Below are 57,671 nucleotides of genomic sequence, written 5' to 3'. Positions count from 1 at the left end.
GTGGGTCGTTTTAGCTTTAACGTGCGCGGCGGTCGCTGCGAAGCCTGCCAAGGCGACGGTGTCATCAAAGTAGAAATGCATTTCTTACCTGACGTGTACGTGCCTTGTGACGTGTGTAAGGGCAAACGTTACAATCGCGAAACGCTAGAAATTAAATACAAAGGTAAGAGCATTCACGAAGTGCTCGATATGACCGTGGAGGACGCGCGTGAATTCTTTGCGCCTATTCCGGCCATTGCTCGCAAACTACAAACCTTGATGGATGTCGGCTTGTCATACATTCGCTTGGGGCAATCAGCAACCACGCTCTCGGGTGGTGAAGCGCAACGGGTAAAATTAGCCCGGGAATTATCCAAACGCGATACCGGCAAAACCTTGTATATTTTGGATGAGCCAACCACCGGCTTGCACTTCCACGATATTCAGCAACTGTTGACAGTACTGCACCGCTTGCGAGATCATGGCAATACCATTGTTATTATTGAGCATAACCTGGACGTGATTAAAACAGCCGACTGGATTATCGACTTAGGGCCCGAGGGTGGCTCAGGCGGCGGTGAGATATTAACCGCCGGTAGCCCCGAGGAGATTGTTAAATGTGAGCGCTCACATACTGCGCGCTTCCTAAAACCACTGTTATCGAGCAATGCCAATAAGGCTTAATAGGAATCATTAGTTCAACCCATGACACACGATGTAATCAGCGGCGGGCAACCAATACATGCTCCTGACAACCTCAAACCACTGCTAGAGGATATTCTGCAGCAGGCCATGTCTGTGAATGACGGTAACGTCGCCGATTACATTCCTGCCTTGGCAGAGGTTAAAGCTGATTACTGCGCGCTGACGGTTGCCACGCTTGATGGCAACGTCACCTCGGTCGGCGATACCAATAAACCCTTTTCCATTCAGTCTATTTCTAAAATTTATGGGCTGATGTTGGCGATGGAACGTCTTGGCGACCCGTTATGGGAACGCGTGCAGATGGAGCCCTCAGGTCAGCCTTTTAATTCAATTGTTCAGCTTGAATGGGAAAAAGGCATTCCGCGTAACCCCATGATCAACGCGGGCGCGATTTTAGTCAGCGATGTGTTAGTTAGCCATTACTCAGCCAGTAAATCGGCATTACTGAGCATGGTTCGGGGTTTGTGCGGCAGTGAAGCGGTGTGCGTCGATTCTCGCGTTCATGAGTCCGAACGTGAACATGGCGCTCGCAACGCTGCACTTGCATACTTGATGAAGAGTTTTAACAATATCGAGTCAGACGTTGAAGAAGTACTCGACCATTACTTCTGGCAATGCGCACTCACTATGAATACCGAACAACTCGCCAGCAGCTTGGCGTTCTTAGCCAACCGCGGTCAATGCCCACGCAGCGGCAAGCAAATCACCTCACATCGTGATGCGCAGCGTATTAATGCACTAATGAGTACCAGTGGCATGTATGATCAGTCGGGGCAATTTGCCTTTACTGTGGGCTTGCCGGCAAAAAGTGGCGTGGGTGGCGGAATTATCGCCATTGTTCCAGACTACGGTGTCATTAGTGCTTGGAGCCCACCGCTAAACAGCTTCGGAAACTCTGCGCGCGGCATGTTTATGATTCGCGAATTGGCAAACCGCCTTGGTCTTAGCGTTTACTAAAGCCGATGCTCGTTATTCGTTGTTCGTCCATTCACTTCGTTCACTGTTCGTACGCTCACTGTTCGAGCAGCGTAGCGTACGAATAACGAACAACGCTTTTAAATTAAAAAAGGGAGCCGAAGCTCCCTTTTTCTTTAATCGCATCAATTAAGCTACGATTTTAGATACTACGCCTGCACCTACAGTACGGCCACCTTCACGGATTGCGAAGCGTAAACCTTCGTCCATCGCGATTGGGTGAATCAACTCTACTACAAACTTCAAGTTGTCGCCTGGCATAACCATCTCTACGCCTTCTGGTAACTGTACTGAACCAGTTACGTCAGTTGTACGGAAGTAGAACTGTGGACGATAGCCTTTGAAGAATGGAGTGTGACGTCCGCCTTCTTCTTTGGTCAATACGTATACTTCTGCTTCGAACTGAGTGTGTGGCTTGATTGAACCTGGCTTCGCTAATACTTGACCACGTTGAATCTCATCACGCTTAGTTCCACGCAACAACGCACCAATGTTCTCACCTGCACGACCTTCGTCTAGCAACTTACGGAACATCTCTACACCAGTTACGATTGTCTTCGTAGTATCTTTGATACCTACGATTTCTACTTCGTCACCAGTACGCACGATTCCGCGCTCTACACGACCAGTTACTACAGTACCACGGCCTGAGATTGAGAATACGTCTTCGATTGGCATGATGAACGGCTTATCGATATCACGCTCTGGCTCTGGGATGTATGAATCCAAAGCTTCTGCCAATTCGATGATTTTCGCTTCCCACTTCTCTTCGCCTTCCAACGCTTTCAACGCTGAACCTTGAATTACTGGTAAGTCGTCACCTGGGAAATCGTACTCAGATAGAAGTTCACGTACTTCCATCTCTACCAATTCCAACAACTCTTCGTCATCTACCATGTCACACTTGTTCATGAATACGATGATGAATGGTACGCCTACCTGACGTGACAACAAGATGTGCTCACGAGTCTGTGGCATTGGGCCGTCAGTCGCTGCTACTACCAAGATTGCGCCGTCCATCTGCGCAGCACCAGTGATCATGTTTTTAACATAGTCAGCGTGTCCTGGGCAGTCTACGTGCGCGTAGTGACGTGATGGAGTGTCATACTCTACGTGTGAAGTTGCGATGGTGATACCACGCGCTTTTTCTTCCGGTGCGTTATCGATTTGATCGAATGCACGTGCTGAACCACCGTAAGTTTTTGCCAATACTGTGGTAATTGCAGCAGTCAGAGTAGTTTTACCGTGGTCAACGTGGCCGATTGTACCTACGTTAACGTGCGGTTTGGAACGTTCAAATTTTTCTTTTGCCATGACTTTTCCTTAACTTAAGTTAAAAGTCCGGTCCTTGGTAGAGAACCGGACCAGACTCTACTTAATCTTTAGTTTGACGAGCAGCAATAACCTGCTCAGCAATGTTGTTTGGTGCTTCAGCGTACTTCAAGAATTCCATTGCATAAGATGCACGGCCCTGAGTCTGCGAGCGCAGGTCAGTAGCGTAACCGAACATTTCTGATAACGGAACTTGAGCACGAACTTCTTTCAAACCACCAGGGCCATCTTCCATACCTTCGATGATGCCGCGACGACGGTTCAAGTCACCTACTACGTCACCCATGAAGTCTTCAGGGGTAACAACTTCAACTTTCATCATTGGCTCTAACAAAGCTGGACGCGCTTGTAATGCACCTTTTTTGAAGGCCATGCTACCAGCAATTTTAAATGCCATTTCTGATGAGTCAACGTCGTGGTATGAACCATCATACAGAGTTGCTTTAACGCCTAGAACTGGGTAGCCAGCAAGTACACCATTTTGCATCTGCTCTTGGATACCTTTATCTACCGCAGGGATGTATTCTTTAGGAACCACACCACCAACAACTTCGTTCACGAACTGATAGTTCGGAGCGTCATCATCGTTTGCGTCAAACTCCATTGGCTCGATACGTAACCAAACGTGACCGAACTGACCGCGACCACCTGATTGACGTACGAACTTACCTTCAACTTCCACTTTCTGACGGATAGTTTCACGGTAAGCAACCTGAGGTTTACCTACGTTACATTCAACTTTGAACTCACGCTTCATACGGTCAACGATGATGTCTAGGTGAAGCTCACCCATACCAGAGATGATGGTTTGACCCGTCTCTTCATCAGTTTTCACGCGGAACGATGGATCTTCAGCAGCCAATTTACCTAAAGCAATACCCATTTTTTCTTGGTCAGCTTTGGTTTTTGGCTCTACTGCAACAGAGATTACTGGCTCTGGGAATTCCATACGCTCAAGCGTAATGATGTGGTTAGGATCACACAAGGTGTCACCAGTAGTCACATCTTTCAAACCGATAGCTGCAGCAATGTCGCCCGCCAAGATCTCTTTGATCTCTTTACGGTCGTTTGCGTGCATCTGTACCATACGGCCGATACGCTCACGCTTGCTCTTCACAGGGTTGTACACGGTATCGCCCTGAGCTAGAACACCCGAGTAAACGCGCAAGAAGGTCAAAGTACCCACGAATGGGTCAGTCGCGATTTTAAACGCCAATGCTGAGAACGGCTCGTCGTCAGATGACTTACGCACGCCTTCAGATTCGTCGTCTAAGATACCGCGAATTGCTTTAACTTCAGTTGGTGAAGGTAAGTATTCAATAACAGCGTCAAGCATCGCTTGAACACCTTTGTTTTTGAACGCAGAACCACACAAGCAAAGAATAATTTCGTTGTTCAGGGTACGTTGACGTAAACCAGCTTTGATTTCAGCTTCAGTCAACTCACCGCCTTCAAGATACTTATTCATCAACTCTTCGTTGGCTTCAGCAGCAGCTTCAATCAACTCGTTGTGCATTTCTTCAGCTTGCTCACGCAACTCAGCTGGAATCTCTTCATAAGTGAAGGTCATGCCTTGATCGGCTTCATTCCAGTTGATCGCTTTCATTTTCACTAAGTCAACAACACCTTTGAAGTTTTCTTCAGTGCCGATGTTTAAGTGAATTGGCACCGGAGTAGCTGCCAAGCGAGTTTTGATTTGACCAACAACACGCAAGAAATCTGCACCAGTACGGTCCATCTTGTTCACGAACACCATACGAGGTACTTCGTATTTGTTCGCTTGACGCCATACTGTTTCAGTTTGCGGCTGTACGCCTGATGATCCACACAAAACAACCACAGCACCGTCAAGTACACGCAGTGAACGTTCTACTTCGATAGTGAAGTCTACGTGTCCTGGAGTATCGATAACGTTGATACGGTGTTCAGGGAACTGCTGGTCCATACCTTTCCAGAATGCAGTAACAGCAGCTGAGGTGATAGTAATACCACGCTCTTGCTCTTGCTCCATCCAGTCGGTAGTCGCGGCACCGTCATGAACCTCACCTAATTTGTGAGACAGACCAGTGTAGAACAACACCCGCTCAGTGGTGGTTGTTTTACCAGCGTCTACGTGAGCACAGATACCGATGTTACGGTACCGCTCAATCGATGTTTGTCGAGCCATAAATTCCTCTTTGGGTTGCTTGTGTTATTACCAGCGGTAATGAGCAAACGCTTTGTTCGCTTCGGCCATGCGGTGAACGTCTTCACGTTTCTTCACTGCAGAGCCTTTGTTTTCTGATGCATCTAACATTTCACCTGCTAGACGCTGAGCCATGGATTTTTCACCCCGAGTACGCGCAGCATCAACTAACCAACGCATAGCCAGTGCATTGCGGCGAACAGGACGTACTTCGATTGGTACCTGATAGGTAGAACCACCTACACGGCGAGATTTAACCTCTACCGTAGGACGTACGTTGTCCAGCGCAGTTTCAAAAATTTCTAAGTGGTCTTTACCTGACTTAGTAGCCAGGATGTCTAACGCACCGTAAATAATCTTTTCAGCGACAGATTTTTTGCCGTCAACCATGACGACATTGATAAATTTAGCCAACAACTCTGATCCGAACTTAGGGTCCGGAAGGATTTTACGTTGACCAATGACGCGTCTTCTTGGCATCTCAATATTCTCCGATTAATTCAGGGTTTAACCCAAAACTTTAATTAACAGTTTGGCCTTACTAACGGAGAACCGTTAAGACTTAGGCCGTTTCGCGCCGTACTTAGAACGAGCTTGGCGACGATCATTTACGCCAGCGCAGTCTAATGCACCACGAACTGTGTGATAACGAACACCTGGCAAGTCTTTTACACGACCGCCGCGGATAAGTACGACTGAGTGTTCTTGCAGGTTGTGACCTTCACCACCAATGTACGAAGATACTTCGTAGCCGTTGGTCAAACGCACACGGCATACTTTACGCAGTGCTGAGTTTGGCTTCTTAGGGGTAGTAGTGTAAACACGGGTACATACGCCGCGTTTTTGTGGGCAAGCCTCAAGTGCCGGAACGTTGCTTTTAACAACCGGCTTTTGACGACCTTTGCGCACCAGCTGGTTAACTGTTGCCATTCATAACTCCTGATTGTGTTGATGTCGCTCAACAGAATGAAAAATCCAAAATTCCCCCGATTAGCTTACTTAGTTTAGATCATAAAAACCGATCCACGGGCTAAGCGCCCTAATATGGGGAGGCCGAATTTTAATGGTCAATAATTGGACTGTCAAGGAAAAGCGTAAGATCAATGACCTTTCGACGCCTCATGGTAGCTAGGTTTTGCGTCAATTAAATGACACAAGGCTAGGCTTTTGGGTGGCTATTCACCAAGTTAGAGCAGCCCTGAAGAGTTTTAGCAGAACTCTTACATGGCCCATCGCTCTTGTCGTTGCCTTTAATAAAAAGGCCAGTCACTTAGACTGGCCTTTTGGGGTGCTGAGGCTACTGATTAACAGTAACCCAAGCGTACTAACACTTATTCAGCTGCATCATCACTATCGATGCTGGCATTCAAGGCGTCAGCTAATTGCTGCTCGGCTTCTTCCGCTGTTACTTTTGGAGCTTCGAATGCAACCGCTGCTTCTGCACGTTTACGTGCACGCTCACGGTGGTATGCGAAACCAGTACCAGCTGGAATTAAGCGACCCACAATAACGTTCTCTTTCAAGCCACGTAATGGATCTTGCTTACCTTGTACCGCTGCTTCGGTTAATACGCGCGTAGTTTCTTGGAACGACGCTGCCGAAATAAACGATTCAGTCGACAATGATGCTTTGGTAATACCTAACAGCTGACGCTCGTAGGTTGCTGGCATCTTACCTTCAGCTTCTGCTTTCGCATTGGCCGCAAGTACTTCAGACAGCTCCATCATTTCGCCTTCAAGCAACTCGGTCTCACCTGGGCTTAGGATAATTGCTTTACGCAACATCTGCCGCACGATGGTTTCGATGTGCTTATCGTTAATCTTAACACCTTGTAAACGGTAAACTTCTTGAACCTCGTTCACAATATAGTTCGCTAACGCACTAACGCCACGTAAACGTAAGATATCGTGTGGAGCTTCTGGACCGTCGGCAATAACTTCACCCTTAGTTACCTGTTCACCCTCAAAGATATTGAGCTGGCGGTACTTAGGAATCATCTCTTCGTACTGATCACCACCTTCCATTGGGGTAATAATCAAACGACGCTTGCCTTTGGTTTCTTTACCGAAACTAACGGTACCTGAAATTTCTGCCAAGATTGCTGGCTCTTTCGGACGACGTGCTTCGAACAAGTCAGCAACGCGCGGTAAACCACCGGTAATATCGCGTGTTTTTGAGCCTTCTTGTGGAATACGTGCAACCGTGTCACCCACTTTCACTTCGGCATTGTCTTCAAGGTTGATAATCGCATTACCTGGCAAGAAGTACTGAGCCGGCATATCGGTACCAACGATATTCACGTCGTTACCTTTCGCATCTACCAACTTCACCATCGGCCGCATGTCTTTACCAGAGCTGGTACGCTGACCGGCTTCTAGGACAACAATGCTCGACAAACCGGTAAGATCATCGGTTTGACGGGTCATGGTAACGCCATCAATCAAGTCAACAAACTTCAGACGACCTGCTACCTCAGTGATGATTGGGTGCGTATGCGGATCCCAATTCGCCACGATTTCGCCGGCTTCAACCGTTTCACCTTCGTTCTTCTTCAATACCGCGCCGTATGGCAGTTTATAGCGCTCGCGCTCACGGCCAAACTCATCAATTAAGGTCAGCTCGGTTGAACGTGAGGTGATAACAATGTGGCTGTCTGAGTTTTCAACGTATTTCGCGTTGTGTAACTTCAGCACACCTTTGTTCTTCACTTGCACGTTGTTCGCTGCAGAGTCTCGTGATGCCGCACCACCGATGTGGAACGTACGCATGGTTAACTGAGTGCCTGGCTCACCGATTGACTGAGCAGCGATAACACCTACTGCTTCACCTTGGTTCACCAAGTGACCGCGCGCTAGGTCGCGACCATAACAGTTAGCACACACACCAAAGTCAGTGTCACAGGTAATAACTGAACGTACTTTTACTTGGTCGACAGAGTTTTGCTCTAACACGTCACACATCTTCTCATCGAGCAGCGTGTTACGCGGAATCAATACGTCGTCGGTACCAGGCATTAGCACGTCGTCACACACAACACGACCTAATACGCGCTCACGCAATGGCTCTACAACATCACCACCTTCAATCAACGGTTTGATGTAGAGGCCTTCTTCGGTACCACAATCGTCTTCAACGATAACAACGTCTTGTGCTACGTCAACTAAACGACGAGTTAGGTAACCCGAGTTAGCTGTTTTCAGTGCGGTATCCGCCAAACCTTTACGAGCACCGTGAGTTGAGATGAAGTACTGAAGTACGTTCAAACCTTCACGGAAGTTAGCAGTGATTGGGGTCTCGATGATTGAGCCATCTGGCTTCGCCATCAAACCACGCATACCAGCTAACTGACGAATCTGTGCCGAGCTACCCCGAGCACCAGAGTCTGCCATCATATAAACCGAGTTAAATGACGCTTGCTGCTCTTCTTCGCCTTGAGCGTTGATCACGGTTTCTTTCGATAAGTTGTCCATCATTGCTTTAGACACTTTCTCGTTGGCCGTAGACCAGATATCGATAACCTTGTTGTACTTCTCACCAGCGGTTACCAAACCTTGCTCGAACTGCTCTTGAATTTCAGCTACTTCTTCTTCTGCTGCATCGATAATATCTTTCTTAGCAGCAGGAATAACCATGTCATCAATACCAACTGACGCACCAGCAATCATTGCATAGTGGAAACCGGTATACATGATTTGGTCAGCAAAGATAACCGTTGGCTTCAAACCTAGGTCACGGTAAGAACGGTTCAATAAACGACCGATTTGTTTCTTACCCATCGCCTGGTTGATCATCTCAAACGGCATACCTTCTGGCAGAATCAGTGACAAGATGGCACGACCAACGGTAGTGTCATAGATGGTAGAGGTATGTGTACGCTCACCTTCTTCACTGATATGTACTTCGGCCAGACGCACTTTTACGCGAGCGTGGAGTGCTGCTGCACCGGCACGATACGCTTTCTCGGCCTCTTTGGCATTTTTAAAGATCATGCCTTCGCCAGGAGCGTTAATTTTATCGCGCGTCATGTAGTAAAGACCCAAAACAACGTCCTGTGAAGGAACGATGATAGGATCACCACTAGCTGGTGACAAAATGTTGTTGGTTGACATCATCAACGCGCGCGCTTCAAGTTGCGCTTCTAACGTTAATGGTAAGTGAACCGCCATTTGGTCACCGTCAAAGTCCGCGTTATAAGCCGCACACACCAATGGGTGCAACTGAATCGCTTTACCTTCAATCAAGACCGGCTCGAACGCCTGGATACCCAAACGGTGCAAGGTTGGTGCACGGTTTAGCATCACTGGATGTTCTTTGATCACTTCGTCTAGCACGTCCCACACTTCTGGGATTTCGCGCTCAACCATTTTCTTCGCTGCTTTGATGGTAGTAGCTAAGCCACGACCTTCTAACTTGCCATAGATAAACGGCTTGAATAGCTCAAGGGCCATTTTCTTCGGTAAGCCACACTGATGCAGACGTAGCTTAGGACCTACAGTAATTACTGAACGGCCTGAGTAATCTACGCGCTTACCAAGCAAGTTTTGACGGAAACGACCTTGCTTACCTTTGATCATGTCAGCCAAAGATTTCAATGGACGCTTGTTGGTGCCAGTAATAGCACGGCCACGACGACCGTTATCCAACAAGGCATCAACCGCTTCTTGCAGCATACGCTTTTCGTTGCGAACAATAATGTCCGGCGCAGCTAGGTCTAACAAACGCTTCAAACGGTTGTTACGGTTGATTACACGACGATATAAATCGTTCAAATCAGAGGTCGCAAAACGGCCACCGTCAAGTGGTACCAACGGACGTAAATCTGGTGGCAACACAGGCAATACTTTTAAGATCATCCACTCTGGCTTATTGCCTGAGTAATGGAATGATTCTAAAAGCTTAAGGCGTTTGCTGATCTTCTTACGCTTGGTTTCAGAATTGGTTTCTGGCAATTCTTCACGTAATTGCTTGATGTCGCCTTCAATATCGATATGTTGTAACAACGACAATACCGCTTCGGCACCCATCTTAGCTTCAAACTCGTCGCCGTGCTCTTCAAGCGCGTCTAAGTAGTCTTCTTCAGACAGGATTTGACCACGCTCTAACGAGGTCATGCCTGCTTCAGTAACCACATAAGATTCAAAATACAGCACGCGCTCGATATCACGCAGAGTCATATCAAGCATCAAACCGATGCGGCTTGGCAGTGATTTCAAGAACCAGATATGCGCAACCGGGCTAGCAAGCTCAATGTGACCCATACGCTCACGACGTACTTTAGTGAGGGTAACTTCAACGCCACACTTCTCACAGATCACACCGCGGTGCTTCAAGCGCTTGTACTTTCCACACAAGCACTCATAGTCCTTCACCGGGCCGAAAATGCGCGCACAGAACAAACCATCACGCTCAGGCTTGAACGTACGATAGTTGATCGTTTCTGGCTTTTTCACTTCACCGAAAGACCAGCTGCGGATCATGTCCGGAGAAGCAAGTCCGATGCGAATCGCATCGAACTCTTCAGTCTGGTTTAACGGCTTTAAAAACTTTAATAAGTCTTTCACGATTTATCTCCTGGCAATTAGCGTCCGGTGGTGTCTCAGTCTTGGTCCAACTCAATGTTGATACCAAGTGAGCGGATTTCCTTCAGCAATACATTGAAGGATTCCGGCATACCTGCTTCCATCCGCAGATCGTTGTCGACAATGTTTTTGTACATCTTGGTACGACCGTTTACGTCGTCCGACTTCACTGTCAACATCTCTTGCAGAGTATAAGCAGCACCGTATGCTTCCAGTGCCCACACTTCCATCTCACCAAAACGCTGACCACCGAATTGCGCTTTACCACCCAACGGCTGCTGAGTAACCAAGCTGTACGAACCGGTAGAACGGGCGTGCATCTTGTCATCAACCAAGTGGTTCAATTTCAGCATGTACATGTAACCTACGGTTACATCACGCTCAAAACGCTCACCAGTACGGCCGTCATACAAAGTAATCTGACCTGATTCTGGTAAATCAGCTAGCTTCAACAAGTCTTTAATTTCGCGCTCTACAGCACCATCGAATACAGGTGTTGCAGTAGGTAAGCCCTTCTTCAGGTTATTTGCCAAGCGCATTACCTCGTCATCGCTGAAGTCATCGATATCAACTTCTTGACGAGTTTCGCCCAACTCATAAACCTTCTTCAAGAACTCACGCATTTCGGCTACTTTAGCGTGCTGTTTCAGCATGTTCTCAATTTTGGTACCGATGCCGCGTGCAGCCATACCCAAGTGAGTTTCAAGGATCTGACCAATGTTCATCCGCGATGGTACGCCCAACGGGTTCAACACGATATCAACCGGCACACCGTGCTCATCGTGTGGCATATCTTCAACTGGCTGAATAGTTGAGATAACACCTTTGTTACCGTGACGACCAGCTAACTTATCACCAGGCTGAATACGACGGCGTACAGCTAGGTAAACTTTAACGATCTTCAACACACCCGGTGCCAAGTCATCGCCTTGCTCGATCTTACGACGCTTGTTCTCAAACTTAGCATCAAAATCATTACGAATTTCTTCGTATTGCTGAGCAATTTGTTCTAGCTGCTGCTGAGCGTCTTCGCTCTTCAGGTTCTGCGTTAACCATTTGCTTTGCTCAAGGCTAGCTAGCTTCGATTCATCGAAACCGTTCGCTAACAACAAGCTACGTGCACGCTCAAAAATACCTTTCTCAAGGATCTTGAACTCGTCGGTTAAGTCTTTCTTAACTTGCTTCAGTTGCATCTCTTCGATGTCTTTAGCACGCTTGTCTTTCTCTACCCCATCACGGGTAAATACTTGAACGTCGATAACAGTACCGGTAACGCCGTTTGGCACACGCAGTGAGCTATCTTTAACGTCTGAAGCTTTTTCACCAAAAATAGCTCGCAACAACTTCTCTTCTGGAGTCAGCTGGGTTTCGCCTTTTGGTGTTACTTTACCTACTAGAATGTCACCGCCTGATACTTCAGCACCAACGAATACAACACCTGAGTTATCAAGTTTGTTCAGCGCTGATTCACCTACGTTAGGGATATCGGCAGTAATTTCTTCAGCACCTAACTTAGTATCACGCGCCACACAGTTCAGTTCTTGAATGTGAATAGTGGTTAAACGGTCTTCTTGTACCACTCGTTCTGAAATCAAAATCGAGTCTTCGAAGTTGTAACCGTTCCATGGCATGAAGGCCACGCGCAAGTTTTGTCCAAGTGCTAATTCACCCATATCGGTTGACGGGCCATCAGCTAGCACGTCGCCGCGCATTACTGGCTCGCCTACGTTAACCGTAGGGGTTTGGTTAATACAGGTGTTCTGGTTAGAACGCGTGTATTTAACCAAGTTGTAGATATCGATACCGGCTTCGCCTGGTACCATCTCTTCTTCATTAACTTTTACAACAATACGGCTGGCGTCGACTTTATCAACCACACCACCACGTTTTGCTACAACCGTCACCCCTGAGTCTACTGCTACGGTACGTTCAATACCGGTACCTACTAACGGCTTATCGGCACGTAATGTTGGTACTGCTTGACGTTGCATGTTCGCGCCCATCAAGGCACGGTTAGCATCGTCATGCTCAAGGAATGGAATTAAGCTTGCCGCAATCGATACGATCTGCTGTGGCGCTACGTCCATATATTGAACTTGCTCTTTTGACATCAGAGTAAATTCGTTTTTGTGACGACAAGGTACTAGGTCATCAACTAACTCACCTTTATCATTCAGGGTAACGTTAGCCTGGGCGATAACAAAGTTGCCTTCTTCAATCGCTGACAAATAGTCTACTTCGTCGGTGACTGCACCATTCTCAATCCGGCGGTACGGAGTTTCTAAGAAACCGTACTCGTTGGTACGAGCAAAGGTAGATAGCGAGTTAATCAAACCGATGTTTGGACCTTCCGGAGTTTCGATTGGACAAACCCGACCGTAATGGGTTGGGTGTACGTCTCGAACCTCAAAGCCGGCGCGCTCACGCGTAAGACCGCCTGGACCTAAAGCAGAAATACGACGCTTGTGCGTGACTTCTGACAATGGGTTGTTTTGGTCCATAAACTGTGACAACTGGCTTGAACCGAAGAACTCCTTAACGGCCGCGCTAATTGGCTTGGCATTGATCAGATCTTGCGGCATGGTGGCATCTAAATCACCAAGGCTTAGGCGTTCTTTAACTGCACGCTCTACCCGTACCAAGCCCACGCGGAATTGGTTTTCGGCCATTTCGCCAACCGAACGAATACGACGGTTACCTAAGTGATCGATATCATCGACGATATCTAAGCCATTACGGATGTCGATAAGCTTTTTCATCACATCAATAATGTCTTCTTTAGTAAGCACACCTGCACCGGTTAAGTCTTCACGACCTAAACGACGGTTGAACTTCATCCGACCGACTGACGATAAATCGTAACGGTCTTCGCTGAAGAACAAGTTTTCAAACAAGGTTTCTGCTGCATCTTTAGTGGGCGGCTCGCCCGGACGCATCATGCGGTAGATTTCTACTAACGCCTCTAAACGAGTATTAGTAGAGTCAATGCGCAAGGTCTCGCTCATGTATGGACCATGATCAAGATCGTTAACAAACAAGGTTTCAAATTTCTTGAACCCTGCTTCACGCAGTTTGGCCAACAATTCAAGGGTTAACTCAGTGTTTGCCGGCGCAATAACCGTGTCAGTGCCTTTTTCTTTGTAATCTTTAGCAAGAACTTTACCGACCAGATATTCTAATGGAACTTCCATTTCTGGGGTGTTCAGGTTAGCGATTTGGTTGATATGGCGCGCAGTAATACGACGACCTTTCTCAACAATCACATCACCTTCATCGTTCTTGATATCAAATTTGGCAGTTTCTCCACGCAGGCGCTCAGGCACCAATTGCATGAATACTTTTTTGTTGCGGAATTGGAAATAAGTAGTCTCGAAGAACATCTCTAAGATTTCTTCGGTATTGTAATCCAAGGCACGCAAAATGATCGATGCCGGTAATTTACGACGGCGATCGATACGAACGAATACGTTGTCTTTCGGGTCAAATTCAAAATCTAACCAAGAGCCACGATACGGAATCACACGAGCGTTATACAACACCTTACCCGATGAATGGGTTTTCCCTTTGTCGTGATCATAGAACACGCCAGGAGAGCGGTGTAGCTGAGAAACGATAACACGTTCAGTACCATTGATAACAAAGGTACCGTTGTCGGTCATCAATGGGATTTCGCCCATATAAACTTCTTGCTCTTTCATGTGCTTAACGGTGCCAGCCGCAGCTTCTTTATCATAGATAACTAAGCGCAGTTTCACCCGCAATGGAGCAGAGTATGTGATGCCACGAATTTGACATTCTTGTACGTCAAAGGTCGGCTCACCTAAGTGATAGCTCACGTACTGCAATTCCGAATTACCTGAATAGGCGGTAATTGGAAATACTGAGCGAAATGCCGCTTCCAGACCGTTATTGCCTTCTGGATCCGGCTCGATGAATTTTTTAAATGAATCTAATTGGATTGACAGCAGGTATGGCACTTCAAGTACATGAGGCCGTTTACCAAAATCCTTACGAATACGTTTTTTCTCAGAGTAGGAGTACGCCATGGGGTTCCTCAGCTAGCTGATTGATGACCCTAACCACCGGAGTAGGAGTCGATGGTTAAAAACAAACTACTTAAAGCTTGTCGTTCCCGTTTTTGTCACCGCGAGCATGCACCCCAATAACGGGCAAAAATGATACATGCTTTACAGCGCAAAAAGGCTGGTAGCAATATTGCCACCAGCCCTAGGCCTAAAAGGCCAAGTTATGTAAGTGGTTAAACTTACTTAACTTCAACTTCCGCACCAGCTTCAGTCAATTCTTTAGCAAGTGCTTCTGCGTCTTCTTTGCTGATGCCTTCTTTAACAGCAACAGGTGCAGACTCAACCATATCTTTAGCTTCTTTCAAGCCAAGACCGGTTGCGCCACGTACTGCTTTGATAGCAGCAACTTTGTTAGCGCCTGCAGCTTTCAAGATTACGTCAAATTCAGTTTTCTCTTCTGCAGCTTCAGCAGCTACAGCTGGGCCAGCAGCTACTGCAACAGCAGCAGATGCGTCAACACCGAATTTTTCTTCAGCTGCTTCAATCAACTCTACCAATTCCATAACTGGCATTTCAGCGATTGCATTCAAAATATCGTCTTTAGTAAGAGCCATAACTCTAAACTCCTGGGTTATAAATTACAAAAAAATGGTTATAAAAACCGCTTCTATTTAGCGTCTTTAATTGCCGACAACACACGCACAAACTTAGTAGGTACTTCGTTAATTGTACGAACGAACTTACTAACAGGCGCTTTGAAGGTTGCAAGCAATTTCGCCAATGCTTCGTCGCGAGTCGGAAGTGAAGCAACTGCTTCAAGCTTATCTGCACCCATCAAACCGTTACCGATTGATAGAGCAGTTACTTTAAGGTGCTTGTTCTGTTTAGCGAAATCTTTGAACAAACGCGCAGCAGAGCCAGGCGCATCCAAAGAGAAGCCGTAGACCAAAGGACCTACAAGTGCCGCATCCATGTCACCAAATTTCGTGTCAGCGAACGCACGCTTAGCTAATGTATTCCGAATAACTTTCAGATACACGCCTTGCTCACGAGCTTGACGACGAAGTTGGGTCATGTCCGCAACTTCCATACCACGATACTCAGCAACAGCGACGGATAGAGCGTTTGAAGCAACTTCGTTAATTTCTTTAACGATTGCCTTTTTTGCTGCTAAACCTAGTGCCACTAGTATCACCTCTTTTTTTGACCCTTTGCGAAAACGCGCCGGGTCATCGTTACACATAGGCAGAAAACCACATTCTGCCACGTTGTCACGGTGAATCTCTTACCCAGAGAGTCTGAGTCGGATATCACCATCTGCGCAGGAAATTAAGTGTCGCTTTAAATCCCGAAGGATGGTCTCGCGATACACCTGCGGTCTTGGATGAGAGCGTTAGCTCCAACCCATAAACCTTTGAAATCTTAGCTTAACGTGCTTTGGTCGATGGCTACGCCAGCGCCCATAGTGGTTGATAAGCTAACTTTCTTAATGTATTGACCTTTAGCTGAAGAAGGCTTAGCTTTCTTCAGAGCAGCTAATAGAGATTCTAAGTTCTCTTTTAACTTATCGTTATCGAAATCAACTTTACCGATAGTAGCATGGATGATACCAGCTTTATCGTTGCGATAACGGATCTGACCAGCTTTAGCGTTTTGTACCGCAGTAGCTACGTCAGGAGTTACGGTGCCAGTTTTAGGGTTTGGCATCAGGCCACGTGGACCTAAGATTTGACCCAGCATACCAACCACACGCATAGCGTCTGGAGAAGCGATAACAACATCAAAGTTCATCTCGCCTTTCTTGATTTGCTCAGCTAAGTCTTCCATACCTACTAAATCAGCACCAGCTGCTTTAGCTTTTTCTACGTTAGCGCCGCTAGTGAATACTGCAACACGAACGTCACGACCAGTACCGTTAGGTAGTACAGTAGCACCACGAACGTTTTGGTCAGATTTACGAGCGTCGATACCCAGATTTACTGATACATCAACGCTTTCTTTGAATTTAGCAGTTGCCAATTCTTTCAACAGGTTGATCGCTTCGTTGATTTCATAATCACGAGCTTCAACTTTCTCACGGATCAGACGAGCGCGTTTAGTTAACTTAGCCATCTTATAGACCCTCCACTTTCAAGCCCATTGCGCGAGCAGAGCCGGCAATAGTACGTACTGCTGCTTCAAGACTAGCCGCTGTTAAGTCAGGCTCTTTGGTCTTAGCAATTTCTTCTAACTGAGCTACAGTTACAGTACCAACTTTATCAGTGTTTGGACGGCCTGAACCACTCTTAATGCCTGCTGCTTTCTTCAACAAGAAGGCTGCCGGAGGAGTTTTAGTGATAAAGGTGAAAGAACGGTCTTCAAAAACGCTGATTTCAACAGGAACCGGAGCGCCTTTTTCAAGTTCGCCAGTTGCTGCGTTAAACGCTTTACAGAATTCCATGATGTTCACACCGTGTTGACCCAATGCTGGACCTACCGGTGGTGATGGGTTAGCTGCACCAGCTGCTACTTGCAACTTGATGATAGCTTTTAACTTCTTAGCCATGTTTTAGCCTCTTGGTTGCGGGTCTAACGCCTCGTAAGTCTAAGAGTTGACTTACTCTAACGGCTCCCCAATATAAAAAGGAGGCGAATTATAGTCCTATTCGCCCCTGATTGCAACTAACGAAGTGCGTTTTTCGTACACTTCGTTGTTCGTACGCTGCGCTGTTCGTGGTTCGTGCGCTTTGCTGTTCGGGGTTCGCGGTTCGAGCAGTGCGAAGCACGGACGAACAGTGAACTAAGTGAACGGACGAATCACGAATAACGGCTGTTACGCTTTTTCTACCTGGCCGAACTCAAGCTCAACCGGCGTGGCGCGACCAAAGATAGAGACCGATACTGTTAAGCGGCTCTTGTCGTAGTCTACGCTTTCTACGGTACCATTGAAGTCAGCAAACGGACCGTCATTAACCCGTACCACTTCGCCCGCTTCAAACAAGGTTTTTGGCTTAGGCTTATCAACCGAGTCTTGCAGGCGATTCAGAATAGTGTCAGCTTCTTTTTGCGTGATTGGAATCGGACGCTCTTGCGTTCCGCCAATAAAACCTAGTACGCGTGGGATAGATTTGACCAAGTGCCAAGCAGCTTCATCCATCGCCATTTCGACTAGTACATAGCCTGGGAAGAATTTGCGTTCGCTTTTCGCACGCTTGCCCGCTTTCATTTCCACAACTTCTTCAGTTGGTACTAAGACTTCACCGAATTTGTCTTCCATACCGTGCATTTTGATATGCTCGCGCAGAGACTCAGCAACACGCTTCTCAAAACCAGAGAATGCTTGAACCACGTACCAACGTTTTTTAATTTGCTCTGCCATTGATTAAAACTCCAATCCGGTAAAGAAGCCAACGACACGAACTAAAATCGCATCCATGCCCCATAAGATTAAAGATACAATTGCGGTCGCAACAACAACAATAATAGTAGTTTGAGTAGCTTCTTGACGCGTTGGCCAAACTACGCGACGAACCTCAGTGCGGCTTTCTTTAGCAAAGCCACGAAACCGACGGCCTTTCGAGGTCATGCCCGCAATAACACCTGCGATAACAACCAACAGCACAACAGCAATCGCACGATAAAGTACTGATACTTGTTCTGTGTAGTAATAGTTACCAAGGACTGCGGCAGCAAGTAAAACGATAGCGACTAACCATTTTAAGGCGTCGAACGAGCTGCTTTGCGTTTCGGTGTTTGCACTCATTATTTAATCCTGTAATTAAAAAGCAAAATCGATATTAGCTATTAGATATTGAATATTAGTTAACGCATAAACTCCGGCCATCGCCTTCTAATATCTAGTATCTAATAGCTAATAGCTGTTTTCTTGTGGCAGGGGTGGAGGGATTCGAACCCCCAACCGTCGGTTTTGGAGACCGCTGTTCTACCAATTGGAACTACACCCCTGCAGGTTCTGTGTATGTGACAGAAACGGACGCTGTATTATACCGATCAAGTGATGTAAAACAAGGGCGTTATTCGTTGTTCGTTATTCGTCCATTCACTTCGTTCACTGTTCGAGCAGCGTAGCGCACGAACAGCGTAGCGTACGAATAACGAACAACGCTTTTAAATTAAAAAAGGGAGCCGAAGCTCCCTTTTTCTTTAACCGCATCAATTAAGCTACGATTTTAGATACTACGCCTGCACCTACAGTACGGCCACCTTCACGGATTGCGAAGCGTAAACCTTCGTCCATCGCGATTGGGTGAATCAACTCTACTACGAACTTCAAGTTGTCGCCTGGCATAACCATCTCTACGCCTTCTGGTAACTGTACTGAACCAGTTACGTCAGTTGTACGGAAGTAGAACTGTGGACGATAGCCTTTGAAGAATGGAGTGTGACGTCCGCCTTCTTCTTTGGTCAATACGTATACTTCTGCTTCGAACTGAGTGTGTGGCTTGATTGAACCTGGCTTCGCTAATACTTGACCACGTTGAATCTCATCACGCTTAGTTCCACGCAACAACGCACCAATGTTCTCACCTGCACGACCTTCGTCTAGCAACTTACGGAACATCTCTACACCAGTTACGATTGTCTTCGTAGTATCTTTGATACCTACGATTTCTACTTCGTCACCAGTACGCACGATTCCACGCTCTACACGACCAGTTACTACAGTACCACGGCCTGAGATTGAGAATACGTCTTCGATTGGCATGATGAACGGCTTATCGATATCACGCTCTGGCTCTGGGATGTATGAATCCAAAGCTTCTGCCAATTCGATGATTTTCGCTTCCCACTTCTCTTCGCCTTCCAACGCTTTCAACGCTGAACCTTGAATTACTGGTAAGTCGTCACCTGGGAAATCGTACTCAGATAGAAGTTCACGTACTTCCATCTCTACCAATTCCAACAACTCTTCGTCATCTACCATGTCACATTTGTTCATGAATACGATGATGAATGGTACGCCTACCTGACGTGACAACAAGATGTGCTCACGAGTCTGTGGCATTGGGCCATCAGTCGCTGCTACTACCAAGATTGCGCCGTCCATCTGCGCAGCACCAGTGATCATGTTTTTAACATAGTCAGCGTGTCCTGGGCAGTCTACGTGCGCATAGTGACGTGATGGAGTGTCATACTCTACGTGTGAAGTTGCGATGGTGATACCACGCGCTTTTTCTTCCGGTGCGTTATCGATTTGATCGAATGCACGTGCTGAACCACCGTAAGTTTTTGCCAATACTGTGGTAATTGCAGCAGTCAGAGTAGTTTTACCGTGGTCAACGTGGCCGATTGTACCTACGTTAACGTGCGGTTTGGAACGTTCAAATTTTTCTTTTGCCATGACAGCCTCTTTTGGACAACGTACGGTGGATTAAACACCAACATTTTTGAAATTAAACAAAACCGGGCAGATTATGCCGAATTTGATGAGATAAGGGAAGAGTTTGGCCGGTGAAAATGGTGCTGATAGGCGGATTTGAACCGCCGACCTCACCCTTACCAAGGGTGCGCTCTACCAACTGAGCTATATCAGCACTTTCAGATTATTTGGAGCGGGTAGTGGGAATCGAACCCACATCATCAGCTTGGAAGGCTGAGGTAATAGCCATTATACGATACCCGCATGCCTTGAATCGGGCCACCTCAAACCACTCTGAACTCACCGCATTCAACAACTAATGCAGAAATTGGTGGAGGGGGCAGGATTCGAACCTGCGAAGGCTGAGCCGTCAGATTTACAGTCTGATCCCTTTGACCGCTCGGGAACCCCTCCGAACCTAATTTTGAGTTGGTGCCGGCAGAGAGAGTCGAACTCCCGACCTACTGATTACAAGTCAGTTGCTCTACCAGCTGAGCTATGCCGGCACCCCGGTTAGGTGGAGCGCATTCTATTGTATCGATTTTGATGATGCAATAGAAAATGCTATTTTTTTTGCTTTTCTGCGTTCGTTTGGTTAAATAGCGAACGGATGACGCAAAATAATGGTTTCTGCACGGTCAGGACCCGTTGAAATAATGTCCACTGGAACACCGGTTAAAACCTCGATACGTTTAATATATGCAAGGGCTGCCGTTGGCAAATCTTTGTGTTCGGTAATGCCAACAGTGCTATCTTGCCAACCTGGCATGGTCTCGTAAATAGGTTCTACGTGATCATAATCTTCCGCGGCCATCGGCGGATATTCAGTGATGTCGCCGTTAGGTAATTTATAACCCACACAGATCTTCAATTCTTCTAGACCGTCTAAGACATCGAGCTTGGTTAAGCAAAAACCGCTCACTGAGTTAATTTGTACTGCCCGACGTGCGGCTACTGCGTCAAACCAACCGGTACGACGTTTACGCCCAGTAGTAGCACCAAATTCATGGCCTTTAACACCTAAATGTTCGCCAACTGCACAATCTAACTCCGTTGGGAAAGGACCACTACCCACCCGGGTGGTGTAGGCTTTAACAATACCAAGCACGTAATCAATATAACGCGGACCGAAACCGGCACCCGTCGACACACCACCAGCGGTCGTATTTGATGAGGTCACGTATGGGTATGTACCATGGTCGATGTCTAATAAGGTGCCTTGAGCCCCCTCAAACATGATGTGCTGGCCAGCTTTACGGGTTTCATCTAACAACGATGGAATGTCGGCGATCATGTCTTTTAGTTGCTTGGCAACTTCGTGGCAATAAGCTAATACCTGGTCGGCATCAACGGCGTCGACTTTGTAGTAGTTCACTAAGGTAAAGTTATGGAACTCGACCACTTCGCGTAATTTCTCTTCAAACCGCTCTGGGTTAAATAAATCGCCTACGCGCAGGCCTCGACGCGCTACTTTATCTTCGTAGGCTGGGCCAATGCCGCGACCGGTAGTACCGATAGCTTTGTTACCACGAGCTTTTTCACGAGCTTGGTCTAGGGCAATGTGATACGGCAAAATCAATGGGCAAGCTTCACTGATGAGTAAGCGGTCGCGTACAGGTACGCCACGCTTTTCTAACATCGCAATCTCTTCCATCAAGGCTTCTGGTGAAAGTACGACACCGTTACCGATAATACATTTAACGTTGCTACGCAAAATACCTGATGGGATCAAGTGTAAGACGGTTTTTTCACCATCAATGACCAGGGTGTGACCAGCATTGTGACCGCCTTGATAGCGAACCACTAACGATGCTTTATCGGTGAGTAGGTCGACAATCTTACCTTTACCCTCATCACCCCATTGCGTACCAAGAATTACGACGTTTTTACCCATGAGTTAGATACCAGCTGTGACTGTTAGAAAAACAGGTGTTGAAAAAACAGGCGCTGATTTTAACAGGAATTGCCCTTACAAGGTAGCCCGATCAGTGGCTGCTTAACGCCTTTTTTAAGCGCTGATAGTCGGCCACATCATGGTAAAGAGCAAAGCCAAACCTTAGTCGGTTGCCTCGGTAATCGGTTTCGATACCAGCTTTGGCTAGCTTTTCAGCAAGTTGCTGCACTTGGTCTGGATTATCCAAACGAAAGGTAAAGAAATGCCCATGCTGCGCCAACGAGTTGACTAATAAACGTTGGCGATTAACTAAGGGGTGCCCTGCTTCATCTAGTACGGCCAAAAAACCCTGCTGCAATTGCTGCACATAACCATGCATGTGGTCTACGCTTAACTGTTCTTGCTGCCACCATTGCAGCACACTTTCAAGCCGGTAGAGGGCGCTAAAATCCATCGTGGAGCCGGCGAAACGCAAGCCATCGTCAGCATATTGCACCTCGCCCTGTTGGGGCTTGGCTAAGTTCGCGAAATCAGCGAACCAACCAGTGTACTCTGGGCGTAACTGGCAGCCCTTAGGCACGGCCATGAAACAACAGCCCTCGCCCGCTTGTAGATATTTGTATGCACCAGCCAAGTAAAAAATTCGGTCCGCCACGGTACTTAAGTTGGTGGGTATGGCACCGCAACCATGATAGCCATCGACCACGATAGTACTTTCAGGATCAGCTTGAGGTACCCAATCATTTAAGTCTGGGCCAACCACACCTGAGTTATAGAAAACTTGGCTGGTAAAAATAAGCGTATAAGCATCAGCTGTGACTGCCTCTAACCAGCGTTGCGGGAAGCTAGCAAAAGGTTCTGTGGCAACCACAGTCACGGTTAAGTTACTGCGCTCTTGTAGCCGCCGCAATTGGCGAGAAAAGCTGTGAAACTCGCTATCTGTGGTCAAAATCGAAACGGGTTGGCTCAGGTCAAAACAACTCATCACTCGGTACAGCAGTTCGTGGGTGTTACTGGCGAACACAAATTGCTCAGGATGAGGATGCTGCAGCAGCTCGGCTAGCAAGGTTTGTACGGCGGGTACACGTACACCAAAAATCTGGTTCCACTTATGATCGACACCTTGGGCGGTATCATCCCAATACTGGAGTTGCGCAGCACGCGTCACATCGGGCCAATAGTGATGACTATGGGGCGCGCAGTGTAAGCTATCCGGATGGCGTTGAAAGAAACCTTGGTAATACTGCTTGTAAGACATATCAGAAATTCTCAGCAAAGTAGTCGAGCGATGACCAGCAGCTTACCTACAAAAAACCCGCGGGACAACCGCGGGTTTTGATAGGTTTCAAAAGCTTAGCTCAGAGCTAGTTTTTACCACCAGTAACGTCTTTCAAATACTTGAAGAAGTCGCTGTCTGGTTCTAGCACTAACACATCATTGCCACTTTCAAAACTCTTCTGATACGCTTGCAAGCTGCGCAAGAATGAGAAGAACTCTGGGTCTTGAGTGTACACTTCAGCATAGATACCCGCGGCTTCAGCATCACCTTGGCCACGCAGTTCACGTGACTCACGCTCAGCATCAGCTAACATAACGGCTACTCGAGCATCTACATCAGCGCGGATGAATTCAGCTTGTTCACGACCTTCAGAGCGGTGCTCCATAGCTACTGCTTGGCGCTCTGCACGCATCCGTTGATAAATCGACTGGCTAACTTCGGTCGGCAAGTTGATTTGCATTACGCGCACATCAATCACCTCAATACCCAGCTCTTGAGCACTATCTGCGCCCCGAATAAGAGCTTCACGCATTAAGTTATCACGTTCACCCGACACGATTTCTTTAATGGTACGGCTACCAAATTCAGCCCGTAAACCGCTGTTCACCCGACGGGTTAACAAGGCTTCGGCTTGAGCTTGGTTACCACCATTGGTCGATAAATAGTAAGTTGCAAAATCAGAGATCCGCCACTTTACATAAGTATCTACAATCAAATCTTTCTTCTCGCTGGTAACGAAGCGATCTGGGTCACCATCAAGGGTCTTAAAACGCGCATCTAAGCGCTTAACCTGCTCAATAAAAGGCAGCTTAAAGTGTAAGCCCGGCTCAAATACGACGGCTTCGCCAGTATTTGCGTCACGTTGTACCTTACCAAATTGCACCACAATGGCGCGTTCGCCTTCTTTCACTACAAAGAGTGAAGAAACCCCAAGGGCTAAGGCGACTATAACTAAAATGGCTACTAAGTTTTTCATCGTTTACCCCCGGCCACTGTTGAAGCGGTCGCTACTACGTGTGGTATTGCTGTTAGTGCTTGCTGGGGTGTTATTCTGCGAACTTGGGTTCGTTGAATTAATCCCTTGCTGTGGCGCACGCTCTTGGCTTTGCGCTTCAGAACGGCTGCGTTGCTGCTGTTCTAAAATTTTGTCTAACGGCAAGTACATCATGTTATTGCTACCTTCAACATCCACCATCACTTTACTGGTGTTGGCATAGATAGCTTCTAACGTTTCTAAGTACAAACGTTCACGTGTAACAACTGGAGCGGCTTTGTATTGTGGCAGCAATTCTTTAAAACGTGCGACCTCACCTTGCGCCTTCAGTACCGTCTGTTCACGATAGGCTTGCGCTTCTTGCAGCACTCGACGTACTTGACCACGAGCTAGTGGTTCAATTTGACGTGCATAAGCTTCGGCTTCACGAATAAAACGCTGTTCGTCTTCTTGCGCCGAGATAGCATCATCAAAAGCGTCTTTCACAGCTTCTGGCGGACGCGCAGGCAACAAGTTCACATCAACAATTTGAATCCCTAACAGATAAGGTGCGATGATGTTGTCTAACAATTCTAACGTGTCAGCACGAACACTTTCACGTCCTACTGTTAGTACTTCATCCATGGTGGTGTGACCCACCACGTAACGCAAGGCACTGTCTGTCGCTTGGGCAAGACTGCGGTCAGCATTCTCTACTGCGTATAGATAATCGCGCGGATTGATGATGCGATACTGTACGTCTAGCTCAACATGCACCACGTTCTCGTCTTGAGTCAGCATGAAACCTTCGGACTGGAACTGTCGCACATTGCTCACGTCAACGGTTTGTACGCTATCAATGAATACTGGGCGCCAATGCAGACCTGACTCTACTAAGTTGTGGTATTGACCGAAGCGCAGCACCACCCCACGTTCGGCTTCTTTGACCGTATAAATACCCGCCAAAAACCAAACTAATAGGGCGATAATCGCAATCACACCAAAGCCCTTGCCGGATAAACCGCCACCGCTTCGATTTTGATTGTTGCCACCTTTCTTACCACCTAGGCCAAGTTTGCCTAGGAGGTTACGCACTGCTTCATCTAAATCTGGCGGACCTTGTTCGCGGCCGCCTTGTTGTTTCCATGGATCACGGTCATTGTTATTACCGTTTCCCGGTTGATTCCAGGCCATTGATTACTCCAACTCTGGGTTGCTGTTTAATTGTATTCGTTAGTTATTCTACAAAGCCTTGCAGGTTATCGCCATATTCTTCGGCCACCTGCTTACACAATCTACGCCAGTCTACTTGAGACATACGTACCTGCATTGAAAATTGTCCATCGTCCGCAGTCGTTTCTGCGGTGACACTCTTGAGTGCATACAGCTTACCACGTAATTTACCCATCGAGGGTGGAATTCGTAAGGATACGTCAACCATCTGTGGACGCAAGCGTTGCACCAAGGCTTGTTGTAACAAATCTATTCCGGCCCCACTCTGAGCTGAAAGCCATACGCGGATTGGCATGCCTTGATCATCAGTATCAATGCGCGCTACTCCATCATCAAGCTGATCGATCTTATTACAAATCAACAACTGCGGAATTTCGTCGGCACCAATTTCGGCCAGTACTTCTTCAACTTGATGGATGTTGTCTTGTTGACGGTCATCGGCCACATCAATCACGTGTAAGAGTAAATCCGCTTCTTGGGTTTCTTGTAGGGTCGCTTTAAAGGCGGCCACGAGTTCATGGGGCAAATGCCGAATAAAACCTACCGTATCGGCCAAAATAATAGGCCCCACATCGGTGAGTTCAAGCTTGCGCAAGGTTGGGTCGAGGGTAGCAAAGAGCTGGTCGGCCGCATACACCCCGGCTTCAGTGATTTTATTGAAGAGGGTCGATTTACCGGCGTTGGTGTATCCCACTAAAGATACCGTCGGAATCTCAGCGCGTTGGCGTGCGCGACGACCTTGCTCGCGCTGCTTCTGAACTTTGTCTAAGCGCCCCAAAATGTTTTTGATACGGCCACGAATTAAGCGACGGTCCGTTTCTAGCTGGGTTTCACCTGGGCCACGCAGACCAATCCCGCCTTTTTGCCGTTCTAAGTGAGTCCAGCCGCGTACCAATCGTGTTTGGATATGACGCAATTGCGCTAGTTCTACTTGCAGCTTACCTTCGTGAGTGCGGGCGCGCTGGGCAAAGATATCAAGAATCAAGCCGGTGCGGTCGAGCACACGACATTGACACAACTTTTCTAAGTTACGTTCTTGGGTAGGTGTAAGGCTGTGGTTAAAAATAACGATGTTAGCATCGAGCAAGCGCACCTGATCGGCAATTTCTTCCGCTTTACCCGAACCAACAAAATACTTAGAACTGGGTGCGCTACGCGAAGCAGTCACCACACCGAGGGTTTCAACCCCGGCGGATGACACTAATAACTTCAGTTCAGAGAGATCTTCACGATCAATTTCTGCAGGAAAATCAACGTGTACCAGGACAGCCTGTTCACCACTTTCAAACCTATCAAACAAGCTATCACTGCTCCCCTAACATCAATTAATCGATCGCTTCTTCAGAGCCTTCTGCCATAGGCAGATAATTCTGTGGAATGCGCGCTGGCACCACTGTTGAAATGGCGTGCTTATATACCATCTGGCTGACTGTATTTTTCAGCAAAATAACAAATTGATCAAAAGACTCAATTTGTCCTTGTAGTTTAATTCCATTTACTAAGTAAATCGAAACCGGCACACGCTCGCGGCGCAGTGCATTCAAAAAAGGGTCTTGTAGAGTTTGCCCCTTGGCCATAATAGTGCGTCCTTTTTTTTGTTATTGTGAGTGCCTAGCAACATACTACTGCGCTAAAACGTGCCAGCCACTTAAAATATAGACAATTTTTTTAAATAGTGTAACTCAGAACCATTTTATTTCAGTTAATACTGAATATAGGGATTAGTTTAAGCTTTTCAAGGAGCAATTGAACGATAGTTTGTTCGATTGCTGCTATCGCTAAAGCAACTCAGCGAATACTTCGCCTGGCTGTTGCTGGCAGTAAGCAATCGCTTGGGCCGCTAAATCATCCGCATCCGTATCTAACCAATGCACCCCGGGCCATTTGCGCAGCCAAGTTAACTGCCGCTTGGCTAATTGCCGAGTGGCGGCAATACCGCGCTCGACCATCTCGTCATAACTGCACTCGCCAGCTAAATACTGCCAAGCCTGACGATACCCCACACAGCGTAACGCGGGTAAATCGAGATGCAAATCGGACCGCTGTCTTAATTGTTCGACCTCGGCGAGAAAATCTTGTTCCAACATTTGTAAAAATCTTACCTTAATACGCTCGTGCAAGACGCTGCGATCATGGGGCGCCACGGCTAATTGCAGTACCGGATAGGGTAATGCTCCAGTGCGCTGGGTGGTAAGTTCAGTAAGCGTTTGACCACTGCTTAAATAGACTTCCAGGGCCCTTACTAAGCGCTGGGGATCATGCGGATGAATCCGTGCGGCACTCACCGGGTCTATCTGTTCTAGGCGCTGATGTAGAGCATGGGTACCTGCGCTAGCAACTTGTTCAAGTAGCTGCTGGCGAATGCCCGGGTCTGCTTCAGGCAAGTCGGACATGCCTTCTAGCAAGGCTTTGAAATACAACATGGTACCGCCTACCAGCAATGGAATGCGGCCACGCGCCAGAATGGCTTCTATTTCTTCGCGCGCATCGGCTGCAAATTGTGCCGCTGAATAGCTTTCGCTAGGGTCACAGATGTCAATCAATCGATGCGGTGCTTGCGCTTGTTCAGCGGCACTTGGCTTCGCGGTTCCGATATCCATACCGCGATAGATCAGGGCAGAATCCACCGAGATAATATCGCAGGGTAACGCCTGTGTTAGCGCAATAGCTAAGCCTGTTTTGCCGGCTGCCGTGGGCCCGTAAAGGCAAATGACTTTATTGGTAAAAGTGGTCATCAAGTTTCCTTAGCCGTGTCCGTACTGCTGACTTCAGGTGGCAATGAAAGAGCATACAAATAGTCAGCAATAGGGTCTTGTAGCCACTGCTGTAACCAGTGTTCAGCTTGGCTTAAATTGAACTGGGACAACACCTGGAACTGGGCCAGCCAACGGAATAACTGCGGGCTGTCCAACTGCTTAACCAGTTCCGCTAAGGTAACTGCGAGGTTGGTTTGCCGCAGCATGGATGGCACTTCTAACAAGGTGACCCGATTGCGGCCAAACTCACAACGGACCCCTAAGCGCGCCAACTGTTCAGCGGGAACAGCCCGTAATGCTGCGATCAAGGGCGCATCCTGTAATTGCAACGGTATCAACAGGGGTTGCCCAGCTAACCCTAATTGCCATTGTTGCTGCAATTGTTTGCTCAGCACATGCTGCTGTACTGCAGCTAAATCTAACAGCGCCAGCAGGTGCTGCTGAGAACCCAATTCAACCTGCTGCAATAAGGCAAAACGTTGCTGGATTACCGATAATAATTTAGGACCGGTGACAGCTGACTCAGGCTGACTGGGAGCAGCCACTTGCTGCAACTGAGCCAAACTTGGGTGGGCTTGAGCGCGCTGCGGAAACAGCTGACTATGGCGTGGTTGTAACTCTTGCACCTGCTGACTGAGCTGACTGCTGGCCGGCTGATAACCATGCTGTGGTGGCGCTGCCACAAACTTGCTGGCATCCGCTGCGCCGGCACCATGAGGCGCTGCCGTAGCACCGCGGCGGGCGGTGCTTGGAGCTTGTTGCAAGGCAGTGCGCACAGCTGCTAACACAAAGTCATGAATCTGCCGCGCTTGATGAAAGCGCACTTCATGCTTGGCCGGATGCACATTCACATCCACGTCTTGGGGCGGTAATTCTAGATACAACACAAACGTGGGAACTCGATGTTGCCCCATGCTATCGCTACTGGGGTCCGCTAACCCGCTAGCTTCACCGTAAGCTTGTCGCACCGCATGCGCCAGCAAGCGATCTTTCATCATCCTACCATTAACATAAAAGTACTGAATATCTGCCTGATGGCGACATTCTTCTGGCGCTGCGACCCAACCCCATAGGCGCACTGGACCACTAGCATGCTCCACCGCTAAGGCTGGATCGGTAAATTGCCGACCACACACTTGGCTGATGCGTTGTAATGCATCTTGTTGCGCCGATACCGCAGGGTAGTTACGCACCGGTTTATCGTTGTGGTTCAGGCTAAAACGCACCCCAAAACGAGCCAGTGCAATACGCCGTACGACCTCGTCGATATGGGCAAATTCAGTTTTGTCAGTGCGCAAAAATTTGCGCCGCGCCGGTGTGTTAAAAAACAGATCTTGCACATCAACGGTAGTCCCATCCGGGTGACTTGCTGGAGCGATTTCAGCCTGCATATCGCGCCCTTCTACCCAAGCCTGCCAAGCCTCGGCTTGCTGCGCTGGCTTTGAGGTTAGGGTTAAACGTGATACTGAACTAATACTGGCTAAGGCTTCGCCTCTAAAGCCTAAGCTTTGAATCGCCTCGAGATCGTTGAGACTGCTGATTTTACTGGTGGCATGTCGACTAAGGGCTAAACCTAATTCAGCTTTGACAATACCAGTACCATCATCGCGAATACGAATACGCCGTCGACCACCTTGCTCAATATCAATGACAATATGGCTGGCACCTGCATCTAGACAGTTTTCCACCAGCTCTTTCACTACCGACGCGGGACGCTCGATCACCTCGCCTGCGGCAATTTGGTTGGCTAAACTGATCGGCAATAATTGAATCGGCATAACTGGCGTGCTCGTAGCTGGTGAGTCCGAAATAAATCAGGGTGTTATGGGATGTCTAGCACTTGCCCAACTTGCAGTACATTACTGGTTAGGTTGTTCCGTGTTTTCAATGCTTTGACGGTTGTATTGTAGCGCTTTGCAATCACCGATAACGACTCACCAGATTTTACCACATGTTGCGCCGCACGGCTTGATACAAACGACGATCCATCGGGCGGACGCCGAGTAAAGTAATCGCGTATCCCTTGATAAATGGCGCGCGCCATCCGCTGCTGATAGGCGTTGCTTAACAGTTGCTGTTCTTCTTGTGGATTTGAGATAAAACCGGTTTCCACCAAAATCGAGGGTTTACCTGACGTAAGCACGGCAAAACTAGCATGTTGCGGTTTGTCTTTGTGCATAATGGCAATGCCATCCATATGCTTGATGACATCTTCGGCCACTTCAAAACCGGCACTCATGGCATGGCCCATGGTCATATCAATGAGAGCTTTGTTTAAGTAACCGTGGGTATCGTCAGACTCTACCCGCAAATCGATGCCTCCAAGCACATCAGACAGCCGCTCTTTATCCTCTAACATACGACCCATTTCAGTGGTGGCGCGACGTGAGGACAGCACCCACACCGACCCACCACGGGGTTTCGGTGAGGTAAAAGCATCCGCATGAATGGATACCAGCAAATCGGCCTCAATTTCTTGGGCTTTGCGGGCGCGCGCTTTGAGACCCACGTAATAGTCACCACTGCGAATCAAGTAGGCCTGCATAGCTGGATCTTGGTTGATCATATCCGCTAGCGCTTTCGATATTTTCAACACAATATCTTTTTCGTAGGCTCCCGATGGCCCAATCGAACCGGGATCATCGCCACCATGCCCAGCATCGATGGCAATGGTCACTTTTCTTTCTTGTAATTCATCGGCACGTAACGGGGTATTTTTGCGCTCAATCGATCGCCCTTTTAAATCGATTACTAAGCGCTCACCATATTGCTCGTTGGCCCGCACCGGAAAAATGTCAAATTCAATCTTGTCGTTGAGCTCAATCACAACACGAGTGGATTGCTTGTTTTTGGGAGTACTGGTACGAATTTTCTTAATCAACAGTGAGTTATTTTCCACTTTGGCTAAGTCAACCTTGAGAGCGGTTTGGTTAAAATCAATCACCAGCCGATAGGGTGTTTGTTGATACAAGGTAAAATAACTAAAATCAGGAGTTGCAGACAGATCAAAAACGACCCGCGTATTATCAGGCGCAGGCCACATTCGTACATTGTTGATGCTGTTAACTTGCACCGAGAAACTGGTGGTACTGAACAGCAGCAAACTGCAACTAATAAAAATGCGTATCCAATAGGGCATTAAAGTGTTTCGAGAACCGCTCGACCTCGTGTTGTTAGCGCATGTATCGTCATAGTTCGACCCGGTTGGGCATAGTCTATGGTTATAGTTATATCAGCTTCGGGTAAGTATCCTGTCCCTCGCTGCGGCCATTCGGCTAAAATAATCTGATGATCTCCAAGGTAATCGCGGATGCCCATGAATTCAAGTTCTTCTGGATCAGCAAGCCGATACAAATCAAAGTGATGAATGGTCCAAGGACTCAATTCATAAGTCTCTACCAAGGTGTAAGTAGGGCTTTTCACTGCACCTTGGTGGCCCAAGGTCTGGATAAAGCCCCGGCTAAAAGTGGTTTTACCTGCACCTAGATCACCGTACAAATAACAAGTAAAGGCAGTTGCAGCAGGCCCCGCCTGTTGTAATAGCTTAGTGGTGTTACGGGCTAATTGTTGCGCTACCTGCAGTAGCTCTGCTTCGGTGGCTGCGCTACGAATAATAGTTGTCATCAAGGATTCACCAAGGCTCTGAGTTCATTCACAATATCGCTTGCTATAGTACCACGTTCTCCGGCTTGCGCAGCATTTTCGCCAGCAACGGCATGCACCCAAACTGCAGTCGCTACCAGTTCATGCAAAGCTGCAGCTGAAGGTTGCCGATGCTGCGCTAGCAAGGCCCCTAAGAGGCCACTGAGCACATCGCCCGAGCCGGCTGTTGCCCAAGGCCGAGCTACCACGCTCACACACTAAGATGCGCTCAATTTGGTGTGCTGGCCCGGCAATTAAGGTTCCTGCTCCTTTGAGTAGCACCTCGGCGTTAAAGTTCGTGACTAATTGCGTTAACGCTTCGTATCGATCCGCTTCCACCACGGCCGTCATATTCTCATCCGCAAACCGAGTGCTCATCACAGACCGTAACAAGCGACCCGCCTCTGCGGGATGCGGAGTTAATACCCACTGCCGTAAGTTGGGTGACGGCTCGCCCTGCGGCAACTGCGCTAAGAGATTGAGGGCGTCGGCATCGGCAACCACCGGCGGTAGCGGCCCTGTAAGCTCCGTGTGCCAATCTAACAACTGCTGTAGCTGCTGTTGCGCCCAAGCATCACGACCTAATCCCGGCCCAATCACGATAGCATCCGCTTGCTCAAGCCAAGGGATAAGGCCTTTTTCATCGGTGCCATGCACCATGAGTTCGGGCTGCGCTTGCGCAATAATGGCAAGTGTGTGCGGATGCGTAACCAGAGTGACCTTACCCGCACCGCTGCGTAAGGCTGCCCGCCCAGCCAAAATAGCCGCGCCACTCATACCAGGCCCGCCAGCAATCAAAACAAGATGACCATGGTCACCTTTGTGCGAGCTAGGCTTTCGTTTCGCCAACCAGCGCTGCGCTAGCTCTGGCTGCACCAGCTCAGCCATGGCCGGCTGCTTGCTAAAGGCTGCGCCGATGCCCATTTCGGCCAAGCTCAGCTGCCCTACGTAATCTTTGGCCTTACCTGTTACTAGTCCTGCTTTTATCGCTACCATAGTCACGGTGTGTGCTGCGGTTACCGCAATGGGTTGCGGTTGCCCGGTATCACTGTTTAATCCGGTTGGCACGTCCACACTCAACACCCAAGCGGTGTTAGCTGCGGCATTGATAGCCTGCACCGCAGCTAGGTAAAAACCAGCCAGAGGCCGGGTAAGTCCACTGCCAAGCACAGCATCAACAAGGATCTGGTAGCCGTGTAAGCTATCGATGCTACCCTGCCAGCGACCGCCCTCCGCCTGCCACGCCGCCTGTGCTTGTTGTGCTAGCTTGGTAGTTGGGGGCACCGCATAAACCGTCACCTGATAGCCCGCGGCTTGAGCCAGTCGTGCCAGCACCCAACCATCGCCACCGTTATTGCCAGGGCCACAGACAATCGCCACCCTGGCTGGTGCGGCGCAGTGATCCTGGATGGCCTGCAGACATGCTTGGGCAGCCGCTTGCATCAGTTGCGCCATACTCAAGCCAATCGCTGCGGCAGCTGCTTGCTCACCCCTACGAACCTGTTCGGTGCGATATATCAAGTGCGATAATTGTGCCACCATGAGTCTCCCTATCGTGCGTTTTTGCCCAGATTTTGCTATGTTAGCCAACATCAACCGCAGGCATACCTACAAGAGTACGACACCATTCATGGATTATCATCAACTAGCTGCAGATATCAAACAATGGGGCCGCGACTTGGGCTTTCAGAAGGTCGGTATTACCGACGTTGACCTGAGCACTGAGCAGCAGCACTTAGAACGTTGGCTGGCAGCGGGTATGCATGGTGATATGGAATGGATGGCGCGACATGCGGAGTTACGCACCCGACCTGATCAACTGCATCCCGGTGCCGTGCGTGCGATTTCGGTGCGGATGAATTATTTACCGGCTGAAGCTGGCTTTGCTAAAACCCTGAAAAATCCTCGTTTAGGCTACATTAGTCGCTATGCGCTTGGGCGCGACTATCATAAATTAATGCGAAAACGCCTAAAACAACTCGGCGATAAGATACAAGCTGCATGTGCTGAGCTAGATTTTCGCCCCTTTGTGGATTCAGCTCCGATCATGGAGAAGCCACTAGCTATCAAAGCAGGTTTAGGTTGGCGTGGTAAACATACCTTAGTGCTTGATGAAGCCCATGGCTCTTGGTTTTTCTTGGGTGAACTGCTGGTTAATCTACCTCTACCGATGGATTCACCCGTAGCCGAAAAATGTGGTAGCTGTAGTGCCTGCATGACTATTTGCCCTACCCAAGCCATTGTCGAGCCCTATGTGTTAGACGCGCGTCGCTGTATTTCTTATTTAACCATTGAGCTCAAGCAAAGTATTCCGGAAGAATTTCGGCCGCTGATTGGCAATCGCATCTACGGTTGTGACGACTGCCAATTGATTTGTCCTTGGAATCGTTACGCCCACCTAACCGATGAAGCCGATTTTTCTCCGCGCCAGCACTTGCATGCTCCTGAACTACTGCAATTGTGGGCTTGGGATGAGGACACTTTTTTGCGACAAACTGAAGGTTCGCCGATTCGGCGGATTGGCCATGAATGTTGGCAGCGGAATATTGCGGTGGCCTTAGGCAATGCGCCAGCCGATGCTGCTATTATCGAGGCCTTGCAGCAGCGTCGAGATAGCGCTAGCGTTATGGTTCAAGAGCATATTGATTGGGCCTTAGCGCGGCAACAAGCAGGTTTAGGCAAAGTTGAAAAGCAAGTGCTAAGGCTGGTACGTGCGGTAGAAAAAGGCATGCCGCGAGATGCTTAAGGCCCAGCGCTGGAGCTATTCAACTTCGGTTAGTACCACGTTAACTCGACGGTTTTCGCTGCGTCCAGCTGCGGTAGTATTAGTCTGCAGCGGCGCACTATCTGCATAGCCGACAGCTCGCATCCGCTCTGGAGCTATGCCTTGCTCTGCTAAAAAGCGTACCACCACACTAGCCCGCGCGGCAGATAACTCCCAGTTGCTAGGAAACCGCTGATTACTGATCGGGATGTTATCCGTATGCCCCTCAACGCTGATAAGCAGCTGATTTTTCTTCAACACCTCAGTTAGGGTTTGCATCACCTGGGCGGCCTGCTGATTAAATTCAGCTTCGCCGCTGTTAAATAAAATCTTGTCTTTAAGCTTAATATTAACTTTACCGGGCGAGGTGCTTACTTCTACTCCATCGGCTAAACCACTACTGGCAAACTGCGCCTGCAATTCGCTTTCAGTTAGTGCTAAGCCTGCTGACTGCCCTGCTGCGGCTTGCAATACTTGCTCGGATGGGCTCGGCGAGCCGGACAAGTCAGCATTGGCGAGCAAAATAACAAACAACACCAATAGCAGGGTCAGCAAGTCCATGTAGGTAGTAACCCAACTGTCTTCCTCATCAACGGGCTGGTCATGCAGTGCCGCCACTCCATGCCCGAATAGACGTGCTGAAGCACCGCGATGCTCACGATGAGGTTCGCGATGTAAGTTGGCGGCTGCGTCCGAAGCTTTGGCTTGGGGGCCGCCGCTACGTTCCATCAGCTCATGTAAAGTAGGTTCGTTGCTCATAGCCGCTCAGATCTACCCTTGCCTAAACCTTCATGGAGCCCATTTTTCGCGGCAATATCGTTAGCCTCGTTGATATCCAGCTCATCTTCTACATGGGCGAAGAAGGTAGCTAAATATTCGCGAATGTAGGCTGGGCTGCGACCACGAGCAATCAGCAAGATGCCTTCTAAGATCATATTCATGAGCTGCACGCGACTCTCGGTGCGACGCTCAAATTTAATCGCAATCGGCTTGAACAACATGTTCGCCAAAACTACCCCGTACAGCGTCGTTAATAACGCAAAGGCCATGTCTACGCCAATCTCGCTCATGCTGCTCTGGCCCATGCCATGCAACATGTTAACCAGGCCAACCAAGGTACCCAACATACCAAACGCGGGTGCAAAAGTGGCCATAGTGCGATACACCTGAGCTTCGGCGCGCTCTTTTAACTTAGTCCGCAGAATTCGCCATTCTAACAACTCAGCGATATCTTCGGTCGGCGTGCGGTCGATGAGTAACTGTAAACCGGTTTTTAAAAACGGGTTTTGTACCTGGTTTAATTGATCTTCAGCATTGGCAATACGTCCCTGTACTAACTGTCGTGCCACCTCAACCAGTTCGCGCTGGTCATCTTCGGCGTACATTTTTTCGTTACGCAGCACAATCCACAGTATCTTGAACACCCGCACCACATCACGGAGTGGGTATGCCAACAAGGTCGCCGCAAAGGTACCGCCTAGCACTATGGCTAAGCCTGGTAGATTGATAAAGGACCAAGCATCGGCTGCGGTTAGCATCACCGATAGCACCACGATAGCAATGCCCGAAAGCATGCCAATAAGAGTTGATAAATTCATACGGCTCAGTAGTTAGTCACAGATGTTAAGAATTATCGGCAGGGGGCTCGCCAGCTTTAATTTTATGCAGCAAACGCTCAAAAAATGCGGCACCTTTACGGCGCGCGAAAGCTATATTGCGCTCCGGGATCAGTTCAGGTTGATCAAAGTTATCCAGTGCCTCGGCCAACTCATCTTCACGCAAAATATGAAAGATAGGATAAGGTGCACGGTTAGTATAATTGGCAGGGTCATCTTCAGGCTCACCGGCGAAGCAGTAGGCTGGATGAAAACTAGCCAACTGAAACACTCCTTCGTAGCCTTCTAATCCTAACAACTGATTAGCTAAGTCTAAGGTATCTAAATAATCGCTAAATTCGGCTAAAGCATCGGGCACTATCACCAGCGCTGTGGCCACTTCAGGATGCTCATCTAAAAACTTACACTCAGCCACCACGGCCGCCAAGATATCCTCGACCGCAGTAGCGTTGCACACCTGATAGTTAATGCGTTGAGCTTCAATTTCTTGCCGGGCAAACGGGCAAATGTTGTACTTTACAATCACTTGCCACAACCAGCGTTGGGTAACCTCAACCACCTGCTGCATGTTTCACCCTCTAGGCTTGGTCACGCAAATAGTCCAAGCCACCTACGATCGCAGCCACTTGAGCTAAGATGCATTGCTCAGGGGTGGCATTAGCGCTATCAGGATAAACCTCGGTAGTGGTTACATAAGGTGCATCGGTTAAGCCCATACACAATCCGAGTTCGCGGCCAGCGTAATGAATCACGCCTTCTTGCTGTAATTCAGCCCCAATGATTTTACCTTCGTCGTCCGCTGGGGCGATATGAGTTACTTTGCGCACGGAGTCGATAATGGCACGCTGAAACTCTGGCGTCGGAATTTCTGAGTTACCCACCGTATAAAAACCATCCGGAATGTTCCAGTTGGTATTAACAGTGCCATCAAGAGCGGCTTTCGCCGGACGAAATTCGCTATTGTCGGTATCGGTCGTTTCGTGCAGATCAAAATGAGCTAAAAATTGCCATTGCTGTTGGCCTAGATAATCCATGATGTTGGCACATTCAGCCGCAGGGCTAGGTGCTTTAAAGGACCGGTTAGGGTCTATCGCATGGGGGTTCCAACGATTGATGGTTTCGTAGCCCCACGGGCTTAGACAAGGTGCGACAACCAGATTAAACCACTGACTGTAATGCTCAGCTTGGGTTTCTAAAAACCGCAGAGCGCCATGTACACCACTGGTCTCATAGCCATGCACCCCGCCCGTAATTAATACAGTAGGCTTGTTTGATTGCCAATCGCGGGTTTTTACTGCAAACAACGGGTAGTTATTCGCTGGATATTCAATCAGGCCATATTGTTCTACATCAAAACGTTCATGCAAAGCGTTGATAGCGGGTACCACGTCCTCAAAATAAGAACGCTTGAGCTGCTGGGCTTGTTGCCATTCGAGTTTCTCTGCAGGCCCCCAAGGTTTGCCCGGAGTACCAATTGGATATTGACGTTCAACCATAATTTACCTCGTGTTCGTTAAGCCCCAGCCAAGACCATCGCTGCTTGCACTAACACTGCAATGTTTGCCACCACGCCCACAATGAAAAAATAACTACGTGGGCTGGGGTTTTTCTCGGTTGCTATCGCATAATACAACACCATGTGAATGATGCGAATAATAGCATAGAGCCACACCCAAGCGACGAACCACTGCGACTGCACTCCACTCAAAATAGCGAGTAACACGGCGGCGGCAAAAAAGGGAACGTTTTCGATAGAGTTCTGAAAGGTGCGATGAGCTCGGAACACAAAGGAATCATGGCTGAGTTCTGCGCTGATTTTACCCGGTACAGCTCCTGGTGCTGCTGCTTTGAAGCGACTGGCCACAAACCACTGTACCATCACCGTCACTAAAATGACCCACAGGCCCCATAATACCCAATCTACAATCATGCTAATTACTCCCTTGTTGTTGTTATTCTCTCCCGCATCTAGCGAGTTCTGAATCTATTCTGGTTTAAAAAACCCGATCACCTGCCCCGCGGGGACTTTTTCGGGTTGTTGCGCTGATGCAGGGGCCGGTGCCGCTGCTTGACGCTCCTCAAATTTATGCCCGCATTGCACACATTGCACCTGTTCTTGCTGATTTACAATAGTCAGCATCAGGGTATCTTGGGCCTGGCATGCTGGGCATTCTGCCCCAGCAATAAAGCGTTTCCTAGTTCGAGTCATATTCACCTCTTATGGTATCGGGTATAATTGTCGCAGAAACCTAGCACAAACACCAAGTTCAGGAACTCGTTATGATACAAATGCGCGCCATGTCATTAATGCGCGGTGGCAAGTTATTGTTAGAAAATGCCGATATTACTGTCTTTCCGGGGCACCATGTGGGCCTGGTTGGGCGCAACGGCACCGGTAAATCATCACTATTTGCCTTGCTGCGGGGCGAGCTACAAACCGAACAAGGCAGTTGCGAATTGCCACCGGCATGGCGTATTGCTAGCGTGAAACAAGAAACCCCAGCGTTAGATCAAGCCGCCCTTGAGTATGTGCTAGATGGCGATACTGAACTGCGCCACTTGCAACAGCAACTAGCTGATGCTGAAGCTCGCCACGACGGTCATGCCATTGGCTCCTTACACGATGCCTTAGCTACCATTGGTGGTTATGATGCCAACGCACGGGCTGCCGCTCTATTAAACGGTTTAGGCTTTCAACCCGATCAGATTTATTTACCGGTGAAGGCTTTTTCCGGCGGCTGGCGCATGCGCCTGAACTTGGCACAAGCTTTGATTGCGCGCGCAGACCTACTGTTACTTGATGAACCGACCAACCACCTCGATGTTGACGCCATTTTCTGGCTAGAAGATTGGCTGCAACGGTATCCGGGTACGCTGATGGTGATTTCCCACGACCGCGACTTTTTGGATGCGATTGCCGGACAAATCATTCATATCGAGCACCAGCGCGCTACCAGTTACAGTGGCAATTACAGCAGCTTTGAGCGCCAACAAGCAGAACAGCTAGCGCAACAACAAGCGCAGTTTGAAAAAGAACAAGCTCAGAAAAAGCATCTACAGAGCTACATTGACAGGTTTCGCTACAAAGCCAGCAAAGCCAAGCAAGCCCAGAGCCGAATTAAAGCGTTAGAGCGCTTACAGGCAGGAGCCCCCCTACGTGCGGCGAGTGGCTTTCAGTTCAGCTTTAAAGAGCCGCCTCAATTACCTAACCCTTTACTAACCATGCAGCAAGTGCAAGCGGGCTATGGTGAAGGTGATGCCGCGGTAACTATTCTAGCCGATATTAGCTTTAATTTAGTGCCGGGGAGCCGCATCGGTCTGCTCGGCCGCAACGGTGCGGGTAAATCAACATTAATCAAATTGCTAGCAGGGCAACTCAAACCGCAAGTGGGCGTGGTGCAGTTGAACCCCGGAGTGCGACTTGGGTATTTTGCGCAACACCAATTAGAACTGCTTGATTTGCATGCCAGTGCACTCTTGCATCTACAACGCTTAGATCCAACCGCCAGCGAACAGCAGTTGCGCGATTTTATCGGTGGTTTTGGCTTTTCCGGTGATGCCGCAACCGCTGCGGTGGGGCCTATGTCCGGCGGTGAAAAAGCACGCTTAGTGTTGGCTCTGATTGTCTATCAAAAACCGAATATGCTGCTATTGGACGAGCCTACCAACCATTTAGATAGCCAGATGCGCGAAGCCTTAGTTTTTGCTTTACAAGACTTTGTTGGCGCTATGGTGATTGTCAGCCACGACCGTCATTTATTGCGTACCACGGTGGATGAGTTTTATCTGGTAGCTCATCAACAGGTGCAGCCTTTTGCGGGTGATTTGGATAACTACCACGAGTGGCTCAAACAGCAAGCCAGTAGCGCCAACGCTGATACCACCGACGGTAGTAGCGGTAAGGCCGACCGTAAAGCTGAAAAACGCCAGGCCGCTGAGCGCCGTCAAGCACTCAAACCGCTGAAGGATAAGGTGACCAAGGCTGAGCAGAAACTCGAACAAGTAAGTGCAGTGTTAGCCGAAATCAATCAGTTGCTTGCTGATAATAGTTTGTATGAGGCCGCCAACAAGGCTCAACTGACTGAGCTTCTACAACGTCAGGCCGCACAACAACAAGCCTTACAAGCGGCCGAAGAAGCCTGGATGGAAGCAGAAGAGGCGCTCCACCAAGCCAGTGAACAAGATAACTAAGGAGATTTCATGCTGATCCCATGGCAACAACTTGATGCCGAAACCTTAACCGCGCTGATCGAAAGCTTTGTACTGCGCGAAGGCACTGATTATGGCGAGCAAGAAAAATCACTCGCTGCCAAAGTTGAGGATGTACGGCGGCAGTTAGAGCACAAACAGGCGGTGCTGGTCTGGTCTGAACTGCACGAAACCGTGAATATTATGGCCGCTGATGAATTTAACTCAGGTGGTGAGTAAACACTTGTTGCCATGGCACCTTGGCATCACCTAACACGATAAAGTTTGGATTGCCTAAGCTAGTTTCGCGGTTGTAGCTTAAGGGCTGAAAGTATTCATCGACAATACGACCGCCAGCTTCGCCTACAATAACTTCTGCAGCGGCAGTATCCCACTCGCCCGTTGGCCCCACCCGCAAAAAGCAATCAGCGCTGCCTTCAGCCACAAGACAGGCTTTTAAAGAGCAACTCCCGGTAGCTACCGTGGTGTAGCTGCGTGCGGCACTCATCCGTTGCAGCACCCGGGCTGGCGGCTGGCGGCGACTCATAGCAATGGTAATAGCTTCTTGCTCCGGTTGGCTAAATTGGCGAACTTGCAGGCGTTCGGTGCCCGCCGACGAGATCTTCACTGCTCCTTGCCCGCGCTGGGCGCAATACAAGGTTGCGGTTGCCGGCCAATAAATCACCCCAAGCACCGGCTGATGTTGCCCCGGTTGTGATTGCTCCACCAATGCGATAACAATCCCAAAATCGCCGCTACCAGCGATAAATTCTTGCGTGCCATCAATAGGGTCAATTAACCAATAGCGTGACCATTGCTGGCGTTCGTCCAAACTCAGGTGTGAGCCCTCTTCCGATAAAATCGGAATGGTCTTATCTAAGGCTGTTAAGCCATCAATGATCACCTGATTGGCAGCATAATCGGCGCTGGTGACCGGCGATTCATCATCCTTCGCATAAGTTTCGTAGGCTTGATTCTGGTAGATATCCATCACCACAGCACCGGCTTGGCGAGCCACCACACAGGCACCATCAAGTAACTCAGCTAATTCTGCTACATCCGTATCGGCTCGTTTCATGCGTGTCCCTCGCGCAAGGTCATTAATAACGCGGCTATGCTGCGTGCTTCAGTAAAATCAGGCTGGGCCAACAAGGCATCGATGTCATTGGTTGACCAAGGCACCAGTTCTAACGGTTCTGGCTCATCACCTTGCAACTGCTCGGGATAGAGATCTCGCGCCACAAAAATATGCATGGTGGCAGCAAAAAACTGCGGCGCCATAGTCACACTCTTCAGCGGAATCAGCTCTCTTGCGCCATATCCTATTTCTTCTTTAAGCTCGCGATTCGCGGCCTGTTCAGGCGACTCGCCGGGGTCGATTAAACCTTTCGGAAAGCCCAACTGATAATTGTGCAAGCCGGCCGCATATTCGCGCACCAACATCAGGGTATCCGCCTTTAAGAACGGCACTATCATTACGGCGCCGCGACCACTACCCGCCATGCGCTCAAATTGGCGTTCTTGCCCATTACTAAAACGCAAATCGACCGCCTCAATTTTGAGTAACCGACTTTGCGCCACAACTTGACGAGTTAAAATTTCTGGAACTTGTTTGCGCGCCATGATGATTCCATTAACTAGCTTGACACATCGGACGTTATTTTTTCCGCGACAATGGTACTATAACGATAAAGCGCAAATGGGTACAACCCACAAGGAGCATTCATATGGCGACACCCCCTATTCAGTTTGATGCGGTAGTGATTGGTACCGGCCCCGGCGGCGAAGGTGCAGCAATGCAATTAGCTAAACATGGCCGTCGAGTTGCCGTGATTGAAAAGTACGATTCGATTGGTGGTGGCTGCACTCACTGGGGCACGATCCCATCAAAGGCACTGCGGCATTCGGTAAGTCGCTTAATTGAATATAACAGCACGCCCTTGTTTGCCGGCGAAAAAGTTCACCGCGGGCTAACCTTCGCCGAAATTTTACGCCATGCACAAGGGGTGATTGGTAAGCAGATTCGTTTACGCAGCGGTTTTTACGAGCGCAATAACGTTACTGTGCTGCATGGGGTGGCTAGCTTCGAATCAGCCCACGAGCTGCGCATTACCCAAGCCGATGGTACTTATGAAATCATTGGCTGCAAACAGATTGTAATTGCTACCGGTTCACGCCCTTATCACCCTCAGGATGTCGATTTTAGTCACGAACGCATCTACGACTCAGACACAGTATTGCAACTCAAACATGAACCACGCAGCATCATTATTTATGGTGCTGGGGTGATTGGTTGTGAGTATGCCAGTATCTTTCGGGGGTTAGGCGTTAAAGTAGATTTAATCAATACTCGTGAACGGCTGCTATCGTTTCTTGATGCAGAGATCTCTGATGCGTTAAGCTATCACTTGCGTAACAGTGGCGTAGTGATCCGTCATAACGAAGAATACCAAAGCATCCGCGGCCATGAAGATGGGGTGACTATGTACACCCAGTCTGGTAAACGTATCGATGCTGATTGCCTGCTGTTCGCCAACGGCCGCTCTGGTAACTTTGAGCAGTTGCAACTTGATACAGTGGGTTTAACCACCAATCATCGGGGGCAGTTAGAAGTAAATAAGCACTATCAAACTGCCGTTGATAACATCTATGCTGTGGGGGATATTATCGGCTATCCGTCGCTAGCAAGTGCGGCCTATGATCAAGGGCGTATCTGTGCCACCGCCATGCTCTTTGGTGACTGTGATCAGCGCTTGATCAGTGATATTCCTACCGGAATTTACACCATTCCCGAAATCAGCTCGGTGGGCAAAACTGAAGAAGAATTGACTGCGCAAAAAGTACCCTATGAAGTGGGCCGTGCGCAATTTAAGCACCTGGCTCGAGCGCAAATTTCTAATATGTTGGTAGGGAGCTTAAAAATTCTGTTCCATCGCGAGACCAAACAAGTGTTAGGGATTCATTGCTTTGGCGAACGCGCGGCTGAGATCATTCACATCGGCCAGGCCATTATGGAGCAACAAGGTGAAGGCAATACCATCGAGTACTTTGTAAACACAACCTTTAACTACCCAACCATGGCTGAAGCCTATCGCGTGGCAGCACTTAACGGCTTAAACCGAGTAAAAAATTAATCGTTAAGAGCTAGACCACCGCCGGCAATTCAACCCGGATGCATAATCCACCAAGCCGTTGACTGGTGCTAAACACCACGCGGCCTTGGTGGCGTTCGACAATTCGTTTCACAATCGCTAACCCCAACCCAGAACCTTTAGCGGCGCGGGCCGTGTCACCTTGAGTAAAAGGCTGAATCACTTTCGCTACTTGCTTGGCAGGGATACCCGGGCCATTGTCACAAACCTTAAACCACACTCGCTGCCGACTTTGGTCATAACCCGTTTCGATAAGTACCCGTCCATTACCGTAACGCTCAGCGTTCTCGAGTAAATTTTGCAGCACCCGCTTAATGGATATGGCACGCACTGCAACATCGGGTACCTCGGTGTAAATCACCTCGATCTTGCTGTGCCAATTTTCGGGACTATGGCCCACCACTTCTTCAACTAGATAATTCAGATTATTACGCTCGTTATCGGCTACAGTATCAATGCGAACATAATCAATAAATTGATCAATAATGGCGTTCATATCATCAATATCATTAATGATACTTTCAGCTAAATAATCTTCATCCGGTGGCATCATCTCTGTCGCCAAACGAATCCGTGTGAGTGGTGTCCGCAGATCATGAGATACCCCTGCCATCAGTAAGGCGCGGTCTTGCTCAAGTTGGCGTACCCCTTCTGTCATTTGGTTGAAAGCCCGAGTTACTGCCACCACCTCGGTCGAGCCTGCTTCTTTAAGTTGATCTGGGTATTCGCCGCGACCGATACGTTTAGCTGCTGCTTCTAGGGCCTTGAGCGGGCGGTTTTGCCACGTTGTAAACAGCATGCCGCCGAATACGCTTAACAAACCAATCAGGCCTAGATAAAAGAGTAACGGTGAGAACCGTGCTTCATCAAACTTATCCAGATCTATCACCAGCCAATAGTCAGGAATCGCAGCCGTTTTTATCCACACTCGATACACGTCGCCCTGTGAAATACGAACTTCGGTATCGGCCTGCAGCAATTCTGACATTTGTGCGGAGAGAAAATTATAACGAGAGGTTTGTTGCAAACCTCGCTTCACCGCTTCTAACTCAGACAGCGGCAACACCCCGGTGGCGGCAGTGTAGTCCTGGACCAACTGTTGGTGCTCAGCACGTGCCCGTTCACTCTGTTGCAGCCAAGTATCTAGCACTAAGATGCCCTGCACTTGGCGCGCCACCACACTACTGATTTGCTGCATACTGGGTTTGACGACATACAAACCAACCATCACATACGATACCAGTTGGTTAATCAGCAGTACCACCGCAATCAAAGCAACGGTGCGAGCAAAAGCTGAGCGAGGTAGTAGGCGCATCGTGACCTTAATTACTTAGATTTATCAGCTGTCGGTGCTTTACCATCTGGCACAAACACATAACCTAGACCCCACACAGTCTGGATGTAACGCGGATTAGCCGGGTCTACTTCAAGCATCCGCCGCAACCGTGATACCTGCACATCAATACTGCGCTCTAACGCACTGTAATCTCTGCCTCGGGCCTGATTCATTAGTTTATCCCGTGACATCGGCTGGCGTGGATGAGTCACCAAGGCTTTGAGTACGGCAAACTCGCCACTTGTTAGTGGCATCTGCTCGTCGCCTCGATACATTTCACGGGTACCCAAATTAAGCCGGAACTCACCAAACACGATTTCTTCATCTTGCGCCGCCGGAGCACCGGGGATTTCATTACCACGGCGTCTTAGCACCGCCCGAATACGGGCCAGCAGTTCACGAGGATTAAAAGGCTTGGCCAAGTAGTCATCTGCGCCTAATTCAAGGCCGATGATACGATCCACTTCGTCCCCTTTGGCGGTGAGCATCACAATGGGAATATCATTGTTCTGTTGGCGTAAGCGCTTACAAATAGTTAGACCATCTTCACCGGGAAGCATCAAATCTAGCACCATCAGGTGAAAGTTTTCACGCTCTAGCAACCGATTCATTTGCTCGCTCTCGGCCGCACTACGAACATAAAAACCTTGTTCTTGCAGGTAACGCTCTAACAAACTGCGCAACCTTGCATCGTCATCTACAACCAGTATTTTAAAAGTAGTTTGGCTCATTATTTAGTGCTCTTATTATGACTTACCTGAACTATAAAAGATGCCTACCATAATTACCAAAATTGGCTTGTAAGCAAACATGTCGAAGCGCAACCCCTGCGGCTATGACTCATACTCAATGGTATGTACTAGCCAGTACTTAGTGCCAGTGGGTGTTGCCACAGTCACCTCATCATCTACTTGTTTTTTCAACAGTGCGCGAGCCATCGGTGAGTCAATCGAGATGTAATCGTTGCGGCCATAGATCTCATCCGGCCCCACGATACGAAACCGGCGCTGTTGCCCACTCTCATCTTCAATCACCACCCAGGCGCCAAAAAAGACTCGGCCTTGTTGTTGTGGCGAGTAATCCACTATACGCACTTCTTCGAGTCGTTTACGTAAAAATCGCACGCGGCGGTCGATTTGCCGTAACAGTCGCTTATTCTCCTTGTAATCAGCATTTTCGCTGCGATCACCAAGGCTTGCCGCCCAGGCTACTTTCTGGGTGATTTCAGGACGGTATTCGCGCCACAAATAATTGAGTTCATCGGTTAATTTAGTGAACCCAGCACGGGTAATCAAATTTGTCTTCAACGCCTAATCCTTGCTTGGCAAGCTACTGATAGCAAGCATCTTAAGAGGTTTAATTTGAGAATGCTAGCACCTCTATAGACTGGTATACTTGGCCCCAATTTTCAGCTAACGAGAGAAACCATGAGCTCGATTACCCAGCAAATTGCGACCGAATTAGCGGTAGGCTCGCAGCAGATCCAAGCTGCTATCGCGCTATTAGATGATGGCGCTACCGTCCCTTTTATTGCCCGTTATCGTAAAGAGGCTACCGGTGGCCTAGACGACACTCAGTTGCGCAATTTAGCCCAGCGCTTAACTTACTTGCGTGATTTAGAAGACCGGCGCCAAGTTATTTTGGCCAGTATTGCCGAACAGGGTAAGTTAACTCCTGAACTAGCAGCCGCGATTAAGAGCACCCAAGCCAAAACCGAACTAGAAGACTTGTATTTACCCTACAAGCCAAAGCGTCGCACTAAGGGGCAGATCGCGATAGAAGCAGGGCTAGAGCCCTTGGCTGAGACCTTGTTTACACAACCGCAGCAACAGCCAGAATCCTTAGCCGAGCAATACATTAATGCCGAAGCTGGGTTTGCTGATAGCAAAGCCGTTCTTGAAGGTGCGCGTTTTATTCTGATGGAGCGCTTTGCCGAAGATGCGGCCCTATTGAAGAAAGTACGTGAATATTTGTGGCAACAAGCGGAAATTGCTAGCACCGTTGCCAGTGGCAAAGAGCAAGAGGGAAGTAAGTATCGCGACTACTTTGCCTTCAGCGAAGCACTTAAGAAAATCCCTTCGCACCGAGCCCTAGCGCTGTTCCGCGGGCGCAATGAAGGGATCTTGCAACTGAAGCTGGTGGCAGATCCACACCAAGAGGATGCTAAAGCCCCCAGTTACTGTGAACACATTATTGCTAGCCATTTGGGCTGGCAGCACCAGCAGCGTGCCGCGGACGCTTGGTTGCAACAAACGATTCAATGGACTTGGCGGATTAAGATCTTGTTGCACATGGAAACCGAACTCTTTGGCGCGATACGCGAACGAGCTGAAACCGATGCCATTCAGATTTTTGCCAACAACCTAAAAGACTTACTGATGGCAGCACCAGCTGGTGCGAAAGTGACCATGGGGCTTGACCCAGGCGTACGTACCGGGGTGAAGGTTGCCGTAGTAGATGCTACCGGCAAAGTCCTTGCCACCAACACCGTGTTTCCTTTTCAGCCGCAAAACCACGTGGATAAATCGCTTCGGACTTTGGCGACTTTGTGTAAGCAATATAAAGTTGAACTGATTGCTATCGGTAACGGTACTCACTCGCGTGAAACCGATAAATTGGTCGGCGATATGCTTAAAGCACTACCCGAACTCAAGGCGCACAAGGTTATTGTGAACGAGGCGGGTGCCTCGGTGTACTCGGCTTCTGAGCTTGCGGCGCAGGAGTTTCCTGATTTAGACGTATCGCTACGCGGCGCTGTCTCCATTGCCCGACGCCTGCAAGACCCACTGGCAGAATTGGTGAAAATTGAGCCTAAATCTATTGGTGTGGGCCAATACCAACATGATGTGAGTCAGGCGCAATTGGCGCAAAGTTTGGATGCTGTGGTAGAAGACTGCGTTAACGCCGTTGGAGTAGATATCAATACGGCCTCGGCGGCGCTATTAGCACGAGTGGCTGGCCTATCGAAATTGGTGGCACAGAATATTATTGCTTACCGCGATACCCACGGCGCGTTCGAGCAGCGCCAGCAATTATTAAAAGTGCCGCGCATGGGGCCCAAAGCCTTTGAGCAAGCCGCCGGCTTTTTACGCATCATGGGCGGTACTCAACCTCTGGATGCTTCGGCGGTGCACCCAGAGGCTTATCCGGTAGTCGAGCGCATTGCTCAGAGCAACAACAAGCAAGTTGCTGAACTCATAGGTGACTCTGGGTTCTTAAAGACCTTGAAAGCGGCCGATTATGTCGATGATAAATTTGGTATTCCAACCATCATCGATATTTTGCGTGAGCTGGATAAGCCAGGTCGCGACCCACGCCCTGAGTTTAAAACAGCCAGCTTTAAAGAGGGTGTCGACAGTATTAACGACTTAACTCCAGGCATGACGCTAGAGGGTGTGGTGAGTAACGTTGCTGCCTTTGGTGCCTTCGTTGACATTGGCGTGCATCAAGATGGGTTGGTGCATGTGTCGGCTCTTTCAGACAAGTTTGTAAGCGATCCGCGCGAGGTGGTCAAAGCGGGTGATATCGTGAAAGTCAAAGTACTCGAGGTAGATGTCGCACGTAAACGTATCGGTTTAACCATGCGTTTAACCGATGACCTCCCTGCCCCGGCTCCGGCGGCTAATGCGGGTAGTGCGGGTAAAAGTGCCGCTAAGACGAACCGCAAAGGTGCGCCAGCTCGCGCATCAACATCACCAAACAAACCGGCCGCTACAAATTCAGCGATGGGTTCGGCTTTTGCCGATGCCTTTGCCAAAGCTAAAAAGTAATAAAAAAAGCCCTACTCATGCTGAGTAGGGCTTTCTTATCTGTTCAGCAACGGTTGCTGTTAGCTCGCAGATACCAACTTCAACTGCTGCTGAAATGCTCGTTTATGCGCCATAAAGGTAGCACGCAACTCTTCCGCCCGGTGCTGTAATTCAGCCATCGTAGGTAGGTGCACACTATCAGCTAAAGCTTTGGCTTTAACGTCTAACAGCTGCTTACGCACTTGATAGTACTCGCGTAATTTAGCCATCAACACATCATATTCTTCGTGCCATTTAGCTAAGGTTGTCTCACAGGAGACTTGTGCTTTTTGCTTGGCCTTTTTGAATTGCATTTCTAGCCGGGCTTTTTCAATTTGATAACCATTGGTGCGCTTAAGATCACTAGTTAAACCAAGCCATGAACAAGCTCGAATCAACCATTTAGTTGGATCAAAGTGCCACCAGCGAATGCCGTTGCGATAATCCGCTGAAAAGATATGGTGGTAGTTATGGTAGCCTTCACCAAAGGTTAATAAAGCCAGTACTCCGTTATCACGCGCGGTGTTGCGGTCAGTGTAAGTTTGCTTACCCCAGACATGCGCCAGCGAGTTGATAAAGAAAGTGGTGTGATGATTAATCACTAAGCGAGCCACGCCTACTAGGAGCACTGACCCCCAGATATCACCCACTAACAGACCGAACAGGATGGGCCAGCCAAAACTAGTTAACAAGGTTAAGGTTAAGTAGTTACGGTGCTGCCACATGACGATTTTATCTTGTTGCAGATCTTTTACGTTATCGTAGTTGGTGTAACGCGAAGCTTGGTACTCACGCAGCATCCATCCGATATGCGAATACCAGAAACCACGTTTGGCTGAATAGGGATCTTTGTCGTTATCATCGACATGCTTGTGATGTTCACGATGATCTGAAGACCAATGTAACGCACTGTTCTGTACGGCTAATGCGCCACCTAGGGCAAACAGCACGCGTAACGACCAGTGTGCGTTGTAGGCTCGATGCGCCCACAAACGATGGTAACCCGCAGTAATTGAAATACCGGCAAAACAAATGGTTGCCAACATTCCCACAATCAATGCGGTAGAGAATCCGTGCGTTATTGCATACCAAGGCACAGCAACAACAGTAATACCAAAGGTAATTGCGAAAACTAACGCATTTAACCAAATGATAGGGGGTTTTTCAGCGGCTGCTGAATTATTTTGTGCAGACATAACACCAACCAATAAACAAAAAATGAAACACTATGCTCTACTTTAAGTGAACACGTGTACGCTCAATTTACCTAGGTTAGGCGTTTGGCGCAAGTAAAAGTTCCCAAGATACGATGAATTGCGTGAACATGAGTTCACTGACATAATCACTTTTAAGACACTTCTATAGTATTCCATCACCGATAATCAGAGACATTACCATGGCCGGTATTCGTGCTGCACAAAAAGAAAAAACCCGACGCGCGCTCATTCAAGCAGCGATGAATCAGTTAAGCGCCGAACATGGCTATGCTAGTTTGAGTTTACGTGAAGTTGCGCGGGAAGCCGGAATTGCCCCTACTTCGTTCTATCGTCATTTTCAAAATATGGAAGAGCTAGGCTTAACGTTAGTTGATGAAGGTGGTTTAACACTGCGTCAGTTATTGCGTCAGTCTCGTCAGCAAATCGCCAAAGGCGGCTCGATTATTCGAGCCTCAGTGACCACCTTTATGGAGTTTGTGAACAATAACACGGCTATTTTTAGGTTGTTACTGCAAGAAAAATCCGGCAACTCGCGTGAATTTCGGATGGCGGTAGCGCGAGAAGTTGAGCACTTCACCTCAGAGCTAGAAGACTATTTGGTAGATGAGCAAAAATTTACGCGTGAACTAGCCGAACTGCAAGCTGATGCCATTGTCCGTATCGTATTTAGTGTCGGCGCCGATGCGCTCGATGCTGATAGCAAAGAGCGCCAGCGGCTTACCGAACAAACCATTCATCAGCTACGCATCATTGCCCGTGGTGCAGAAGCTACGCGGACAGCGGCCATACCCAAAGAATAAGCGGCACGGCGACAGCAATAATTAACAACGTAAGCGGTAACCCAAGCTTCCAATAATCACCAAAAGCATAACCGCCCGGTCCCATCACGAGGATATTTGATTGATGCCCTATCGGTGTCATAAAAGGTAGCGCCGCTCCTATGGCCACTGCCATTAAAAAAGGATCGGCCGAGACCCCTAAAGTACTGGCCATGCTTAGCCCTATCGGTGCCATCAATACCGCGGCAGCCGCATTGTTAACAACATTAGAGAGTGCCACTGTCACTATTAAGAGCACCACCATGGCTACCGCAGCGGGGGCACCTGAACTGATATGTAACGCCCAATCGGCCAAGGTGGCCGCAGCACCACTACGCTCCAACGCAGACCCTAGCGGAATAGTAGCGCCCAGCAACACGACGATCGGCCAATCGATATTTTCATAGAGTTCCCGCAACGGAATAATATTAGCAAATACCATTGCGCCAGCAGCAGCGGTGAAGGCGACCGGCACACTCAGCCAACCAAGCGCACTCAAAACAATAGCTACCGCAAAGATAATCAGTGGGGTAAATAGTTTGCGGGTACCTCCGATGCGCATACTGCGCTGTGCTAAGGGGAAACAACCGAACCGCCGAAACACATCGGCAAGCACTTCGGCATCGCCCTGAAGTAGCAACACATCGCCGGGCTTAAAACGAATATTTGCTAAGTTAGGTTTTACTGGCTGCCCCTGCCTAGCAACAGCCAAAATATTGACGCCAAAGCGGTGACGAATGCGTAAATCCGCTGCCGAGCGACCAATCAGCCGCGAGTCAGGGCCCACCACACCTTCTACCACTTGAATATCATCGGACACCAAAAATCGTTGATCTAATTCTTCATCTGCATTGAGTTCAAAACCCGTCGCATCGATAATTTTCTGAAGGGTTTCAGTGTCGGCTTCAACGATTAACACATCTTCTTCTTTAATGCGGTAATAGCGTGGCGGCGCAGTAATCACTTGTTTCCCCTGCTTCACCGCCACTACCGCAAAGCTATCTTTGATTTTAGTTTCAAATTCATACAGGGTTTCACCAATGAGCGCAGCTCCAGCTGGCACGTAAAGTTCAGTTAAGTACGAACTCATATCGTAGGGCGAATTGGCCGCATTCCGGCTACCACTGCTAGGTACCAAAATACGACTGAAGATCCACATAAATACCAGCCCGACCAAGGCTAAGGTGAGGCCAACAGGGGTAAAATCAAAAATCCCAAAGCTAGTGCCCAAGGCTGCTTGCCGAATGTCGGCGATGATAATATTTGGCGGTGTACCTATCATGGTAATAGTACCGCCTAACAGCGAGCCAAACGCCATTGGCATCAGCACTTTTGAAGCATGGCCTAAACCGCTTCGAGATAACTGTAAGGCTACCGGAATCATGATAGCCATGGTGCCTGTATTGCTGATAAAGGCAGAGCATAGGGTGGTTAGCCCCGTTAACGCCACCATTTGTAAAAAGCTGTTATCGCCCACCCGCTTCATCAAAGAAGCCAGGGCATCTACCACCCCTGAGCGCCACATGGCATGACTGATAATAAGTACCGCCGCTACCGTGATCACGGCAGGATTTCCAAACCCAGTAAATACTTCTGCAGCCGGCACTAAGCCAAACACTGCAGCGGCTAACAAAGCCAACATAGCGACCAAGTCGTAACGCCATTTATCCCAAATAAAAAGTGCCAAGGCCGCAAGTAAAATTGCACCTATAAGTAGCTGGTCGGTCATAAAGAGTCCATTTATCGCACGATAACCTACAGATTGGCGTGATTTTTTGTGAAGTCAATAAAATTACTGTTAATATGAGGCGAAATTTACAATAACAACCACCAAGGAGTATTCCATGTTGCGACGACTTAGCCTGGTGCTATTGACGGCAACCCTTGCGTTACCAGCCATGGCACGTGATATCTCATTAACTGAAACCATCACGGTACGTTCGGTTAACAGCGCCGTGCTTGCCGCAGATGGCCAACTTGCCGCCTACACTCAAGTCACCCCAAGAACCCCATACAAAGATGATGATGGTGGTTCTTATCAAGCGCTCTACACAGTGCTGGGTGATACTAAGGTGCCTTTCATTACCGGTAAAGAAAGCTTCAGCCAAGTTAGTTTTCATGGTCAAACTCTGTACTTCTTAGCGAAGCGTGGTGATGACAAGCATACTAGCCTCTACCGTATGGCAACCACCGGTGGTGAAGCCCAGAAGGTGGTAAGCCATGTAAACAACATTTATAGCTACAGCATTAGCGCTGATGGCCGTTATGTTGCTTTTAGAGCGCAAACCAAAGCTGATGAAAACAAGAGCAAATTAGCTAAGAAAGGCTTTCGCGCAGAAATTTATGAAGAACAACATGTCTTTACTCACGCGTGGTTAGTTGACACTCAAGCAGATACTGTTGAGCCAGTCCAAGTGACGGATAATCAGCAAGTTCTTTCGGTGGCATTCCGTCCTGGCAGTGAGCAGTTGTTAGTACGTACAGCACCTACGGCCTTGGTTGATGACAACTACATGAGTAGTCAGTACCAGCTAATCGATTATGCTGGCAAGCCTGTCTCCACATTTGCGTCAGAAGGAAAACTTGGCAAAGCTGAGTTCTCTCCGGATGGACGTTATTTAGCTGTGATTGCAGCGGCCGACTACAACGACCCAGCAAGTGGCCGCTTGTACGTTTATGACACCAGCAAAAACAACGAACGCAAAGATGTACTGCCTGATTATCAAGGCCACGTGCAAGACATTGCTTGGCGTAAAAATGATGAGTTGATTTGGTTAGGTCATCGTGGCACTCAAAGTGAGGTGCAAGCACTTACCATGCAGTGGTTCGAAAGCCGTACCCTACTCGAGCCAGGTAAGCTGATTGCCGTAGATATTGAAGCAGCGCCAGGCCAGAACGATATTCTCATTCGCGCCCACAGTGCTGAACACCCAACTGAATTGTTTCGTTTGAGTAACCAACAGCTTCAACGCGTCACCGATTCAAACCCATGGCTAGCTGATATTACCCTGCCACGCCAAGAAACCATCACTTACAAAGCTCGTGATGGTTTAGAGCTTGAAGGCATTGTGGTGTATCCAACTGATTACAAAAAAGGCACCAAGTACCCGCTGATTATGGTCGTACACGGCGGTCCTGAGGCCCATTACAGCGATGGTTGGTTGGATCGTTATGGCAGCCCGGTAAAATACGCTGCCCAGCAGGGCTTTGCATTATTCTTCCCGAACTATCGTGGTAGCACAGGTCGTGGCGTTGAGTTTTCTAAACTTGGCCAGAACGATTATGCCGGTAAGGAATTTGACGATTTAGTTGATGGCAAAAACCATTTGGTTGAGATGGGCTTAGTAGATGCCAAAAAAGTCGGTATCACCGGTGGCTCATACGGCGGCTTTGCCTCTGCGTGGGGTGCCACAGCACAAACTGAACACTTCGCCGCAAGCGTGATGTTTGTAGGTATCAGCGATAACATTTCTAAGTTCGGTACCACCGATATCGCCAAAGAAATGCACGCCGTGCACGCCCGTAGCTACCCATGGGAAAAATGGCAATGGTACCTAGAGCGCAGCCCTATTTACCACGCCGAAAAAGCTCGCACACCGATTTTAATTATGCACGGTAAAGAAGATACGCGAGTTCATCCCAGTCAGTCGATGGAGCTCTACCGTTACCTGAAGACCCATGGCAAAGTTCCTGTGCGGTTAGTGCTGTATCCGGGCGAAGGCCATGGTAACCGTCGCGTTGCAGCGCAGCTAGACTACTCCATGCGTTTGATGCGTTGGATGCAACACTTTTTAGTAGATGGTGGTAAAGAAGCGCCAGCGCATGAATTACCGCACGCTGATAATCTTTAACGGCTAAGACAAGGATCACTCACCATGGATGCAATCAAAAGTTACCTTAGTTGGTGGGTGATTCCGCATCAGTTTGAACCTGAAGATTTACGGTATCGGCAAGTACAGCTATTACAAGCTGTGCTTGCCTTTTTACAGGTTTATTTTGTCTTTTTTGTGCTCCTAAACAGTTTAGTGCTATTGCTGTTCGATATGGCTCTGGTGGACTTAGTGGCAGCAGTTTTGGTTACCGCAGTTCAACGCTATACCAAAAGTACGCTTAACATTCGTTTAGCCGGGCAGCTTACGGTAGGTTTGATCATTAGCTTTTTATTGGTCTACTTGCATGTAGCTGAAGGCCGCAACTATTCTTATTACTGGCTGACGATTGTGCCATCGCTGTCTTTCTTTTTGCTTGGTGGGCGCCAGGCTATTTATATCAATCTTTTGTTTTTCAGTTACGTAATAGGCTTTCTACTATGGCGTGCACCTGAATGGTCAGAGCATTCATTTAACTTGGCCAGCCTTTTTAATATCACTTTAGCGACCACTTTTTTGGTGATGACCATCCGTCATCATGAACGCACCCGGGCGGCGGCCCAAATCATTCTTGAAGATAAAAATAAACAACTCACTTTGTTGGCCACTACCGATAGGCTTACTGAGCTTTATAATCGCTCGCACCTAGATCACATGTTAGGGCACTTAGTATCGCAAGCAAAACGCCAACAGCAACCGCTGGCAGTGATCATGATTGACGCCGATTTGTTTAAATTAATTAATGATGAATTTGGTCATTTGGTGGGTGATCAAGTGTTGATTGAGCTAGCTAAGCTGTTGCGTAATAACGTGCGCGAAGCAGATATTCTGGGGCGTTGGGGCGGTGAAGAATTCTTGATTATCTGTCCCCAAACTAACAGTAAAGAAGTGGCTGAGCTGGCCGAACGCATTCGTGTCAATGTAGGTAATCATAGTTTTACTAACCTACAACTTAACCTAACCTTAAGTCTAGGTACGGCTGTCCTAACCCCAGAACTTGCAGCGGCTTCGAGTAAATCAACTTCTGCGCTTGCAGTAGAGCTTATTCAGCATGCAGATAATGCCCTTTATAAAGCTAAGCATGGTGGCCGTAATTGCGTGGTCAGTAGTAGTTATTGAGGCTATGAGGTTTAAGCGGTCAGAGCGAAGAAAGCTTTTTATTTAAAAGCTCAGCTTGTCTCGGTAAGACAGGTCTCATACCAAAGACAAGCTGAGTTGTTTTACGTTTAAGCCAGCTATAGGCACTGGCTTACATGTTATAGCTGCGGGCCAGCAGCAACCAAGGCTTGGCCTTCAGCGTTATCAGTGAACTTCTCAAAGTTCGCGACAAAACGCTGTGCTAAATCTTTAGCTTTTAAATCCCATTCAATCACGTCGCTATAAGTGTGGCGCGGATCTAAAATATTGCTGTCTTCAACCCCAGCTAATGCCGTTGGCATGGCTAAGTTAAAGTATGGCAATTGCACAAATTCAGCATCTTCAATGCTGCCATCTAAAATAGCATCAATGATAGCGCGGGTCGCTTTGATAGAAATACGCTTACCAGTACCATTCCAGCCAGTATTGACTAAGTAGGCTTCTGCGCCGGCAGCTTCCATACGCTTGACCAAAACTTCAGCATATTGAGTTGGATGCAACGACAAGAAGGCTGCGCCAAAACAACTAGAGAAAGTTGGGGTCGGTTCAGTGATGCCACGCTCAGTTCCCGCTAATTTAGCGGTAAAGCCTGACAAGAAGTAATACTCAGTTTGCTCTTTGGTTAACTTAGAGACCGGTGGTAATACGCCAAAGGCATCCGCAGTCAAAAAGATAACTTTCTTAGCATGACCAGCTTTAGAAACTGGCTTAACGATGTTATCGATGTGATGAATTGGATAAGAAACCCGAGTATTCTCAGTTTTTGAGCCGTCATTAAAATCAACAGTACCATCAGCTAAAACAGTGACGTTTTCTAACAACGCATCGCGTCGAATCGCACGATAGATATCTGGCTCGGCTTCTTCAGATAAATTGATGGTTTTTGCGTAGCAGCCGCCTTCAAAGTTGAACACCCCATCGTCATCCCAGCCATGCTCATCATCACCGATTAACTGGCGTTTCGGATCCGTCGATAAGGTGGTTTTACCGGTACCTGACAAACCGAAGAAGATCGCAACATCACCGGCTTCACCCACGTTGGCTGAACAGTGCATTGATGCGATACCTTTTAATGGTAAAAAGTAGTTCATCATTGAGAACATACCTTTCTTCATTTCGCCGCCGTACCATGTACCACCAATTAACTGAATACGTTCAGTTAAATTGAAAGCCACGAAGTTTTCAGAATTCAAACCGTGCTCTTGCCACTTCGCATTGATACATTTAGCACCGTTCATCACCACAAAATCTGGCTTGAAGCTAGCTAGTTCTTCTGCGCTTGGACGAATGAACATGTTTTTTACGAAATGGGCTTGCCAAGCAACTTCTGTGATAAAGCGCACCGCTAAACGGGTGTCTTCGTTAGCTCCGCAGAAAGTATCTACTACAAACAGACGCTTACCTGATAACTGAGTGGTTACGGTCTGCTTTAAATCGGCCCAGATTTCTGGTGAAATAGCTTTGTTGTCGTTTTTGCCTTGATCAGCCCACCACAACGTATCCTTGGTTGTTTCGTCACGAACGATGTATTTATCTTTCGGCGAGCGACCAGTAAAAATACCGGTATCAACGGCAACTGCGCCTAGTTTAGTGACGGTTCCTTTTTCGTAACCATGAAGGTCATCGCGCGTTTCCTCTTCGAACAAAACATCGTACGAAGGGTTGTGTACGATTTCACTGACGTCTGTGATGCCATATTGGCTTAAATCCAGATCAGTCATGGGCTGAACTCCTGCGGGTTTAGTTTAGCTTAAATTAACGACAATTCGTGGGGCGAGATTTTAACCCGAAATGCTCAAAAATAATAGTCTAACCTATGTCATAGGGGCTAGAATGGCTGAGTTTTTGCTAACTTTTTAATTCCTAAGTG

General features: G+C 48.4%; 49 protein-coding genes and 5 tRNA genes (1 of these 54 running past the window's edge). 10 read left to right on the top strand and 44 right to left on the bottom strand.

What is annotated here, in order from left to right; all coding sequences use genetic code 11:
• Both uvrA and glsA read left to right on the top strand, forming a co-directional pair.
• Positions 1 to 663 carry the 3' end of an excinuclease ABC subunit UvrA gene (gene uvrA / locus AB8S08_RS01355; protein WP_369743154.1) on the top strand. The gene continues 2,181 nt to the left of window position 1, outside the view, so only the last 663 of its 2,844 coding nucleotides appear in the window; its start codon lies beyond the left edge, outside the window; the stop codon is at positions 661 to 663.
• A gap of 21 nt (positions 664 to 684) precedes the next feature.
• Entirely contained in the window at positions 685 to 1,641 is a 957-nt protein-coding gene (glsA, locus tag AB8S08_RS01350; RefSeq protein WP_110077074.1) for a glutaminase A, read from the top strand.
• Between the two features lie 147 nt (positions 1,642 to 1,788).
• On the opposite strand, the gene tuf (AB8S08_RS01345) is transcribed toward glsA, so the two are convergent.
• From tuf (AB8S08_RS01345) to AB8S08_RS01200, 30 genes are all read right to left on the bottom strand, one after another.
• On the bottom strand, positions 1,789 to 2,973 hold the full coding sequence (gene tuf / locus AB8S08_RS01345) for an elongation factor Tu (protein WP_110077115.1): 1,185 nt from the start codon (positions 2,971 to 2,973) through the stop codon (positions 1,789 to 1,791).
• Positions 2,974 to 3,034: 61 nt separating this feature from the next.
• Positions 3,035 to 5,158: an elongation factor G gene (fusA, locus tag AB8S08_RS01340; RefSeq protein WP_110077030.1), complete on the bottom strand. Its 2,124-nt coding sequence runs from the start codon at positions 5,156 to 5,158 to the stop codon at positions 3,035 to 3,037.
• A gap of 27 nt (positions 5,159 to 5,185) precedes the next feature.
• Complete coding sequence (rpsG, locus tag AB8S08_RS01335; protein ID WP_110077031.1) at positions 5,186 to 5,656, bottom strand: 30S ribosomal protein S7; 471 nt, start codon at positions 5,654 to 5,656, stop codon at positions 5,186 to 5,188.
• Positions 5,657 to 5,731: 75 nt separating this feature from the next.
• Complete coding sequence (gene rpsL / locus AB8S08_RS01330; protein WP_034777283.1) at positions 5,732 to 6,106, bottom strand: 30S ribosomal protein S12; 375 nt, start codon at positions 6,104 to 6,106, stop codon at positions 5,732 to 5,734.
• Between the two features lie 401 nt (positions 6,107 to 6,507).
• A complete protein-coding gene (rpoC, locus tag AB8S08_RS01325) occupies positions 6,508 to 10,737 on the bottom strand; it encodes a DNA-directed RNA polymerase subunit beta' (protein WP_110077032.1) in 4,230 nt (1,409 codons plus the stop codon).
• A gap of 35 nt (positions 10,738 to 10,772) precedes the next feature.
• Positions 10,773 to 14,801, bottom strand: a complete 4,029-nt coding sequence (gene rpoB / locus AB8S08_RS01320; protein WP_313933390.1) for a DNA-directed RNA polymerase subunit beta — start codon at positions 14,799 to 14,801, stop codon at positions 10,773 to 10,775.
• 218 nt (positions 14,802 to 15,019) lie between these two features.
• Entirely contained in the window at positions 15,020 to 15,394 is a 375-nt protein-coding gene (gene rplL / locus AB8S08_RS01315) for a 50S ribosomal protein L7/L12 (RefSeq protein ID WP_110077034.1), read from the bottom strand.
• Positions 15,395 to 15,447: 53 nt separating this feature from the next.
• Positions 15,448 to 15,966: a 50S ribosomal protein L10 gene (gene rplJ / locus AB8S08_RS01310; protein ID WP_110077039.1), complete on the bottom strand. Its 519-nt coding sequence runs from the start codon at positions 15,964 to 15,966 to the stop codon at positions 15,448 to 15,450.
• Positions 15,967 to 16,202: 236 nt separating this feature from the next.
• The gene (gene rplA, locus AB8S08_RS01305) at positions 16,203 to 16,892 is read right to left on the bottom strand and encodes a 50S ribosomal protein L1 (RefSeq protein ID WP_313933389.1); all 690 of its coding nucleotides are present in this window, start codon (positions 16,890 to 16,892) and stop codon (positions 16,203 to 16,205) included.
• 1 nt (position 16,893) lies between these two features.
• Positions 16,894 to 17,325 (bottom strand): 50S ribosomal protein L11, encoded by a 432-nt coding sequence (rplK, locus tag AB8S08_RS01300; protein ID WP_110077036.1) that lies wholly within the window; start codon positions 17,323 to 17,325, stop codon positions 16,894 to 16,896.
• Between the two features lie 267 nt (positions 17,326 to 17,592).
• On the bottom strand, positions 17,593 to 18,138 hold the full coding sequence (gene nusG / locus AB8S08_RS01295; RefSeq protein ID WP_110077037.1) for a transcription termination/antitermination protein NusG: 546 nt from the start codon (positions 18,136 to 18,138) through the stop codon (positions 17,593 to 17,595).
• Positions 18,139 to 18,141: 3 nt separating this feature from the next.
• Positions 18,142 to 18,522, bottom strand: coding sequence for a preprotein translocase subunit SecE (gene secE / locus AB8S08_RS01290; RefSeq protein WP_110077038.1), 381 nt, complete (start codon positions 18,520 to 18,522; stop codon positions 18,142 to 18,144).
• Between the two features lie 126 nt (positions 18,523 to 18,648).
• Positions 18,649 to 18,725: transfer RNA gene (locus tag AB8S08_RS01285), tRNA-Trp, on the bottom strand.
• A gap of 211 nt (positions 18,726 to 18,936) precedes the next feature.
• The gene (gene tuf, locus AB8S08_RS01280) at positions 18,937 to 20,121 is read right to left on the bottom strand and encodes an elongation factor Tu (protein ID WP_110077115.1); all 1,185 of its coding nucleotides are present in this window, start codon (positions 20,119 to 20,121) and stop codon (positions 18,937 to 18,939) included.
• 117 nt (positions 20,122 to 20,238) lie between these two features.
• Positions 20,239 to 20,314: transfer RNA gene (locus AB8S08_RS01275), tRNA-Thr, on the bottom strand.
• Between the two features lie 14 nt (positions 20,315 to 20,328).
• A tRNA-Gly gene (locus tag AB8S08_RS01270) sits at positions 20,329 to 20,403 on the bottom strand.
• 65 nt (positions 20,404 to 20,468) lie between these two features.
• Positions 20,469 to 20,553 (bottom strand) — tRNA-Tyr (locus tag AB8S08_RS01265).
• A 16-nt stretch (positions 20,554 to 20,569) separates the two neighbouring features.
• Positions 20,570 to 20,645 (bottom strand) — tRNA-Thr (locus AB8S08_RS01260).
• A gap of 89 nt (positions 20,646 to 20,734) precedes the next feature.
• Entirely contained in the window at positions 20,735 to 22,033 is a 1,299-nt protein-coding gene (locus AB8S08_RS01255; protein ID WP_110076611.1) for an adenylosuccinate synthase, read from the bottom strand.
• A gap of 91 nt (positions 22,034 to 22,124) precedes the next feature.
• The gene (locus AB8S08_RS01250; protein WP_369743150.1) at positions 22,125 to 23,291 is read right to left on the bottom strand and encodes an aminotransferase class V-fold PLP-dependent enzyme; all 1,167 of its coding nucleotides are present in this window, start codon (positions 23,289 to 23,291) and stop codon (positions 22,125 to 22,127) included.
• A 106-nt stretch (positions 23,292 to 23,397) separates the two neighbouring features.
• Positions 23,398 to 24,288, bottom strand: a complete 891-nt coding sequence (gene hflC, locus AB8S08_RS01245; RefSeq protein ID WP_369743149.1) for a protease modulator HflC — start codon at positions 24,286 to 24,288, stop codon at positions 23,398 to 23,400.
• Between the two features lie 3 nt (positions 24,289 to 24,291).
• Positions 24,292 to 25,479 carry an FtsH protease activity modulator HflK gene (gene hflK / locus AB8S08_RS01240; RefSeq protein WP_369743148.1) on the bottom strand — a complete coding sequence of 396 codons (1,188 nt, stop codon included), beginning with the start codon at positions 25,477 to 25,479 and terminating at the stop codon, positions 24,292 to 24,294.
• Positions 25,480 to 25,522: 43 nt separating this feature from the next.
• A complete protein-coding gene (gene hflX, locus AB8S08_RS01235) occupies positions 25,523 to 26,818 on the bottom strand; it encodes a ribosome rescue GTPase HflX (protein ID WP_313933191.1) in 1,296 nt (431 codons plus the stop codon).
• A gap of 25 nt (positions 26,819 to 26,843) precedes the next feature.
• Complete coding sequence (hfq, locus tag AB8S08_RS01230; protein ID WP_153827005.1) at positions 26,844 to 27,095, bottom strand: RNA chaperone Hfq; 252 nt, start codon at positions 27,093 to 27,095, stop codon at positions 26,844 to 26,846.
• Positions 27,096 to 27,296: 201 nt separating this feature from the next.
• Positions 27,297 to 28,253, bottom strand: a complete 957-nt coding sequence (miaA, locus tag AB8S08_RS01225; protein WP_369743146.1) for a tRNA (adenosine(37)-N6)-dimethylallyltransferase MiaA — start codon at positions 28,251 to 28,253, stop codon at positions 27,297 to 27,299.
• Positions 28,253 to 30,052, bottom strand: a complete 1,800-nt coding sequence (mutL, locus tag AB8S08_RS01220; RefSeq protein ID WP_369743144.1) for a DNA mismatch repair endonuclease MutL — start codon at positions 30,050 to 30,052, stop codon at positions 28,253 to 28,255. Before mutL ends, miaA begins: the two co-directional genes overlap by 1 nt.
• 44 nt (positions 30,053 to 30,096) lie before the next feature.
• Complete coding sequence (locus tag AB8S08_RS01215; protein ID WP_369743142.1) at positions 30,097 to 31,413, bottom strand: N-acetylmuramoyl-L-alanine amidase; 1,317 nt, start codon at positions 31,411 to 31,413, stop codon at positions 30,097 to 30,099.
• Entirely contained in the window at positions 31,413 to 31,898 is a 486-nt protein-coding gene (gene tsaE / locus AB8S08_RS01210) for a tRNA (adenosine(37)-N6)-threonylcarbamoyltransferase complex ATPase subunit type 1 TsaE (RefSeq protein ID WP_110076620.1), read from the bottom strand. Before tsaE ends, AB8S08_RS01215 begins: the two co-directional genes overlap by 1 nt.
• On the bottom strand, positions 31,898 to 32,086 hold the full coding sequence (locus AB8S08_RS01205) for an NAD(P)H-hydrate dehydratase (protein WP_369743139.1): 189 nt from the start codon (positions 32,084 to 32,086) through the stop codon (positions 31,898 to 31,900). The genes tsaE and AB8S08_RS01205 overlap by 1 nt, the downstream gene beginning before the upstream one ends.
• On the bottom strand, positions 32,019 to 33,458 hold the full coding sequence (locus AB8S08_RS01200; protein ID WP_369743138.1) for an NAD(P)H-hydrate epimerase: 1,440 nt from the start codon (positions 33,456 to 33,458) through the stop codon (positions 32,019 to 32,021). Before AB8S08_RS01200 ends, AB8S08_RS01205 begins: the two co-directional genes overlap by 68 nt.
• A gap of 37 nt (positions 33,459 to 33,495) precedes the next feature.
• Here AB8S08_RS01200 and queG point away from each other — a divergent pair, with 37 nt between their 5' ends.
• Positions 33,496 to 34,662, top strand: a complete 1,167-nt coding sequence (queG, locus tag AB8S08_RS01195) for a tRNA epoxyqueuosine(34) reductase QueG (RefSeq protein WP_369744210.1) — start codon at positions 33,496 to 33,498, stop codon at positions 34,660 to 34,662.
• A 15-nt stretch (positions 34,663 to 34,677) separates the two neighbouring features.
• Here queG and AB8S08_RS01190 read toward each other — a convergent pair whose 3' ends face one another.
• From AB8S08_RS01190 to AB8S08_RS01165, 6 genes are read right to left on the bottom strand one after another with little or no spacing between them, the layout of a single operon-like run.
• The gene (locus AB8S08_RS01190; protein ID WP_369743136.1) at positions 34,678 to 35,439 is read right to left on the bottom strand and encodes a flagellar motor protein MotB; all 762 of its coding nucleotides are present in this window, start codon (positions 35,437 to 35,439) and stop codon (positions 34,678 to 34,680) included.
• Complete coding sequence (locus AB8S08_RS01185) at positions 35,436 to 36,278, bottom strand: motility protein A (protein WP_153827012.1); 843 nt, start codon at positions 36,276 to 36,278, stop codon at positions 35,436 to 35,438. Before AB8S08_RS01185 ends, AB8S08_RS01190 begins: the two co-directional genes overlap by 4 nt.
• Positions 36,279 to 36,303: 25 nt before the next feature.
• Positions 36,304 to 36,864 carry a DUF1415 domain-containing protein gene (locus tag AB8S08_RS01180; RefSeq protein ID WP_369743134.1) on the bottom strand — a complete coding sequence of 187 codons (561 nt, stop codon included), beginning with the start codon at positions 36,862 to 36,864 and terminating at the stop codon, positions 36,304 to 36,306.
• 10 nt (positions 36,865 to 36,874) lie between these two features.
• Entirely contained in the window at positions 36,875 to 37,792 is a 918-nt protein-coding gene (locus AB8S08_RS01175) for a M14 family metallocarboxypeptidase (protein WP_369743132.1), read from the bottom strand.
• 17 nt (positions 37,793 to 37,809) lie between these two features.
• Positions 37,810 to 38,226: an MAPEG family protein gene (locus AB8S08_RS01170; protein ID WP_369743130.1), complete on the bottom strand. Its 417-nt coding sequence runs from the start codon at positions 38,224 to 38,226 to the stop codon at positions 37,810 to 37,812.
• Between the two features lie 54 nt (positions 38,227 to 38,280).
• Complete coding sequence (locus AB8S08_RS01165; RefSeq protein WP_369743128.1) at positions 38,281 to 38,505, bottom strand: YheV family putative zinc ribbon protein; 225 nt, start codon at positions 38,503 to 38,505, stop codon at positions 38,281 to 38,283.
• A 71-nt stretch (positions 38,506 to 38,576) separates the two neighbouring features.
• On the opposite strand from AB8S08_RS01165, the gene AB8S08_RS01160 reads away from it, so the two are divergent.
• Together AB8S08_RS01160 and AB8S08_RS01155 are read left to right on the top strand one after the other, a co-directional pair.
• On the top strand, positions 38,577 to 40,487 hold the full coding sequence (locus tag AB8S08_RS01160) for an ATP-binding cassette domain-containing protein (RefSeq protein WP_369743127.1): 1,911 nt from the start codon (positions 38,577 to 38,579) through the stop codon (positions 40,485 to 40,487).
• Between the two features lie 9 nt (positions 40,488 to 40,496).
• Complete coding sequence (locus tag AB8S08_RS01155; RefSeq protein WP_369743125.1) at positions 40,497 to 40,724, top strand: YheU family protein; 228 nt, start codon at positions 40,497 to 40,499, stop codon at positions 40,722 to 40,724.
• Here AB8S08_RS01155 and cysQ read toward each other — a convergent pair.
• Positions 40,705 to 41,562 carry a 3'(2'),5'-bisphosphate nucleotidase CysQ gene (gene cysQ, locus AB8S08_RS01150; RefSeq protein WP_369743123.1) on the bottom strand — a complete coding sequence of 286 codons (858 nt, stop codon included), beginning with the start codon at positions 41,560 to 41,562 and terminating at the stop codon, positions 40,705 to 40,707. The genes AB8S08_RS01155 and cysQ overlap by 20 nt on opposite strands.
• Complete coding sequence (gene nudE / locus AB8S08_RS01145) at positions 41,559 to 42,107, bottom strand: ADP compounds hydrolase NudE (RefSeq protein WP_369743121.1); 549 nt, start codon at positions 42,105 to 42,107, stop codon at positions 41,559 to 41,561. Before nudE ends, cysQ begins: the two co-directional genes overlap by 4 nt.
• A 104-nt stretch (positions 42,108 to 42,211) precedes the next feature.
• On the opposite strand from nudE, the gene sthA reads away from it, so the two are divergent.
• A complete protein-coding gene (gene sthA / locus AB8S08_RS01140) occupies positions 42,212 to 43,618 on the top strand; it encodes a Si-specific NAD(P)(+) transhydrogenase (protein ID WP_369743120.1) in 1,407 nt (468 codons plus the stop codon).
• A gap of 10 nt (positions 43,619 to 43,628) precedes the next feature.
• Here the strand turns inward: sthA and envZ are convergent, their stop codons facing one another.
• The 3 genes from envZ to greB form a co-directional block, all read right to left on the bottom strand.
• The gene (gene envZ, locus AB8S08_RS01135; protein ID WP_369743118.1) at positions 43,629 to 44,951 is read right to left on the bottom strand and encodes a two-component system sensor histidine kinase EnvZ; all 1,323 of its coding nucleotides are present in this window, start codon (positions 44,949 to 44,951) and stop codon (positions 43,629 to 43,631) included.
• 11 nt (positions 44,952 to 44,962) lie between these two features.
• Positions 44,963 to 45,703 (bottom strand): two-component system response regulator OmpR, encoded by a 741-nt coding sequence (gene ompR / locus AB8S08_RS01130; RefSeq protein ID WP_110076634.1) that lies wholly within the window; start codon positions 45,701 to 45,703, stop codon positions 44,963 to 44,965.
• A gap of 102 nt (positions 45,704 to 45,805) precedes the next feature.
• The gene (gene greB, locus AB8S08_RS01125; RefSeq protein ID WP_110076635.1) at positions 45,806 to 46,279 is read right to left on the bottom strand and encodes a transcription elongation factor GreB; all 474 of its coding nucleotides are present in this window, start codon (positions 46,277 to 46,279) and stop codon (positions 45,806 to 45,808) included.
• Between the two features lie 120 nt (positions 46,280 to 46,399).
• On the opposite strand from greB, the gene AB8S08_RS01120 reads away from it, so the two are divergent.
• Entirely contained in the window at positions 46,400 to 48,742 is a 2,343-nt protein-coding gene (locus AB8S08_RS01120; protein WP_369743116.1) for a Tex family protein, read from the top strand.
• Between the two features lie 59 nt (positions 48,743 to 48,801).
• Here AB8S08_RS01120 and AB8S08_RS01115 read toward each other — a convergent pair whose 3' ends face one another.
• Positions 48,802 to 49,956, bottom strand: coding sequence for an acyl-CoA desaturase (locus tag AB8S08_RS01115; protein WP_369743115.1), 1,155 nt, complete (start codon positions 49,954 to 49,956; stop codon positions 48,802 to 48,804).
• A 200-nt stretch (positions 49,957 to 50,156) separates the two neighbouring features.
• Between AB8S08_RS01115 and fabR the strand changes: the two genes are divergently transcribed.
• On the top strand, positions 50,157 to 50,777 hold the full coding sequence (gene fabR, locus AB8S08_RS01110; protein WP_369743114.1) for an HTH-type transcriptional repressor FabR: 621 nt from the start codon (positions 50,157 to 50,159) through the stop codon (positions 50,775 to 50,777).
• Here the strand turns inward: fabR and AB8S08_RS01105 are convergent.
• The gene (locus AB8S08_RS01105) at positions 50,746 to 52,524 is read right to left on the bottom strand and encodes an SLC13 family permease (RefSeq protein WP_369743112.1); all 1,779 of its coding nucleotides are present in this window, start codon (positions 52,522 to 52,524) and stop codon (positions 50,746 to 50,748) included. The genes fabR and AB8S08_RS01105 overlap by 32 nt on opposite strands.
• Before the next feature lie 115 nt (positions 52,525 to 52,639).
• Between AB8S08_RS01105 and AB8S08_RS01100 the strand changes: the two genes are divergently transcribed.
• Both AB8S08_RS01100 and AB8S08_RS01095 read left to right on the top strand, forming a co-directional pair.
• Entirely contained in the window at positions 52,640 to 54,646 is a 2,007-nt protein-coding gene (locus AB8S08_RS01100; RefSeq protein ID WP_369743111.1) for a prolyl oligopeptidase family serine peptidase, read from the top strand.
• A gap of 24 nt (positions 54,647 to 54,670) precedes the next feature.
• A complete protein-coding gene (locus tag AB8S08_RS01095; protein WP_369743110.1) occupies positions 54,671 to 55,783 on the top strand; it encodes a diguanylate cyclase in 1,113 nt (370 codons plus the stop codon).
• Positions 55,784 to 55,920: 137 nt separating this feature from the next.
• On the opposite strand, the gene pckA is transcribed toward AB8S08_RS01095, so the two are convergent.
• A complete protein-coding gene (pckA, locus tag AB8S08_RS01090; protein WP_313933213.1) occupies positions 55,921 to 57,522 on the bottom strand; it encodes a phosphoenolpyruvate carboxykinase (ATP) in 1,602 nt (533 codons plus the stop codon).
• Positions 57,523 to 57,671 lie beyond the last annotated feature (149 nt).

Source organism: Pseudidiomarina sp. PP-1MA, from assembly GCF_041200125.1.
Lineage (GTDB): Bacteria > Pseudomonadota > Gammaproteobacteria > Enterobacterales > Alteromonadaceae > Pseudidiomarina > Pseudidiomarina fusca.
Note: the sequence above shows the minus strand (reverse complement) of the source record. Positions and strands in the feature narration are given on the sequence as shown.

What these genes read in the sequence shown, in the direction of transcription:
- queG (WP_369744210.1), top strand. Translation starts at nt 33,496, where the DNA reads ATGTTAGCCAACATCAACCGCAGGCATACCTACAAGAGTACGACACCA.
- AB8S08_RS01170 (WP_369743130.1), bottom strand. Translation starts at nt 38,226, where the DNA reads ATGATTGTAGATTGGGTATTATGGGGCCTGTGGGTCATTTTAGTGACG.
- glsA (WP_110077074.1), top strand. Translation starts at nt 685, where the DNA reads ATGACACACGATGTAATCAGCGGCGGGCAACCAATACATGCTCCTGAC.
- AB8S08_RS01165 (WP_369743128.1), bottom strand. Translation starts at nt 38,505, where the DNA reads ATGACTCGAACTAGGAAACGCTTTATTGCTGGGGCAGAATGCCCAGCA.
- rpsL (WP_034777283.1), bottom strand. Translation starts at nt 6,106, where the DNA reads ATGGCAACAGTTAACCAGCTGGTGCGCAAAGGTCGTCAAAAGCCGGTT.
- ompR (WP_110076634.1), bottom strand. Translation starts at nt 45,703, where the DNA reads ATGAGCCAAACTACTTTTAAAATACTGGTTGTAGATGACGATGCAAGG.
- AB8S08_RS01185 (WP_153827012.1), bottom strand. Translation starts at nt 36,278, where the DNA reads ATGAATTTATCAACTCTTATTGGCATGCTTTCGGGCATTGCTATCGTG.
- AB8S08_RS01175 (WP_369743132.1), bottom strand. Translation starts at nt 37,792, where the DNA reads ATGGTTGAACGTCAATATCCAATTGGTACTCCGGGCAAACCTTGGGGG.
- mutL (WP_369743144.1), bottom strand. Translation starts at nt 30,052, where the DNA reads ATGCCGATTCAATTATTGCCGATCAGTTTAGCCAACCAAATTGCCGCA.
- AB8S08_RS01250 (WP_369743150.1), bottom strand. Translation starts at nt 23,291, where the DNA reads ATGTCTTACAAGCAGTATTACCAAGGTTTCTTTCAACGCCATCCGGAT.
- envZ (WP_369743118.1), bottom strand. Translation starts at nt 44,951, where the DNA reads ATGCGCCTACTACCTCGCTCAGCTTTTGCTCGCACCGTTGCTTTGATT.
- AB8S08_RS01255 (WP_110076611.1), bottom strand. Translation starts at nt 22,033, where the DNA reads ATGGGTAAAAACGTCGTAATTCTTGGTACGCAATGGGGTGATGAGGGT.
- cysQ (WP_369743123.1), bottom strand. Translation starts at nt 41,562, where the DNA reads ATGAAACGAGCCGATACGGATGTAGCAGAATTAGCTGAGTTACTTGAT.
- tsaE (WP_110076620.1), bottom strand. Translation starts at nt 31,898, where the DNA reads ATGACAACTATTATTCGTAGCGCAGCCACCGAAGCAGAGCTACTGCAG.
- AB8S08_RS01105 (WP_369743112.1), bottom strand. Translation starts at nt 52,524, where the DNA reads ATGACCGACCAGCTACTTATAGGTGCAATTTTACTTGCGGCCTTGGCA.
- tuf (WP_110077115.1), bottom strand. Translation starts at nt 20,121, where the DNA reads ATGGCAAAAGAAAAATTTGAACGTTCCAAACCGCACGTTAACGTAGGT.
- AB8S08_RS01190 (WP_369743136.1), bottom strand. Translation starts at nt 35,439, where the DNA reads ATGAGCAACGAACCTACTTTACATGAGCTGATGGAACGTAGCGGCGGC.
- AB8S08_RS01120 (WP_369743116.1), top strand. Translation starts at nt 46,400, where the DNA reads ATGAGCTCGATTACCCAGCAAATTGCGACCGAATTAGCGGTAGGCTCG.
- AB8S08_RS01115 (WP_369743115.1), bottom strand. Translation starts at nt 49,956, where the DNA reads ATGTCTGCACAAAATAATTCAGCAGCCGCTGAAAAACCCCCTATCATT.
- fusA (WP_110077030.1), bottom strand. Translation starts at nt 5,158, where the DNA reads ATGGCTCGACAAACATCGATTGAGCGGTACCGTAACATCGGTATCTGT.
- rpoB (WP_313933390.1), bottom strand. Translation starts at nt 14,801, where the DNA reads ATGGCGTACTCCTACTCTGAGAAAAAACGTATTCGTAAGGATTTTGGT.
- nudE (WP_369743121.1), bottom strand. Translation starts at nt 42,107, where the DNA reads ATGGCGCGCAAACAAGTTCCAGAAATTTTAACTCGTCAAGTTGTGGCG.
- AB8S08_RS01100 (WP_369743111.1), top strand. Translation starts at nt 52,640, where the DNA reads ATGTTGCGACGACTTAGCCTGGTGCTATTGACGGCAACCCTTGCGTTA.
- tuf (WP_110077115.1), bottom strand. Translation starts at nt 2,973, where the DNA reads ATGGCAAAAGAAAAATTTGAACGTTCCAAACCGCACGTTAACGTAGGT.
- AB8S08_RS01155 (WP_369743125.1), top strand. Translation starts at nt 40,497, where the DNA reads ATGCTGATCCCATGGCAACAACTTGATGCCGAAACCTTAACCGCGCTG.
- pckA (WP_313933213.1), bottom strand. Translation starts at nt 57,522, where the DNA reads ATGACTGATCTGGATTTAAGCCAATATGGCATCACAGACGTCAGTGAA.
- secE (WP_110077038.1), bottom strand. Translation starts at nt 18,522, where the DNA reads ATGAGTGCAAACACCGAAACGCAAAGCAGCTCGTTCGACGCCTTAAAA.
- hflC (WP_369743149.1), bottom strand. Translation starts at nt 24,288, where the DNA reads ATGAAAAACTTAGTAGCCATTTTAGTTATAGTCGCCTTAGCCCTTGGG.
- AB8S08_RS01160 (WP_369743127.1), top strand. Translation starts at nt 38,577, where the DNA reads ATGATACAAATGCGCGCCATGTCATTAATGCGCGGTGGCAAGTTATTG.
- rplL (WP_110077034.1), bottom strand. Translation starts at nt 15,394, where the DNA reads ATGGCTCTTACTAAAGACGATATTTTGAATGCAATCGCTGAAATGCCA.
- rplK (WP_110077036.1), bottom strand. Translation starts at nt 17,325, where the DNA reads ATGGCTAAGAAGTTAAAAGCTATCATCAAGTTGCAAGTAGCAGCTGGT.
- rplA (WP_313933389.1), bottom strand. Translation starts at nt 16,892, where the DNA reads ATGGCTAAGTTAACTAAACGCGCTCGTCTGATCCGTGAGAAAGTTGAA.
- rpsG (WP_110077031.1), bottom strand. Translation starts at nt 5,656, where the DNA reads ATGCCAAGAAGACGCGTCATTGGTCAACGTAAAATCCTTCCGGACCCT.
- AB8S08_RS01215 (WP_369743142.1), bottom strand. Translation starts at nt 31,413, where the DNA reads ATGCCCTATTGGATACGCATTTTTATTAGTTGCAGTTTGCTGCTGTTC.
- sthA (WP_369743120.1), top strand. Translation starts at nt 42,212, where the DNA reads ATGGCGACACCCCCTATTCAGTTTGATGCGGTAGTGATTGGTACCGGC.
- miaA (WP_369743146.1), bottom strand. Translation starts at nt 28,253, where the DNA reads ATGACCACTTTTACCAATAAAGTCATTTGCCTTTACGGGCCCACGGCA.
- fabR (WP_369743114.1), top strand. Translation starts at nt 50,157, where the DNA reads ATGGCCGGTATTCGTGCTGCACAAAAAGAAAAAACCCGACGCGCGCTC.
- hfq (WP_153827005.1), bottom strand. Translation starts at nt 27,095, where the DNA reads ATGGCCAAGGGGCAAACTCTACAAGACCCTTTTTTGAATGCACTGCGC.
- AB8S08_RS01095 (WP_369743110.1), top strand. Translation starts at nt 54,671, where the DNA reads ATGGATGCAATCAAAAGTTACCTTAGTTGGTGGGTGATTCCGCATCAG.
- AB8S08_RS01180 (WP_369743134.1), bottom strand. Translation starts at nt 36,864, where the DNA reads ATGCAGCAGGTGGTTGAGGTTACCCAACGCTGGTTGTGGCAAGTGATT.
- nusG (WP_110077037.1), bottom strand. Translation starts at nt 18,138, where the DNA reads ATGGCAGAGCAAATTAAAAAACGTTGGTACGTGGTTCAAGCATTCTCT.
- AB8S08_RS01200 (WP_369743138.1), bottom strand. Translation starts at nt 33,458, where the DNA reads ATGGTGGCACAATTATCGCACTTGATATATCGCACCGAACAGGTTCGT.
- hflK (WP_369743148.1), bottom strand. Translation starts at nt 25,479, where the DNA reads ATGGCCTGGAATCAACCGGGAAACGGTAATAACAATGACCGTGATCCA.